Origin of the sequence: Candidatus Enterococcus willemsii (genome assembly GCF_009933335.1) — a bacterium.
Taxonomy (GTDB): domain Bacteria; phylum Bacillota; class Bacilli; order Lactobacillales; family Enterococcaceae; genus Enterococcus_F; species Enterococcus_F willemsii.
This window is the reverse complement of the sequence record NZ_MAEL01000046.1, coordinates 57,672-112,434: the sequence shown is the minus strand read 5'-3', so window position 1 is coordinate 112,434 and position 54,763 is coordinate 57,672. Positions and strand designations below refer to the sequence as shown.

Genomic DNA, 54,763 nt, shown 5'->3' with positions numbered 1-54,763 from the left:
GAGACTTAAACATGTTACAAACTGAACGGCCTGATAATAAAAGATTTTCATGCACGTGCCATCCTCCTTTGAGATAGATCAAACTTTAACTACATAATATCATTGAAACAATTTAATGTAAACGCTTTTATATAAAGGAGGAGAGGTTGTTCATTATTTTTCTTTGTTGTTAAACACGAACTATTTAACTTTATTTAATTTTAAATATAAGGTTTTTGTTGACGTGAAGAAAAATTAATTGCTAGAATAACACTGTAGAATACGTGAAATACGTAAATTAATGTGAGGTGTGCAATGAAAAGAAAATCGTTATTATACGAAGGGAAAGCAAAAAAATTATTCCAAACAAATCAAGAAAACGTGTTATTAGTCGAGTATTTAGACCAAGCAACAGCACTCAATGGCTTAAAAAAAGATGCTGTGGTAGGTAAAGGGCAAATGAATAATCAAATTACTGCCATTCTTTTTGAAAAAATTACAGAAAAAGGTATTGCAAACCATTTTATTAAAAAAATCTCAAAAACCGAACAATTAGTGCAAGCAGTTACCATGCTTCCTTTAGAAATTGTGGTTCGAAATATTGCGGCTGGAAGTTTTTCAAAACGTTTAGATGTGACAGAAGGAACGGCTTTGCCGTTTGCGATTATCGAATTTTACTACAAAGAAGACCGCTTAGATGATCCAATAATTAATGAAGACCATATCAAAGTATTGGAAATTGCGTCAGACGTAGAGATTCGAGAAATTAAAAATTTGGCATTACAGATTAATCAAGTCTTAAAAGAGTTATTTGCAATGATTGCGATTGATCTTGTTGATTTCAAGATTGAGGTAGGTCGTACAACGGAAGGAAAACTATTATTGGCTGATGAAATTTCGCCGGATACTTGCCGTTTGTGGGATAAGGAGACCAATGCGCATTTAGATAAAGATGTGTATCGTCGTGATTTAGGGGATTTAATTTCAGTTTATCGTGAAGTGCTACAAAGATTAGAAAATAAAGGAGAGTCATCATGTATTTAGGAAAAGTGTATGTCACATATAAAGAATCTGTATTAGATCCACAAGGAGAAGCGGTAAAAGGTGCTATTCATCGATTGGGTTACACTGAAATTGAAGAGGTCCGTATCGGCAAATACTTTGAAATAAAAATGGCAACAGTGGAGCGACCAGAAGAAGTGATTGAAGAGATTTGTGATAAATTATTGGCAAATGTCAACATGGAAACGTATCGTTATGAAATTTTATCATTGGAGGAAGCCTAAACATGAAATTTGCAGTAATTGTTTTTCCAGGATCGAATTGTGATATGGATCTGCTTTGGGCGATTCGCGATATTATGGGGGCTCAAGCTGAGTATGTTCGACATGATGCGGAATCTTTAGCAGGTTTTGATGGGTTGTTGTTACCAGGTGGTTTTTCGTATGGTGATTATTTACGTTGCGGGGCAATTGCTCGTTTCTCGTCGATTATGCAAGAAGTAATCCGTTTTGCAAAAGAAGGACGACCGGTTTTTGGGACGTGCAATGGTTTTCAAGTGTTAACAGAAGCTGGTTTATTGCCAGGATCTTTACGTCGTAATGAGTCGCTTCATTTTATTTGTAAAACAGTTTCTTTAAAAGTAAATAATCAAACTAAATTCACTTCGGAGTATCAACAAGATGAATGTATTCAGGTGCCTGTAGCACATGGCGAAGGAAATTATTATTGCGATGAAGAAACTTTGCAACAATTAGAACAAAATAATCAAATTGTTTTTAGATATGAAGAAAACCTGAATGGTAGTGTGGCAAATATTGCAGGAATTTGTAATGAACGTGGTAATGTGTTGGGGATGATGCCTCATCCAGAACGTGCCATGGAAAAATTATTAGGTTCCGATGATGGCAAGAAGTTTTTTGCATCCATCTTGAAAAACTTTGGAAAGGTGTCTGTATAAATGAAAAAATTTGAACCAACGCCCCAACAAGTCAAAGAACAACGGATTTACGCTGAATGGGGACTGACAGACGAAGAGTATCGAATGATTGAGGAAGATATTTTAGGAAGAATGCCCAATTATACTGAGACCGGTCTGTTTTCAGTGATGTGGAGTGAGCATTGTTCTTATAAAAATTCCAAACCTGTTTTGCGAAAATTCCCCACAAGTGGTCCGCAAGTGTTACAAGGACCTGGTGAAGGGGCGGGAATTGTCGATATTGGTGACGGACAAGCGGTGGTCTTTAAAGCCGAGAGTCATAATCACCCATCGGCAGTAGAACCTTACGAAGGTGCAGCAACTGGTGTTGGTGGCATTATTCGGGATATCTTTAGTATGGGGGCGCGACCGATTGCGATTTTAGATTCCTTGCGTTTTGGTGAATTAGACAATGAACGAACAAAATATTTAGTTGAAGAAGTGGTTGCAGGTATTAGTGGTTATGGAAACTGTATTGGTATCCCGACAGTTGGTGGTGAAATTCAATTTGATGCTTGTTATGAAGGGAATCCGTTAGTTAATGCAATGTGTGTCGGCTTAATCAATCACAAAGATATCCAAAAAGGACAAGCCAAAGGTGTGGGCAATACGATTATGTATGTGGGTGCAAAAACTGGGCGTGATGGCATCCATGGTGCAACATTTGCCTCAGAAGAATTTGTCGAAGGCGAAGAACAACAACGCTCGGCTGTTCAAGTGGGTGACCCTTTTATGGAAAAGTTATTATTAGAAGCTTGTTTGGAACTAATTTTAGAGCATAGTGACATTTTAGTGGGCATTCAAGATATGGGTGCAGCTGGTTTAGTCTCTTCAAGTGCGGAAATGGCTTCGAAAGCCGGATCTGGTTTAGAGTTGTTTTTAGACGATGTTCCGCAGCGGGAAACAGGAATGACACCTTATGAAATGATGTTGTCCGAATCACAAGAACGAATGTTAATTTGTGTTGAACAAGGGCATGAAGAAGAAGTTGTGGCGTTATTTGCAAAATATGACTTAGATGCTGTGTCAATTGGCAAAGTGACTGACGATGGTTTATATCGTTTGTATCATCATGGCAAAGAAGTCGCTCATTTACCAGTGGACGCTTTAGCAGAAGATGCCCCAACATACCATAAAGAACGCCAAGAACCAGCTCGTATCAAGCAATTCGCTGAAATGGCTGATTTTGTGCCGGTAATTAATGATCCATCAGAAACGTTGCTGGCATTATTGCAACAACCAACGATTGCATCAAAGAAATCAATTTATGAAACGTATGATTCACAAGTTCGTACCAATACCGTTGTACCACCAGGCAGTGATGCAGCAGTGCTAAGAGTTCGTGGTACTGAAAAAGCGCTAGCGATGACAACGGATTGTAACAGCCGTTACTTGTATCTGAACCCAGAAATCGGGGGCCAAATTGCTGTTGCAGAAGCAGCTCGTAATATTGTGGCTAGCGGTGGAAAACCTTTAGCGATTACGGATTGTTTGAATTATGGTTCTCCGGATAAACCAGAAGGCTTTTGGGAATTATGGACATCGGCTGACGGTATTTCAGAAGCATGCCGTGTATTGGACACACCGGTAATTTCGGGGAATGTTTCTTTGTATAATGAAACGAACGGAAAAGCCATTTATCCAACGCCGATGATTGGGATGGTTGGACTGATTGAAAATCTTGCACACATTACGACACAGGAATTCAAACAAATGGGAGATTTAATTTATGTGATTGGGGAAACTGAGGCTGATTTTAATGGCAGTGAAATCCAAAAGTTACAATTAGGAAAAATTGAAGGCAAGTTGATGACGTTTGATTTGGCAGTTGAAAAAGAAAATCAAGCGGCTGTATTGCAAGCTATTCAAGCTGGTTTGGTTGCCAGTGCGCATGATTGTGCAGAAGGAGGTCTTGCAATTGCTTTAGCAGAATCGACTTTTAAAAATGAATTAGGTGTTGAGGTTACCTTAGATATGGCTAAGGAGCAACTATTTGCTGAAACACAATCACGCTTTGTTCTAAGTGTCCGTCCTGAAAAACAAGAAGAGTTTGAACAATTAATGGGGGAAAAGGCGCAATTAATTGGCCATGTTACGCAAAGTCACCTACAGATTTCAGCACAAAATGGAACGATTCTAGTAGAAACAAAAACGGCGAAAACATTGTGGGAGGAAGCTATTCCATGTCTTATGAAGTGAAAAGCTTAAACGAAGAATGTGGTGTATTTGGTGTCTGGGGGCATCCCGATGCTGCGCGCGTCACATATTTTGGTCTTCATAGTTTACAACATCGCGGACAAGAAGGAGCCGGAATTGTTTCGAATGAGTCTGGCAAACTACATGGGCATCGTGAACTGGGGTTGCTTTCAGAAGTCTTTTCAGATGAAACAAAACTACAATCATTGGCAGGAAATGCTGCAATTGGTCATGTCCGTTATGCAACAGCCGGCAATGGTAGTGTAGATAACATTCAACCGTTTTTATTTAAATTTCATGATAGTCAAGTTGCTTTAGCTCACAATGGTAATTTAACAAATGCAAAAACCTTGCGTCGGAACTTGGAAAAAGAAGGAGCTATTTTTCATTCCAATTCTGATACGGAGATTTTAATGCATTTAATTCGTAAAAGTCAGCAATCGACGTTTTTAGATCAGCTGAAAGAAGCCTTGAACCAAGTCAAAGGAGGCTTTGCGTATGTACTAATTACGGAAAATGCGATTATTGCGGCTTTAGATCCGAATGGTTTTCGTCCACTATCGATTGGGCAAATGAAAAATGGTGCCTATGTGATTGCGTCAGAAACCTGTGCTTTAGACACAGTAGGAGCGATTTTTATCCGTGATGTGCAACCTGGAGAAGTAGTCACAATTAATGATAATGGTTTACAAGTTAATCGTTATACAACACAAACCCAACCAGCGATTTGTGCGATGGAATATATTTATTTTGCCCGTCCTGATTCGAATATTGCCGGAGTGAACGTGCATACAGCACGCAAAGAGATGGGGAAACGATTAGCCGAAGAAGCTCCTATTGACGCCGATATGGTTATTGGGGTACCGAATTCTTCGTTATCTGCTGCAAGTGGCTATGCAGAGTATTCAGGTATTCCTTATGAATTAGGATTGGTTAAAAATCAATACATTGCTCGAACATTCATCCAACCAACACAAGAATTACGTGAACAAGGCGTGCGAATGAAACTATCGGCTGTACGAGGTGTTGTCGCAGGCAAACGAGTTATTTTAGTAGATGATTCGATTGTTCGAGGAACCACTAGTCGCCGAATTGTCCAATTGCTTAAAGAGGCAGGAGCTAAAGAAGTTCATTTGCGCATTGCTTCTCCGCCTTTAAAATATCCTTGTTTTTATGGAATCGATATTCAAACAAGAAAAGAATTGATTGCGGCAAATCACACAGTTGAAGAGATTCGTACGTGTGTAGCGGCTGATTCGTTAGCATTTTTGAGTGAACAAGGATTGATTGATTCGATTGGTTTAACCTTTGATGCACCTTATACAGGGTTGTGTATGGCTTATTTTAATGGTGATTATCCGACACCTTTATATGATTACGAAGAACAATATCAAGCATCACTAAAAGAGCAAACATCATTTTTTTAATGGAGGGAAGTACGTGACAAACGCATATGCAAAAGCCGGTGTAGATGTAGCAGCTGGTTATGAAGTAGTGGAACGAATAAAAAAACATGTGCAAAAAACAGAGAGATTAGGTGTGATAGGAAGTCTAGGTGGCTTTGGTGGTTGCTTTGATTTAAGTGCGATACCTGTCAAAGAACCGGTGCTAGTTTCTGGAACAGATGGTGTCGGAACGAAATTAATGGTTGCTATTCAAGCGGATAAACATGAAACTATCGGAATCGATTGTGTAGCGATGTGTGTCAATGACATTGTGGCACAAGGTGCCGAACCGCTCTATTTCTTAGATTACTTGGCGACAGGCAAAAATGTTCCTGAACGTTTAGAAAAAGTTGTTGCTGGTGTAGCAGAAGGATGTGTTCAAGCTGGAGCGGCTTTAATTGGTGGAGAAACGGCTGAAATGCCGGGAATGTATCAAGACAATGAGTATGATTTAGCCGGTTTTGCAGTAGGAATTGCCGAAAAAAGCCAGTTAATTACAGGTGAAACCATTCAAGCTGGTGATGTGTTAATTGGGTTACCTTCCTCTGGTATTCACTCGAATGGCTATTCCTTAGTCCGTAAAATTTTCTTTGAAGATCATCAGCTAGACAATCAAACAATTATTCCGGCACTGGCACAACCATTAGCAGATGAATTATTAACACCCACGAAAATTTACGTGAATGCGGTGTTACCATTGATTAAATCAGAACTAGTGCACGGAATCGCGCATGTTACAGGCGGCGGTTTTGTTGAAAATCTTCCACGAATGCTACCAGCTAATTTAGCCGTTGACATTCATTTAGGAACTTGGCCAATATTACCGATTTTTGAGGTGTTAGCAGCTTATGGTAAGATTCCGATGCTAGAAATGTTTGAAATTTTTAACATGGGGATTGGCATGGTGTTGGCTGTTTCACCAGAAAAAGTTGCAGATGTTCAGCAATTGCTAAAAGAAAATCATGAAACGAGTTATGTTATTGGGCAAGTAGTTGAAAAAACGACAAACGTGATTCATTTTACCGAGGTTTCAGTATGAGGATTGCTATTTTAGCGTCAGGTAACGGCAGTAATTTTGAAGCAATTGTCCAAGCGGTTGAAAGAGGCGAAATTCAAGGAGAAGTGACCTTACTTTTTTCAGATAAAAAAGAAGCCAATGTGCTAAAAAGAGCAGCGAAGTATCAAGTACCAGCGTATAGTTTTGCCCCAAAGCAATTTGATTCTAAAGAAAAGTATGAAGCGGCTTTATGCGAATTGCTAGTAAAGCAACAGATTGATTTGATTGTTTTGGCAGGTTATATGCGCATTATTGGCAGCCAACTATTGCAAGCATTTCCGCAGCAGATTATTAACATCCATCCATCGCTTCTGCCGAGTTTTCCAGGATTACATGGGATAAAAGATGCGTTTGAATATGGTGTGAAAGTCACAGGAATCACCATCCACTTTATTGATGATGGAATCGATACAGGACCAATTATTGCTCAGAAAACAATCGACCTTGACCCAGATGAAACATTACAAACGTTAGAAGAAAAGATTCATCAACTGGAACACCAATGGTATCCTAAAGTAATCGCAAATATAGTAAGAAGAAGGAGTAATCAGATATGACAAAAAAAGCATTAATTAGCGTTTCGGATAAAACTGGTATTGAAAATTTTGCAAAGGCTTTGGTTGATCAAGGCGTGGAAATCATCTCAACGGGTGGGACTAAAAAAGTGTTAGATGATGCAGGGGTTCCAACAATTTCGATTGATGAAGTAACTGGTTTTCCAGAGATGATGGACGGTCGTGTGAAAACCCTGCACCCTAAAATTCATGGTGGACTACTAGGTCGACGAGATTTAGACACGCACTTGCAAGCGATGGCTGATCATGAGATTGCACCGATTGATTTTGTTGTCGTTAATTTATATCCGTTCAAAGAAACTATTTTAAAACCAGACGTCACTGAAGAAGATGCGATTGAAAATATTGATATTGGTGGTCCTAGTATGCTCCGCTCAGCTGCGAAAAATCATGCCGCAGTAACTGTTATTGTTGATCCAAATGATTACGATGTGGTTCTTACTGAATTAGATGCAAACAATCAAACTTCGCTAGCGACCAGAAAACGTCTAGCAGCTAAAGTTTTTCGTCATACAGCGGCTTATGATGCCTTGATTGCCAATTATTTGACAGATTTAGTGGGAGAGACCGAACCTGAAAAATTAACGTTAACTTATGAATTGAAACAATCTTTGCGTTATGGAGAAAATAGTCATCAAGACGCAGCATTTTACGCGGATGCTTTACCGAAGAAGTATTCAATTGCTTCAGCAAAACAATTGCATGGCAAAGAATTATCTTACAATAATATTCGTGACGCAGATGCAGCAATTCGTATTGCACGAGAATATCAAGAACCGACAGTTGTTGCTTTAAAACACATGAATCCTTGTGGCATTGGTACCGCATCAACGATTTTTGATGCGTATATGTCAGCATATGAAGCCGATTCTGTTTCGATTTTTGGTGGAATTGTGGTCTTGAATCGTCCTGTGGATGAGGCGACTGCAGAAAAAATGAGTCATATTTTCTTAGAAATTATTATTGCGCCAGCGTTTGAGGAAGTAGCTTTAGAAATTTTGACGAAAAAGAAAAATATTCGTCTATTGACTTTAGGTTTTTCTGATACAACTTCGATTCAATCAGAAACTGTTTCTGTTTTAGGTGGTCTATTGGTTCAAGAGCAAGATATGATTTTGGAAGAGCCAACTGAATGGCAAGTAGTAACGAAACGTCAACCAACTGAAACAGAATTAGCAGCACTAGAATTTGCTTGGAAAGCAGTGAAACATGTGAAGTCAAACGCCATTTTATTAGCGAATGATAAACAAACGGTTGGGATTGGTGCCGGTCAAATGAATCGTGTGGGTTCTGTTAAAATCGCGATTGAACAAGCGGAATCTGCTGGCAAAATGGCGGGAGCCGTCTTGGCAAGTGATGCCTTTTTCCCAATGAGTGACAGCGTGGAATATGCGGCAAAACATGGGATTAAAGCGATTATTCAACCTGGTGGCAGTATTAAAGATCAAGAATCCATTGAGATGGCAGACCAATATGGTGTCACAATGCTATTTACAAAGGTTCGTCATTTCAGACACTAATTCTTAGGAGAACGCAGATGAAATTACTGGTAATTGGTAGTGGTGGACGAGAACATGCAATTGCAAAAAAATTACTAATGGATAAAGCTGTTACAAAAGTTTATTGTGCCAAAGGAAACCCTGGAATGATAGCTGATGGTATTGAAATAGTAGCGATTGAAGAAGAGAATCATCAAGCATTAATTCAATTTGCTAAAGAAGAACAGGTTGATTGGACGTTTGTTGGGCCAGAAGTTCCTTTGTTGAATGGGATTGTAGATGATTTTCAAGCAGAAGGATTGAAAATCTTTGGTCCAAACCGAGCAGCTGCGATGATTGAAGGTTCGAAAGAATTTGCTAAAGAATTAATGGTTGCAAATTATATTCCGACTGCAGAGTATCGAAGTTTTGAAGATTTTGAGTTGGCCAAACAATATGTTTTAGCAAAAGGAGCACCGATTGTAATCAAAGCAGATGGATTAGCAGCGGGCAAAGGTGTGGTCGTGGCTGAAACCGAAGCGATTGCAATTGCAGCATTAAAAGACATGTTAGAAGAAAATCGTTTCGGTGAAAGCGGAGCAAAAGTAGTTATTGAGGAGTTTTTGGCAGGAGAAGAATTTTCTTTATTAGCATTTGTCAAAGATGAAAATGTCTATCCGATGGTGATTGCACAAGATCACAAGCGGGCATTTGATGGTGATAAGGGGCCGAATACGGGTGGAATGGGTGCTTATTCACCTGTGCCACAAATACCAGAGACAATGGTTAAACAGGCAGTAAGTCAAGTGTTACGTCCAGCAGCTCAAGGGATGGTCAGTCGAGGGACACCATTTACTGGGATTTTGTATGCTGGATTGATTGCAACTGCGGATGGACCAAAAGTCATTGAGTTTAACGCACGTTTTGGTGACCCGGAAACCCAAGTTGTTCTTCCTCGATTAGAAAGTAGTTTGGCTGAAATTATTACGGCTTTGCTTGTCAATGAAGAACCTGAGATTCGATGGAATGCAAGAGCAACCTTAGGTGTAGTTGTGGCAGCAGAAGGCTATCCGAATGAGTATAAAAAAGATGTCGTTTTGCCAATCATTGAAAATGATGAGGTAAATGTATATTACGCAGGTGTCAAACAAGAAGAAGTGCTCGTCAGTTCTGGCGGTCGTGTGTTTTTAGTTCAGAGCGAAGGTGAAACAATCAAAGAAGCACAAGAGAAGGTGTATCGCACTTTAGCGGAACATTCGTTGGAAGAATTATTTTATCGAACGGATATAGGTGATAAAGCTTTTAAGAAGTAGTATATAATATACTGCTTCTTTTTTAGTAATTTATCAAAAAGCGATCCTAGTCAGTCGATAGGATTCAATATTTGTATGAAATATACAAAATAAGCTTAAAAAACGTAGAAAAATGTTCTTTCTTCATTTATGCTTAATAAAAAGAGGATTTTTATGAAACATTAATCGTTAAAAAAATTAAAGTGGTGAATGACATGGAACACAATCGATTATTTTCTGTTCTTGAACACGAAGAGCAGCATACAATTTTGACTGCTTTTGCACAGTTAGAAGAAAGTGATGTGAAAGCAACAAATGAAAAAGGCCAAACCTTGCTTCATCTTGCAGTGCATAAGAACCAATTAGCTGTCGCTGCCTTATTATTAAGTCAAGGAAGCTTTCCGAACCAAAAAGATGCAACAATGCTTTCTCCGTTTATTGCTGCAGCTGCAAATGGTTTATCAGAAATGTTTCAATTGATATTACAATTTTCTCCTGATTTATTAGAAGTGAATCGATTTGGAGGAACAGCATTGTTACCGTCTAGCGAAAAAGGTTTTTTATTAATCGTCCAACAAGCGCTTGATGCAGGAGTGCCAGTTAATCATGCAAATCGTCTCGGGTGGACTGCGTTGCTAGAAGCTGTGATTTTAGGTGATGGTGGCTTTTTGTATCAAATGATTGTGGAAGAGTTGCTTGTACAGGGCGCAGATATTACGATACCGGATTTTGATGGTTATACGGCGCTGGATTATGTACAACAATCAGGAAATGAGAACATGATGACTTTGCTAAAACAAGGTCATATTATTTCGGATTTTTCTGAAATCAAGCAACTGATTCGTCGTGGTGACTATTACCAAGCATTAAAGCAATTGCTTGCGATGGGTGAATCTCTTGAAAGGTGTTACTACTTAGGATATACGTATGAATGTCTAAGTCAATATAAAACTGCAAAATACTATTACCAACAAGGGCTGAAAGATGATCCACAATTTGCGTATTATTTAGCAAATTTAGCCAAAAAAAGCAAAGATGTTGAACAAGCGTTGGTTTATTTTGACTTGGGCGCTAAGTCAAACAACCAAGTTTTCTTTCTCTATCATAAATCAAATTATTTACGTGAAATGAATCGACATCCAGAAGCGATTGCGATAATGAATGAATTACTTGTAAATGATCCAACTAGAGTAGATTATCTGTTTCATAAAGCGAATAGTTTACGAAGTTTAGGGAAGCACCAAGAAGCTTATGAAGCAATGATGCAAGCAAGACGACTTCAACCTGAAAATGACTTGTTTCGTGAACATGCAATGCAATCAAAAGAAATGCAGCAAATTACCAAATAATGATTCTTTCGGTGAAAAAAATAATATTGTCTAATTTATTTATTAAATACGTTAGCGTTTTCAAAAAGTTGTGTTAAAATGATACATGGAAGAAAAGAGGAGTGATACTTTTTATGAAAAACGTAAAATTTGGAACAACAGGTATTGATGTACCTAGCGTAATCTTAGGCTGTATGCGCATCAATAATGCAGAAAATCCAGTGAAAGTCATTGAAACGGCTGTCGAAAACGGCATTACTTTTTTTGATCATGCCGATATTTATGGCAAAGGAGAATGCGAAAGTATTTTTGCAGATGCTTTAACAAAAACGAATTTAAAACGTGAGGATTTATTTGTTCAATCAAAATGTGGTATTGTTCCGGGAGTTATGTTTGACTTTTCGAAAGAACATATTATTGCTTCAGTTGAAGGTAGTTTGAAACGTTTAAAGACGGACTATTTGGATGCTTTATTGCTTCACCGTCCAGATACACTAGTTGAACCGGAAGAAGTTGCAGAAGCTTTTGAACATTTAGCAAAATCTGGTAAAGTGAAGCATTTTGGTGTAAGTAACCAAAAACCGGGACAAATTGAATTGCTGAAAAAATACGTGGAACAACCATTAGTTGCCAATCAATTACAATTTGGAATCAAGCATACAGAAATGATTGATCAAGGGATTCATGTAAATATGAGTGATGCAGGATCAATTGACCATGATGGAGAGATTCTTGAATATTCACGTTTGAATGACATGACAATTCAAGCTTGGTCGCCGTATCAATATGGTTTCTTTGAAGGTGTCTTTATTAATAACGATAAATTCCCAGAACTAAATGCAGTTTTAAGCGAATTAGCGGAAAAATATAATACGACACCAACTGGTATTTCTTCTGCTTGGATTTTACGCCATCCAGCAAATATGCAAGTGATTGCTGGAACGATGAACTTGCAACGAATTGAAGAAATTGCCAAAGCATCGGAAGTAACTATGACACGTGAAGATTGGTACCGTGTATATATGGCGGCAGGAAATATTTTACCATAGAATACAACGGATTGTTCGTAATTTACGAACAATCCGTTCTTTATTTTAAGGAAAAAAGCAAATAGAGTTGCTTTTTATCGAGTATTCGGCTAAATTATTGAAGGCGTTAAAAATAAAATGCTAGTTAAAGAAGTAATGAGAGGGAGTTTTTCCATGTTTGATAATATGACGGTTTTTGATTACGAAGATATTCAGTTAGTTCCCAATAAATGTATTGTAAATAGTCGCTCTGAGTGTGATACGACAGTAACACTAGGAAAACATGAATTTAAAATGCCGGTTGTGCCAGCAAATATGCAAACAATTATTGATGAGTCAATTGCTGAATTCCTAGCAGAAAATGGGTATTTCTATATTATGCATCGTTTTGATGAAGACGCAAGAATCCCATTTATCCAAAAGATGCAAGCACGAAATTTAGTGGCTTCAATTAGTGTCGGTGTAAAAGAACATGAATATCCGTTTGTTGAGTCATTAGCAGAACAAGGTATCGTTCCTGATTACATTACAATTGATATTGCCCATGGACATTCAAATTCAGTTATTAAAATGATTCAACACATAAAAAAACATTTACCAGATACATTTGTGATTGCAGGAAACGTTGGTACACCCGAAGCAGTTCGCGAATTAGAAAATGCAGGTGCTGATGCAACAAAAGTAGGGATTGGACCTGGTAAAGTATGTATTACAAAAATTAAAACCGGATTTGGTACTGGTGGTTGGCAATTGGCAGCTCTAAGATGGTGTGCAAAAGCAGCAAGAAAGCCAATTATCGCTGATGGTGGGATTCGTACACATGGTGATATTGCGAAATCAGTTCGTTTTGGAGCAACGATGGTGATGATTGGTTCATTATTTGCAGGTCATGAAGAATCTCCAGGTGAAACAAAAGTAGAAGACGGCGTATTTTATAAAGAATACTTCGGTTCAGCGTCTGAGTTCCAAAAAGGCGAAAAGAAAAATGTTGAAGGTAAAAAAATCTGGGTGACACACAAAGGTTCGTTAAAAGATACCTTACGTGAAATGCAACAAGATTTACAATCTTCTATCTCGTATGCAGGTGGAAAAGACTTAGAAGCGATTCGTAAAGTCGATTATGTGATTGTTAAAAATTCTATTTTTAATGGCGATACAATTTAATAACAAAAAAGAGACGAATTCAAAATTGCTTTCGTCTCTTTTTTTTTATACAATAACATCGAGGTGAAGAAAATGACAATTAAAGTTTTTTCAGTATTTGGTACAAGACCCGAAGCCATTAAAATGGCACCGTTAGTCAAAGCATTAGAAAAGGATGAACGTTTTGATTCAAAAGTGGTTGTGACGGCGCAACATCGTGAAATGTTAGACCAAGTAATGGAAATTTTTGATATTCAAGCAGATTATGATTTGAATATCATGTCAAGTGGACAAACATTAACAGACATCACAACAAAAGTTTTACTAGAAATGCAACCTATTCTAATAGAAGAAAAACCAGATATGGTATTAGTTCATGGCGATACAACTACCACATTTGCCGCAGCGACAGCCGCATTTTACCAACAAATAAAAATTGGGCATGTCGAGGCTGGTTTAAGAACTTGGAACAAATATTCGCCGTTTCCCGAAGAAGCCAATCGTCAAATGACAGATGCGCTTGCTGATTTATATTTTGCTCCAACTACACAAAGTAAAGAAAATCTATTGAAAGAAAATCATCCTGAAAATCAGATTGTTGTGACTGGTAATACTGCGATAGATGCAATGGCGTATACCGTTAAAGAAGAGTATCAACATGTTGATTTAATGGCAGAAGGAAAGAAACAAATTGTGGTTACAATGCACCGTCGTGAAAATTTGGGTCAACCGATGACGAATGTCTTTTCCGCGTTAAGACGTGTAGCCGAAGAATTTTCTGATGTTCAAATGGTCTTTCCGATGCACAAAAACCCAAAAGTTCGTGAATTAGCGCAACAAACATTAGGTGATCTAGCGAATGTGCAACTGATTGAACCGTTAGATGTCGTGGATTTCCATAACTTTATTGCTCGTAGTTATCTAATTTTAACGGACTCTGGTGGGGTGCAAGAAGAAGCTCCTTCTCTAGGAGTACCTGTTTTAGTGTTACGTGATACCACAGAACGACCTGAAGGAGTAGACGCAGGTACTTTAAAATTGGTGGGAACCGAGGAAGAAACTGTTTATCACGAAGTTAAAGAATTATTAGAAAACGAAGCATTGCATAAACAAATGGCGCAGGCTAAAAATCCTTATGGAGACGGACATGCGAGTGAGTATATTTTGAATGCAATGGCTGATTATTTCGATAAATAACGTATAGTTTCAGTGGGTTTATTATATTAGTTGACAAAAATAGTTTAAAATACTATGATTAAATATAGTTATTGGGTTATTTAATAACTATAAAAAAACAAAATAATTGTTAGGTGAGGCTCCTATATGGACACAGGCTGCTGCCGCGAAAGAATCGAGAGACTCTTAGATGGTAGGACATGACTAATCGTTGAAGGTTAGTCACGAAGCAGCTGACAAGAATTTGTCTACGCCCTATAGTGCTAAAGCTCAACGATGAATAATACAGAATTTTTGCGTATGCTCATTGTTGAGTGTACGCATTTTTATTGTCCTCACTAGACAGGAAAGAAGGTTTGTGTAATGGAAAGTCCCAGTCCCGATCACCAGATAAGCAACAATCAACGATGTCTAGGAGAACAAAACTCCTAGATAACTACTAGGAGGTATAGAATAATGATGAGAAATGATATGAAACAACAAGAATTAAAAAAATTAGGCATGTTGTCTGAAAGAGAATTGTTTATGGAGCTTAGGACATCTTTAAATGGATTATCAGCGGAAGATGCTAAAGAACGTTTAGAAGAATATGGCTTGAATCAAGTAGATGCAGCTAAACCAATCTCTGCAATAGTTATGTTTTTACATGCATTAAAAGACCCATTTGTTTTAGTTCTATTATTTTTAATGGTTATATCAGCTGCGACGCGTGATTATGAAGCTGTGATTGTTATGGGAGTAATGGTCTTAGCTAGCACCATGATTTCCTTTATTCAAGAGTATCGTTCACAAAAGGCCAGTTTGGCATTGAAAGAAATGATTGAAAATACTTGCGCAGTGACTAGAAATGGCGAAACAGCTGAAATTCCAATGGATGAAGTTGTACCAGGAGATATTGTCAATTTAGCAACGGGAGACATGATTCCAGCAGATGCCGTATTAATTTGGACGAAAGACTTATTTGTCAATCAATCTTCCCTGACAGGAGAGTCAATGCCAGTTGAAAAAAGTACCAATACACATGCTGATGATAAAACGATTGCTACCATTGACAGAAGTAATCTAGTTTTTATGGGGACAGACGTATTAAGCGGGCAAGGAAAGGCAATTATCTTAAAGACTGGTCAAGCAACATTTTTTGGAGATATTGCAAAACAAGCAACGAAAAAGCGTGGAAAAACAACATTTGATACTGGTTTAACAAGAATTAGTAAATTATTATTACGTATGGTGGTCGTGCTATTTCCGGTAGTATTCTTGATTAACGGTTTGACCAAAGGAAACTGGGGAGATGCATTCTTCTTTGCCGTTGCCGTTGCTGTAGGGTTAACTCCTGAAATGTTACCAATGATTGTTACCAGTAATTTAGCTAAAGGTGCAATGACCCTTGCCAAGGAAAAAGTAATTATTAAAGAATTGCCTGCAATTCAAAATCTAGGCAGTATGGATATATTATGCACCGATAAAACTGGCACGATTACAGAAGATCGAGTTGTTCTCGTGCAACACTTAGATCCCTTAGGAAAAACAAATCAAAAAGTACTAGATATGGCTTTTTTAAATTCTGCTTACCAAACAGGCTGGCGAAATTTAATGGATGAAGCGGTCATCCAATTCTTTGAAGAAAATCAGCAAAAACTTCCTTTTGAAAAGGTTATTACTATTGATGAAATTCCTTTTGATTTTTCTCGTCGACGTGTGACTGTCGTAGTAGAAGCTGAAAATCATCAGCTAATGGTTACGAAAGGTGCTGTTGAAGAAATGGCAGCTATTTGTACATCGGTTGAAATCAATGGTGAAGTCCAACCCTTGACGAATCATTTAAAAAAACAATTAAGTCAAATCAATCAAGAGTTAAATAAGCAAGGGATGCGCGTGTTGACTGTTGCTATTAAAAAAGATGCGCATCGTGAGGCGATTTATTCAATCGCTGATGAATCTGAGATGACGATGATTGGTTTTATGGCATTTTTAGACCCTGCGAAATCATCTGCTAAAACAGCTATTCAATCCTTGCATGCACATGGTGTGAGTGTAAAAGTATTAACAGGAGACAATGAAATTGTAGCTGAGAAAGTTTGCCAAGATGTAGGAATTCAAGTGCATCATGCGCTTCTAGGAACAGATATTGATGTCATGACAGAAGAAGAACTTGCTATTGTCGCTGAGGAAACAAATTTATTTGCGAAATTAAATCCAATGCAAAAATCACGAATTATTGCTACATTGCAAAGTAAAAATCATACTGTGGGGTTCATGGGGGATGGAATTAATGACGCACCGGCTTTACGCATGGCTGATGTGGGGATTTCTGTAGATACAGCAGCTGACATTACCAAAGATGCTAGCTCAGTTATTTTACTGGAAAAAAGTTTAGATGTGTTAGCAAATGGTGTGATTGAAGGCCGCAAAGTGTTTAGCAATATGATGAAATACATTAAAATTACGATTAGCTCTAATTTTGGTAATGTATTTTCGATTTTAATAGCGAGTGCGTTCCTACCATTCTTACCGATGTTATCTATCCAGTTATTGGTTCAAAATTTAATTTATGATATGGCGCAATTGACTATTCCTTGGGATAATGTAGACGAAGAAGAGTTAGCGAAACCTGTTAAATGGAATGTTAGTAGTTTGTTGAAATTTACTGTATCGATTGGTCCGGTGAGTAGTATTTTTGATTGTTTGACTTTTTTAATGATGTGGTTTGTATTTGGCGCAACCACACCAAGTCAACAAAGTTTGTTCCAAACAGGTTGGTTTGCAGTTGGTCTAGTGACACAAGTATTAGTTGTTCATATGGTACGAACAAGAAAGACACCCTTCATACAAAGTTATGCTTCTAAATCAGTGCTACTTACAAGTGCATTGGCGATAATTATTGGTGGAATGATTATTTTAACGCCGCTAAGAGAATTTTTTGATTTTACGAGTTTACCAACCAACTATTGGGTATGGTTCATAGGTATTGTTGGTTTATATCTAATTTTGGTTGAAATTGCAAAATGTATGTACATTCGTATAACCAACGAATGGCTCTAATATAATATAGTAGAGAAGTCAGCAAATGTTAGTTTGCTGGCTTTTTGTGATCATTGGTAAACAAACTGTTACTTAAACAGATATACCCTGTACTAATTTTTCGCGGGAAATGGAAATCGCTTTCCTAGAAAGTGTCTAAAAACGAACAATGTGATAATGTTCACTAATATGTACTGTTGCATAAGGGATTGCGATAATAAGAAATAAAAAAATTGTAAACTTTATACTTGTTTTTCTCTCATAAAAGTGATAGTTTATTAACTGTAAATGATTCTAACAGTAATACAGAAATGATTGCCTGTTATAATCTATCATATTTTTAGATATGAAGCTAAATAGAGAGAGGAAAGTGTGACAAGATGGCAAAGAAAAAAACAATTGACTTTCAAGCACTGCTAGAAAATGTCGATGCTCAATTTCCAACTTATCAGGCGTTAGACCAAGATGGAAACATTGTAAACCAAGATTTAGTACCTGACTTAAGTGATGAGGAATTAGTAGAATTAATGACTCGTATGGTTTGGTCTCGTGTACTTGACCAACGTTCAACTGCTTTGAACCGCCAAGGTCGCTTAGGTTTCTTTGCTCCAACAGCTGGACAAGAAGCAAGTCAATTAGCAAGTCATTTTGCTTTTGAAAAAGAAGACGTATTATTACCAGGTTACCGTGATGTACCTCAATTGATTCAACATGGTTTACCTTTAACTCAAGCATTCTTATGGTCTCGTGGTCACGTTGGCGGAAACTTATACGCTGATGATTTACAAGCATTACCACCACAAATCATTATCGGTGCGCAATATGTTCAAGCAGCTGGTGTAGCTCTTGGATTGAAAAAACGTAACAAGAAAAACGTAGTTATCACTTATACAGGTGATGGCGGTTCTTCACAAGGTGACTTCTATGAAGCAATCAACTTTGCGGGTGCATACAAAGCAAATGCTGTATTCTACATCCAAAATAACGGGTTTGCGATTTCAACACCTCGTGACAAACAATCTGCTGCAACTACATTAGCTCAAAAAGCTGTTGCTGCTGGTATCCCAGGAATCCAAGTTGACGGTATGGATCCATTAGCTGTTTACACAGTTTCTAAAATGGCTCGTGACTGGTCTGTTGCTGGCAATGGTCCTGTTTTAATTGAAACATTAACTTACCGTTATGGTCCACACACATTGTCTGGTGATGATCCAACTCGTTACCGTTCAAAAGAAATGGACGATGAATGGACTGCAAAAGATCCATTGGTTCGTTTCCGTAAATATCTAGAAGCAAAAGGTCTATGGACTGAAGCAAAAGAAGAAGAAGTGATTGAAGCAGCAAAAGAAGAAATCAAAGCAGCAATTGCAGAAGCTGATAAAGCTCCAAAACAAAAAGTTTCTGATTTCTTGAAAAATATGTTTGAAGTTCAACCACAAAGCATTAAAGAACAAATTGAATTTTACGAAGCGAAGGAGTCGAAATAATCATGGCACAAAAAACAATGATTCAAGCAATTACTGATGCCCTAGCTTGTGAGTTAGCCAGCGATGAAAACGTAGTAATGTTTGGTGAAGACGTCGGTAAAAACGGAGGAGTATTCCGTGCGACTGAAGGCTTACAAGAAAAATTTGGTGAAGATCGCGTATTTGATACACCATTAGCAGAGTCAGGTATTGCTGGTTTAGCATTTGGTATGGCGCTAGAAGGTTTCCGTCCAGTGCCAGAACTACAATTCTTCGGTTTCGTTTTTGAAGCAATGGATGAAGTTGTAGCACAAATGGCCCGTACTCGTTACCGTATGGGTGGCACAAGAAACTTGCCTATCACAATCCGCTCACCATTTGGTGGTGGTGTGCATACACCAGAATTACACTCAGATAACTTAGAAGGATTGATTGCTCAATCTCCAGGTATCCGTGTTGTTATTCCATCAAACCCTTATGATGCAAAAGGATTATTAATTTCTTCTATTAGAAGTAATGACCCAGTTGTTTTCTTAGAGCACATGAAACTTTACCGTTCATTCCGTGAAGAAGTGCCAGAAGAATCTTACACTGTACCATTGGATAAAGCTGCAGTAACTCGTGAAGGTACTGACGTTTCTATCATCACTTATGGTGCAATGGTTCGTGAAGCAATTAAAGCAGCGGATAATTTAGCAAAAGAAAATATCAGTGTAGAAATTGTTGACTTACGTACAGTAGCTCCTCTAGATATCGAAACAATTATTGCATCTGTTGAAAAAACTGGACGCGTTGTAGTTGTTCAAGAAGCGCAAAAACAAGCAGGTGTTGGTGCACAAGTTGCATCTGAAATTGCTGAACGTGCGATCCTTTCTTTAGAAGCACCAATCGGACGCGTGTCTGCTCCAGATACAGTATTCCCATTTGGTCAAGCTGAGAATGTTTGGTTACCAAACGCATCAGATATCGAAGCAAAAGTTAAAGAAATCGTAAACTTCTAAGAATACAAGAGAGGAAGATATCAAAATGGCATTTCAATTTAAATTACCGGATATCGGTGAAGGAATTGCAGAAGGCGAAATCGTTAAATGGTTTGTAAAACCAGGCGACACAATTAATGAAGATGATACTTTATTAGAAGTACAAAATGATAAATCAGTGGAAGAAATTCCATCACCAGTTACAGGAACAGTTAAAAACATTCTTGTAGAAGAAGGGGTTGTAGCAAATGTTGGCGATGTGTTAGTTGAAATCGACGCACCTGGTCATGAAGACGACGCTCCAGCGGCTCCTGCACAAGAACAAACACCAGCAGCTCCAGCAGCTTTACCAGAAGCTGGCGGACAAGGTGTCTTCCAATTCAAATTACCAGATATCGGTGAAGGAATTGCAGAAGGTGAAATCGTTAAATGGTTTGTAAAAGCCGGCGATACAATCAAAGAAGATGATACTTTATTAGAAGTACAAAATGATAAATCAGTGGAAGAAATTCCATCACCAGTTACAGGAACAGTTGTACGTGTTGTTGTAGAAGAAGGCGTAGTAGCAAACGTTGGTGACGTGTTAGTTGAAATCGACGCACCTGGTCACAACGATGCACCTGCAAGTGCGCCAGCAGCACCTGCACCAGAAGCTGCAGCACCTGCCTCTGCACCAGCAGAAGCATCAGCTCCAACTGGTAAACCAAGCAAAAACGTGTTGGCTATGCCATCTGTACGTCAATTTGCTCGTGAAAATGATGTAGATATTACTTTAGTTACTCCTTCTGGAAAAGGTGGACGTGTAACAAAAGAAGATATCCAAAGCTTTATCTCTGGTGGCTCTCAAGAAGCTCCAGCAGCAACTGAAACAGCTGCTACTGAGTCAGCAACAGCGCAAGCAGCGAAACCAGCTGAAAAAGCAGAACCAGCTAAACCTTACCAATCTAACTTGGGTGAATTAGAAACTCGTGAAAAACTTACTCCAATGCGTAAAGCAATTTCTAAAGCAATGGTTAACAGCAAACACACAGCTCCTCACGTAACATTACATGATGAAGTTGAAGTTTCTAAACTATGGGATCAACGTAAGAAATTTAAAGACGTTGCTGCCGCTCAAAATACTAAATTAACTTTCTTACCATATGTTGTTAAAGCTTTAACTGCAACTATGAAGAAATACCCAGTATTGAACGCATCAATCGATGACGCTTCACAAGAAGTAGTTTACAAAAACTACTACAACATCGGTATTGCTACAGATACTGCGAACGGCTTATACGTACCAAACGTAAAAGATGCAGATCGCAAAGGTCTATTTGCAATTGCAGATGAAATTAACGGAAAAGCAGCTTTAGCTCACGAAGGTAAATTAGCAGCTGAAGATATGCGTAACGGAACAGTTACAATCAGTAACATTGGTTCAGTGGGTGGCGCTTGGTTCACACCGGTAATCAACTACCCTGAAGTTGCTATTTTAGGTGTAGGTACAATTGCTCAACAACCTGTTGTCAATGCAGAAGGCGAAATCGTAGTTGGACGTATGATGAAACTATCATTAAGCTTCGACCACCGCATCGTTGATGGCGCAACTGCTCAACAAGCAATGAATAACATCAAACGTTTGTTAGCAGATCCAGAGTTACTATTAATGGAAGGATGATAAACAAATGGTAGTTGGAGATTTTGCCGTAGAATTAGATACAGTAGTAATTGGAGCAGGACCTGGTGGCTATGTAGCTGCCATCCGTGCTGCTCAAATGGGCCAAAAAGTAGCGATTATTGAAAGAGAAAACGTTGGTGGCGTATGTCTAAACGTTGGTTGTATTCCTTCAAAAGCGTTAATTTCTGCTGGCCATCATTATCAAGAAGCACAACATTCAGAAATGTTTGGTGTGAGCGCTGAAGGCGTAACACTTGATTTTGCAAAAACACAAGAGTGGAAAACAAACGGTGTTGTTAACAAGTTAACTTCAGGCGTTAGCATGCTCTTGAAAAAAAATAAAGTAGAAGTTATTGAGGGAGAAGCGTTCTTCGTTGATGATCATACTTTACGTGTAATCCATCCTGATTCAGCTCAAACGTATGAATTCAAAAATGCGATTGTAGCAACAGGTTCTCGTCCAATTGAAATTCCAGGATTCAAATTTGCTGGACGTGTAATTGATTCAACTGGAGGTTTAGCTTTAACTGAAGTTCCTAAAAAATTAGTTATCATCGGTGGTGGAGTTATCGGTGCTGAACTAGGTGGCGCATATGCTAACTTAGGTGCAGAAGTAACGATTCTTGAAGGTTCACCACAAATTTTACCAACTTACGAAAAAGATATGGTTAAAATTGTTGAAGCTGAATTCAAGAAAAAAGGTATGACAGTTATTACTAATGCAATGGCTAAAGAAGCTGTTGACAATGGTGATAGCGTAACTGTTAAATATGCAGTTGATGGTAAAGAAGAAGAAATCACTGCTGATTATGTAATGGTTACTGTAGGTCGTCGTCCAAACACTGATGACATGGGCTTAGAACAAGCTGGTGTTGAAATCGGTGAACGTGGATTAATTCCAGTGGACGCTCAAGGTCGTACAAATGTACCAAACATTTATGCAATTGGTGACATCGTTCCTGGTGCTGCACTAGCGCATAAAGCAAGTTACGAAGCTAAAATTGCTGCAGAAGCAATTTCTGGTAAAAAAGTAGCTGTTGATTACAAAGCAATGCCAGCAGTTGCATTTACTGATCCTGAATTAGCATCAGTAGGTATGACAATTGCAGAAGCAAAAGAAGCTGGAATTGATGCAAAAGCATTCAAATTCCCATTTGCTGGTAATGGTCGTGCGTTGTCATTAGGTAAAACTGAAGGATTTATCCGTTTAGTTGCAACTACTGATGGACACGTTCTTATCGGAGCTCAAGTTGCTGGTATCAGCGCTTCAGATATGGTTTCTGAATTAGCATTAGCTATCGAATCAGGTATGAACGCAGAAGATATCGCATTAACTATCCATCCACATCCATCTTTAGGTGAGATTACAATGGATGCTTCTGAATTAGCATTAGGATTACCAATCCACGCTTAAGAATTTTAATTTAGCCATCGTTTTCGAACGATGGCTTTTTTGTGATTCACAAAATATCTAGTTTTAGCTAATTGTACATATTGGCATGACAGATTCGTAAGGCTTACGAAGACAAAAGTGGCAAAAATGTAAGTTTTTTTTCAGACTTTAGACGGAATGTTTTTAGAGCTTCTTTTTATAAACTAAGAGTATCAAAGGAAACAAATAGGAGGAAGTTATATGAAACTAATTGCAAAACTTGCTGGCGTGTTACTTATTTTAGGTGGAATGTTACTAGCATCGACAGTGTATACAAAAAATTCTACGAGTGAATTAGCAGGAGTGATGGATCAGTTAAATCCATTGGTTAAAGAAGGGCATGTTTATGTCAAAACAAAAGAGCCGGATAGTGTCAATGGTTATGGAACAGCTTACTATGAGCAAATGGCAGCAGATGAGAATGGTAAGACAAGAAACATTGCGTTCAATGGGATTTCCGAATTGAAAGAAGGCCGCTACTTAAAGTTGACGAATAAAGGAGCGCATGTAGAAACTTATGAGGAAATTGCAAAAGAAGAAGTACCAGCAGATGCATTAGCGCAAATAGATAAATAACAAAAAACTCTTCAGCAAAGATTGTTGGAGAGTTTTTCTTAAGGATTTTATTATTTCCTTACAATTCAATAGAACTATGATAAACTAAAATAGAGTTTATCAACTGGAGGTTATTATGAAAGAATATCAATATCCATTAAATTTAGATTGGACAACGGATGAAATGGTCATTGTCATGAATATGTGGGATGCATTAGAACAGTCTTATGAAAAAGGGATTTCAGCCGAATCGTTTATGAAGGCCCATCAAGCATTTAAAACTGTTGTTCGTAGTATTGGCGAAGAGCGGCGTTTAGGTAGAGAATTTGAAGAATTGACGGGCTATTCATTGTATCGAGCACTGCAAGAAGCAAAAGCAAATCCTACTAAGAAATTGAAAATGAAAGGATAGAAAACGATGCAAATTATGATTAGTGAAATCAAAAATTGGATGAAAGATGCTGGTGAAATAATCAAAGAAGCATTGAAAAAAGAAGGGTTAACAGTCGACACAAAGACGAGTCGGAAAGATTTGGTTACTAATTTAGATAAGCAGACACAGGACTATTTAATTAAACAGATTTTAGCGTTTGACCCAAATGCTAAAATTTTAGGTGAGGAGAATGGTAAAGATCAACTAACTGATTTGAGTGGTCGTGTATTTATTATTGATCCAATAGACGGTACAATGAATTTTGTTTTGGAACATGAAAATTTTTGTATCATGATTGCTGTCTATGAAGAAGGACAAGGAGTATTAGGTTTTGTCTATGATGTCATGAAGGAAGACTTCTTATGGGGTGGGAGAGACATTGGTGTCTTTTTAAATGAAGAACGCGTGCCTAAACCAAAAGATTGCGCACTGAACGAAGGCTTGTTAGGTATGAATGCCGTCATGTATGCGAATAATATCGGCAATGCTCGTATTATGGGCGAGCGTTCGATGGGGGTTCGTATGTCAGGATGTGCGGGTGTGGAATTAATGGGGATGGCATTAGGAAAACGTGTCGGTTATGTTTCTAATCTAGCGCCTTGGGATTATGCAGCAGGAGGTATTCTCATTCAAGCCTTAGGTATGAAGATGAGTAATCTATATGGTAAACCATTGCAAATGAATGGTAGAGAACAATTTATTGCGGGAACACCTCAAGTATACGAAGAATTATTAACCTTATCTATGGAATCCTTAAAATAAAATCAACCTTCAAATCAGCTCTTTTAGCTGTTTGAAGGTTTTATATTGAAAAAAACACAAATCTGAAAACTTTTCACTAGTTTTCAGAAAGAATATTTGTTATAATTACTCGTCAAGTGTAAAGCCAAATTAAAAGGAGCAGTTAAATTGAAACATAGAGATGATATCCGCAACGTAGCGATTATCGCCCACGTCGATCACGGAAAAACAACATTAGTTGATGAATTATTGAAACAATCAGATACATTGGATGCGCGTACACAATTACAAGAGCGTGCAATGGATTCTAACGCCATTGAAAAAGAACGTGGTATTACAATCCTAGCTAAAAATACAGCGGTAGATTATCAAGGAACACGCATTAATATTTTAGATACCCCTGGACATGCCGATTTCGGTGGGGAAGTTGAACGTATCATGAAAATGGTAGACGGCGTAGTTTTAGTCGTGGATTCATATGAAGGAACAATGCCTCAAACACGTTTTGTATTGAAAAAAGCATTAGAACAACGTGTAACACCAATCGTTGTTATTAATAAAATTGATAAACCATCGGCTCGTCCAGAGCACGTTGTAGATGAAGTATTAGAATTATTTATCGAATTGGGTGCAGATGATGACCAATTAGATTTCCCAGTAATTTATGCATCTGCATTGAACGGAACTTCTAGTTTGTCCGACAATCCAACTGACCAAGAAGAAACAATGGCTCCTATTTTTGATACAATTATTGAGCATATCCCAGCGCCCGTTGATAATCGTGATGAACCTTTACAATTCCAAGTATCATTGTTGGATTACAATGAATATGTTGGTCGTATCGGTATCGGACGTATTTTCCGTGGGAAAATTAAAGTCGGTGACAGTGTCTCATTAATCAAATTAGACGGAACAGTCAAAAATTTCCGTGTCACAAAATTATTTGGTTTCTTCGGATTGCAAAAAGTTGAAATTAATGAAGCAGTAGCAGGAGACCTAATTGCGTTATCTGGTATGGAAGATATTTTCGTTGGAGAAACAGTAACACCTTCTGATCATCAAGAAGCATTACCAATCTTGCATATTGATGAGCCGACATTACAAATGACCTTCTTAGTAAACAACTCACCATTTGCAGGCCGTGAAGGAAAATATATTACTGCACGTAAGATTGAAGAACGTTTGATGGCTGAATTGCAAACAGACGTTTCTCTACGTGTTGAGCCAATTGGACCTGATTCATGGACAGTTTCTGGGCGCGGAGAATTACACTTATCTATTTTGATTGAAAACATGCGTCGTGAAGGGTATGAATTACAAGTTTCACGTCCAGAAGTCATTGAGCGTGAAATTGATGGTGTGAAATGTGAACCGTTTGAACGTGTGCAAATCGACACACCAGAAGAATATATGGGATCAGTTATCGAATCTTTAGGAACTCGTAAAGCTGAAATGCAAGACATGATTAATACTGGAAATGGCCAAGTAAGAATTATCTTCTTAGCACCTGCTCGTGGATTAATCGGTTATACGAATGAATTTCTATCGATGACACGTGGATATGGTATTATGAACCACACATTTGATCAATACTTGCCAATGATACCAACACAAATTGGTGGACGTCATCACGGTGCATTAGTATCAATTGATACAGGTAAAGCAACTACGTATTCCATTATGAGTATTGAAGAACGTGGAACAGTCTTTGTTGAACCAACAACTGAAGTCTATGAAGGAATGATTGTTGGTGAGAATGCACGTGACAATGACTTAACTGTAAATATTACGAAAGCTAAACAAATGACAAACGTTCGTTCAGCAACAAAAGATCAAACATCAGTCATCAAAAAGCCTCGTATTCTTTCATTAGAAGAATCATTAGAATTCTTGAATGATGATGAATATTGTGAAGTAACACCAGAAAGCATTCGTTTACGCAAACAAATCTTAAATAAAAACGAACGTGAAAAAGCAGCTAAAAAACGTAAAAAAGCCGAGTAAGACGATTTTTAATGAGATGTATCTTCGAGATACATCTCATTTTTTGATATAACGGTCCATAACTATTTGTCAAGAGGAAATTAGTAAATTTATAAATCTGTGGGAAACTTTTACAAATATAGCAAAAAAGCTTGATAAACTAATATTTCATAAAAAAATACGTATTTAGATAAATAGGATAATGTTTCATATTTTGTGTTTGTTTCACAATTTAGAGAATTGAAGAAAATTCAAATGCGAATAAATAATGAAAAGGGTGAATAAAATACATGAAATTTCTTGTAAAATTAGAAGTTGCACAGAGTTTGTTCGTTTTTTTCTCATTTTTATTCAAACTTCGTGAATTGAAATAACCATTTCTAGTAAAAGTTGTGCTATAATAATGAAACGAAGAATAGGAGGGAGCGAAATGGAATCTATTTCTCCAGAATCAGCATTAGAAATTTTGCTTGAAGAAGCTGAGCGCATTCGCATGCTGATTCGCAATCAAAAAAATAGTTTGTGTATTTCTCAATGCAAAGCTTTTGAAGAAGTGGTTGATACGCAGATGTATGGTTTGTCTCGACAGGTCGCCTATGCGATTCGTTTAGGAATTGTTTCCAATAATCAAGGACAACAAGTATTGAGCGATTTGGAAAGGGATTTAAATCAACTGTACAATGAAGTTTATGAGGAAACAAAAGCAAATGAAATAGGCAAGGAGGTTTAGATCTTGCCTAATAAAATTAAAAAAAGGCATTTATTGGATTTAGGGATTATTATCCCATATCTTATTTTAAGCGTCATAGGTTTAATGATGGTGTACAGTACAACTTCATATGTGATGTTATCTAATGGTCAGAATTATGCAAGGCAAGCAATCTTACAGTTTGCATTTTGGATAGTTAGTCTTCTTATTATTGTGTTTATTTATAAGATGAAAACATCCTTTTTGAAAAACCAAGGATTAACCCAAACAGCAATGTTTATCATTAGCATTTTGTTATTGGTGGTATTTTTATTTCCGCCGGTCAATGGTGCGCGTGGTTGGATTAAGTTAGGCGCTTTGGGAACAATTCAGCCTGTAGAATTTTTGAAATTTATTGTTATTTGGTTTTTATCTGCTGCTCTAGCAAAACGACAACAATCGATTCAAAATGATTTTTGGCCAAGTACACGAGGTTTGTTACTGATTGTAGGGTTACAACTTGTGGTTATTGGACTATATCCCGATTTAGGAAATGCGGCAATTATTGTGCTACTTGTAATGACTGTTTTGTTAAGTAGTGGTGTAAACTACTTGCTTACACTATATACTGGAGTTGTTGCAATTGTAGGAAGTATTGTTACTGTCTTTTTAGTCAATACAGTCGGGAAACTATTTTTACCGAAATACGTGCTTGCTCGCTTTGCTATCTTCCAAAATCCGTTTTTGGATGAGTTCGGCGATGGACACCAATTAATTCATGGTTATTATGCTATGTTTAATGGAGGCTTATTCGGACGTGGATTAGGGAATAGTATCCAGAAAAAAGGATTTCTTAAATTTGCTGAAACAGATTTTGCTTTTACGATTGTTGTGGAAGAATTAGGTCTGTTAGCTGCAATTTTAATTTTAGGGTTACTCATTTATATGATTGCTCGTATCATACTCATAGGTATTCGCTCGAGCGATGCATTTAATTCCATGATGTGTATAGGAATTGGCGCATTGTTCTTAATTTCAATATTTATTAACTTAGGTGGAGTAACGGGGATTATTCCGTTAACGGGAATTACGTTCCCATTCATCAGTCAGGGTGGTTCCAGTTTACTGATGTTTTCCATTTGTATTGGATTCGTATTGAATATTAGTGCGGATGAAAAGAAAAAAACGTATCAATTAGATAATTGATTTAGAAATGAAGAGGAGTGGTTTGATGAAAAAAATTCTTGTTGCGAACCGTGGCGAGATCGCTATTCGTGTATTTAGAGCGTGTGTGGAATTAAAAATTAAAACAGTAGGTATCTATGCTGCAGAAGATGAGTATTCAGTGCATCGTTTTAAAGCAGACGAAGCCTATTTAATCGGCAAAGGAAAGCGTCCGATTGATGCCTACTTAGACATTGAAGATATTATTCGTATTGCAAAAGAATCCGGAGCGGAAGCCATCCATCCAGGTTATGGTTTTTTATCTGAGAATTTAGCATTTGCGAAACGTTGTCAGGAAGAAGGTATTATTTTCATTGGACCTACTCCATATCATTTAGATATTTTTGGGGATAAAATTAAAGCGAAAGAAGCCGCAATTGCAGCAGGAATTCAGTCTATCCCAGGATCAGATGGTCCAGTTGCGACTGTTGATGAAGTGTTGGCATTTGCTGATGAACATGGTTATCCTGTCATGATTAAAGCTGCTCTTGGCGGTGGTGGTCGCGGGATGCGTGTGGCGCATGATGAAAAAGAAGCACGTGATGGTTATGAACGGGCAAAAAGTGAAGCAAAGGCTGCCTTTGGTAGTGATGAAGTCTATGTTGAACGTTATATTGCTAATCCTAAGCACATTGAAGTACAAATTTTAGGAGATTCACATGGAAATGTCGTTCATTTATTCGAACGTGACTGTTCAGTTCAACGTCGTCATCAAAAAGTAGTTGAAGTTGCACCGTGCGTTTCTATGAATGATGAACAACGCGAAAAAATTTGTCAGGCAGCTGTTCAATTAATGAAACATGTGAATTACGTTAATGCTGGGACAGTTGAATTTTTAGTTGAAGGAGATAAATTCTACTTCATCGAAGTAAATCCTCGTGTTCAAGTTGAACATACGATTACAGAAATGATTACAGATATTGATATTGTTACGACACAAATTTTAATCGCTCAAGGGAAAGATTTACACAAAGAAATCGGCATACCTGAACAAAAAGACATCACTTTTAAAGGTGCTGCGATTCAATGTCGTATTACAACAGAGGACCCATTAAATGGTTTTATGCCAGATACTGGTAAAATTGATACGTATCGTTCCCCAGGTGGTTTTGGCGTCCGGTTGGATGTAGGGAATGCCTACGCAGGTGCTGTTGTGACTCCATATTTTGATTCGTTGTTAGTAAAAGTTTGTACGCATGGTTCTACATTCCAACAAGCGATTGAAAAAATGGAGCGTTGTCTGAAAGAATTCCGTGTACGTGGTGTTGAAACCAATATTCCATTTATGCGTAACGTCATTCGCCATCCACAATTCCGTTCGGGTGATGCGAAGACAATCTTTATTGATACCACACCAGAATTATTTAAGTTTCCACGTACTCGTGACCGCGGAAATAAAACAATGAAATATATTGGTGAAATTACAATCAATGGTTTCCCAGGAATTGAAAAACAACCAAAACGTTTCTTTGAAGACCCTCGTATGCCTAAAAAATTAGCGCATGTGGATAATCTCGTAACAGCTAAAAATATTTTAGATACAAAAGGTGCCGATGGTGTTGTTGAATGGATTAAAGAACAAAAGAATGTTCTTTTAACAGATACAACCTTCCGTGATGCGCATCAAAGTTTATTGGCAACTCGTGTGCGTACAAAGGATATTGCACGCATTGCTAGTAAAACAGAAGAAGCAATTCCACAATTATTCTCAAGTGAAATGTGGGGTGGAGCAACATTTGATGTTGCGTATCGCTTCTTAACCGAAGATCCTTGGGAAAGATTACGTATTCTGCGTAAAAAAATGCCAAATACGTTACTACAAATGTTGTTCCGTGGTTCAAATGCTGTTGGGTATTCAAATTATCCGGATAACGTGTTAGTTGAATTTATCAATGAAGCAGCGCACCAAGGAATTGATGTGTTCCGTATCTTTGATAGTTTAAACTGGATACCGCAAATGGAAAAAAGTATTCAAGCTGTACGTGATGCAGGTAAAATTGCCGAAACAGCAATTTGTTATACAGGGGATATTAATGATTCTTCTAGAGCAAAATACTCGATTCAATATTACAAAGATATGGCGAAAGAATTAGAAGCTTTAGGGGCACATACAATTGCCATTAAAGATATGGCAGGTCTATTGAAACCTCAAGCATCGTATCGTTTGATTAGTGAATTAAAAGAGACTGTTGATGTGCCAATTCATTTGCATACGCATGATACAAGTGGTAATGGTATCATTACTTACTCTGCAGCGGTAACAGCTGGTGTAGATATCGTTGACGTAGCGATGAGTGCTATGAGTAGTAATACTAGTCAACCAAGTTTGAGTAGCTTGTACTATGCGTTAGTCAACGGAAAACGTGTACCAGATATTAATATTGAAAATGTACAAGAGTTAAATCATTATTGGGAAGATGTCCGTATGTATTATCAACCGTTTGAAAATGGTTTAAATGTTCCTCAAACAGAAGTATACATGCATGAAATGCCCGGTGGACAATATTCTAACTTGCAACAACAAGCAAAAGCAGTTGGCTTAGGCGATCGTTGGGATGAAATCAAAAAAGTTTACCATACTGTTAATATGATGTTTGGTGACATTGTGAAAGTAACTCCATCGTCTAAAGTAGTGGGTGATATGGCGTTATTCATGGTTCAAAATGATCTGACAGAAGAAGATATTTATGAGCGTGGAGAATCAATTAGTTTCCCTGAGTCTGTGATTACCTTCTTCCAAGGTGAATTAGGTCAACCAACAGGTGGGTTCCCAGAAAAATTACAAAAAATTATTTTGAAGGGCAGACCTGCATTTACTGACCGTCCAGGTGCATTAGCGAAACCAGTTGATTTTGAACAAGTGAAAGCAGAATTAGCAGAATTAATCGGTTATGAGCCACAACATCATGAAGTATTGAGTTACTTGATGTACCCTGAAATTTTCTTAGCATATCGTAAAGCGTATGATCAATTTGCAGATATTAAAGTGCTAGATACCCCAACATTCTTCAGTGGTATGCGTCCAGGTGAAAAAATCAATGTTGAAATTGAAAAAGGGAAAAACTTGATTATTCGCTTAGATGACATTGGCGAAGCTGATGTTGAAGGTAACCGCACGTTATTCTTCAACTTGAATGGCCAACGACGTGAAATTTCGGTGAAAGATACTTCAATTAAGAGCACGGTAACTGCGAAACGTAAAGCAGAACCCACCAATAAAGAACAAATCGGTGCTACTATGTCAGGCTCTGTTTTACAAATTACTGTGAAAAAAGGCGATCGTGTGAGTCGTGGTGATACGTTAATGGTTACTGAAGCGATGAAGATGGAAACGAGTATCGAAGCACGTTTCGATGGTGTAGTCGATCACGTGTATGTTACTGAAGGTGAGGCAATTGCTTCAGGTGATTTATTAATTGAAATTAAAGAAAATTAATGAGAGGTTGAAATGAAAATGAAACATAGGGGAATCTTATTTAGTGTGATTTTTATAGGATGTATTATTCTCTTATATGGACACCCAATTTGGTTTCCTCAAGTTTCAACCCCGGCAACCGATGAAGTCAGAAGAGAACCTTCTCCTACCTCGTGGAACTATAATCCAATTCAAGCGGATGGTTTTGCGCATTGGATTGGAGAAGAGTTATCTGATTTTAACAAGGTTTATGGAAATCCAGAAGAGGCGTATCCTTCTGGATTTTCTTTTAGTATTCAACACTATGAGTTAGAGAATCACACGCATTTGGAAGTAACAACAGAGCATAATCGTGTGACGAGCATTAAATTCTTAGGTACTCAAGATAAAGAGATTACGCCATTTCAATATGGTATGACAATGAATGATTTAACCAAATTGACGATGGTGTATCCTAATTTTACAATTAATTATGAAAATCATACGGTTGGTTTCGAATTAATGGAAGATGATATGAATTATCGTCCACTAATTGCTTTTGATAATGGGACGTTTGCTATTTTATTTTTCAGCCAAAAGAAAACAGAGAGTGCCTTATATAGTGTCATGTACTTAGATAAAGCAACTTTGTTGAAATTAGCACCTTATCAGGTAACAGAAGGGTCCGTTCCACGTTTTTCTATGGAAGAAGATGCTGATTGGGATGTCATTAATCAGAGTAAACAACGGCAATCTAGACATATTTTTCAATATCTGCGTCAAACAGATAAGCGCCCAGAATTTGTAACTGATGTTGGCACACAAATGACAGCGGAGCAACTTTTAGGTGATTTTATTGCTCATTCGGAAGATTTTTTAACGACGGAAAAAGAACAAAAGTTACGTCTCATTCAAAAAGGTGGCGAAAGTGGTCAGTTTTCGGTTGGAAAATCAGAGTTGGCAGATTTGTTGGCGAAATATAAAATACAAGAAGCTAATGTGTACTTAGAGCTACCGATTTACGATCCCACGTTTACTATTTTAACTTGGTATAGCACTCCTTATTTGCATACTCGATTTATGCATCAGGAATTAGAGTCGTTAGGAATTGCCTTTTCAAAAGAAAATATGGTAGTCTTATTACAGAATGGACAAAATAAAGTAGAGGATAGTGACGACAATTGATTTATGATGATCAATTTTTTGAAATAGAAGACCAGATACAAGAAGTGCTAGTTTGTTTGCAACAAAGTAACACTTATCAAAATTATTTGGAAAATAAAAAGAAGTTATATGCAGATGAAGAGGTACAAATAGTCCGTGCTGATTTTTTGCAGAAAAAAGAAGCGTTTGAACGTATCGAAGCGTATGGTAGTTATGCACCAGACCATCGTGAAAAAAGGCGAGCGCTTCGCAAAGCTAAACGGGTACTAGATGTACATCCGCTTGTTGCGGAATTTCGTTTTTCAGAGACTGAATTACAAGGGATTTTAGATGAGATGACTATCAAGATTGCTCATTGCATTTCTGATGATATTAAAGTAGATACTGGTAATCCATTCTTCGAAACGAAATCAAGTTGTGGAGGAAAATGTCATGTTGGCTAGCACAGAAGAATTTACTATGCAAAAACGTCGTGGATTGGTGGTATGGGTCTATAGTTTACGTCAATTGAAAAATTTAAGACGTTTCGGATTTGTCCATTATGTTTCAAGACGGATGAAATACGTCTTGATGTATGTGAATGAAGAAAATGTGGAAGAGAGTATTGAAAAAATTACACGCCTGCATTTTGTTCGTGCGGTAGATCCGTCACATCGTCCAGATATTGAGATGAATTTTGCTGAAAAAATAGGAACTAAGGCTGCGTTTCAAGTGACAGAAGAATCTCTGCATTTGGAAGAACAGTAAAAAAGGAAGGTCGGACTTTTATTACATAGACCGACCTTCTTTTTACGTGAAAACTCTGGAGGAGAAAGGGAAGAAAAAATATGCGTGTAGTATCAGGTGAGTATCGTGGCCGACGTCTTAAAAGTTTAGATGGCAACAATACACGTCCGACAAGTGATAAAGTAAAAGAGTCTATTTTTAATATGGTTGGACCTTACTTTGATGGAGGAAAGGCATTAGATTTATTTGCTGGTAGTGGTGGTTTAGCAATTGAAGCCGTTTCTAGAGGGATGGACTATGCAGTATGCGTGGACAAAAGTTATCCTGCAATGAAAGTGATTCAAGAAAATATTAAGTTAACCAAAGAACCAGAGAAGTTTCAAACACTCAAGATGGATGCCAATCAAGCATTGCAAAAGCTAGCACAAGAAGAGCAAGTCTTTGATTTGGTATTGTTGGATCCTCCATATGCGAAGCAACAAATTATCGCGCAAATTGAAAAAATGATTGAATACCAATTGCTAAGTGAGCGTTGTGTCATTATATGTGAGACTGATAAAGCCGTTCAGTTGCCTGAAAAGATTCAAATGTTTGAACAAGTGCGTCATCAAGTATATGGAATGAGTGCTGTGAGTATTTATAGAAACGAGGCGTAGAAATGGAGAGAATTGGATTATTTCCCGGAAGTTTTGATCCGTTAACCATGGGACATTTAGATACAATTGAACGAGGATCGAAACTCTTCGATAAATTATATATTGGTGTTTTTGTCAATACGAATAAGCACTCGTTTTTCCCAGTTGAAGAAAAAGTTAAACTGGTAGAAGAGGCAGTTGCTCATTTAGAAAATGTGGAAGTTGTTTCTCAAGAAACGGAATTAACTGTGACGACTGCTGAGCGTTTAGGAGCGAATTTTTTACTACGTGGTGTTCGTAATTTAAAAGATTATGAATATGAACGAGAAATTATGGAGATGAATCGTCATTTAGCTCCTTGGTTGGAGACGGTTTTCCTCGTATCAAAATCAGAATACAGTCATATTAGTTCAAGCTTGCTAAAAGAAGTGCTTATGTTTAATGGAGATGTGCAAAAATATTTACCTAAAAATGTGTACGCCGCAATTAGAAAGCGTGGCTACTAATGAAAAAAACATCCATTAAGTATTTTTTATTATTTATCGTAGCAACAGTTATTGCGGCTTGTGTTTTTGTACCGATTCCCTATTATATAGAAAAGCCGGGATCAACCATTGATCTGAAACAACTAGTAACGGTGAATGGCAATGAAGACAAGCAACCGGGGTCCTTTTCCTTAACTTCGGTCGGGGTGCAGCAAGCCACAGTGTTAACCGCATTGAAAAGTAAGTTTAGTTCCTTTGAACAATTAGTGTCAGAAGAAGAGATGTTTGGTGGTTCAAGCGGGGAAGAATATGACCAAATTCAACGGTATTATATGGAGTCTTCGCAAAATAATGCGATTGAACAAGCGCTAAAGCAAGCTGGTCGTCCGTATGATTTTGAATATAAAGGTGTTTACGTGATGAGCGTTGAGCCTAAATCAAATTTTTACCATGACATTTCAGTCGGCGACACAGTCACACAAGTTGATGGCAAACACTTTGAAAATAATCAAGAATTTATTGATTATGTCCAGAATAAAAAAGTGGATGATGAAGTGACGATTACCTTTATTCATCAAAATAAACAAAAGCAAGCAACTGGGAAATTAATTGAATTGTCAACGAAAAAACCTGGCATTGGTATTACTTTGGTTGATCATACAGAGATTGAATCGGACGACAAAATTGATTTTCATGTGGAAAATATTGGTGGTCCTTCTGCTGGATTGATGTTCACACTTGAAATTTACGAACAGTTGACCAAGCAAGATTTACGTAAAGGTAAGAAAATTGCTGGAACAGGCACGATTAATAACGAAGGAGAAGTAGGTCGCATTGGCGGGATTGATAAAAAAGTTGCCAGTGCAGATCAAGAAGGAATGGAAATCTTCTTTGCACCGGATGATGAATTAACGGCTGAAGAAAAGGCAGCTTATCCAGAATTGCAATCAAATTATGAAGAAGCAAAAGCTGCGGCTGAAAAAATTCATTCTAAAATGAAAATCGTGCCAGTTAAAACATTGCAAGATGCATTAGATTATTTAGAAAATATGTAAAAAAGCGACGGTCTTAGTAGACTGTCGCTTTTTGTTGACTAATAAAGTTCTAAATATTGTTCTCTTTCCCAAGTAGAAACGGACTGTTTATAACTGTCCCATTCCAAGCGTTTTGATTCAACAAAGTTGTTATAGATATGAGAGCCTAGCGCTTCAATCACTACTCTATCATTTTTTAATTCTTTTAAGGCGTTATGCAGAGTAGATGGTAAATCTGAAATTTGTGCTTCTGCACGTTCTTCTTCATTCATTGTGTAAATATTACTATTAACAGCTGGGGTTGGAACTAATTTGTTTGAGATGCCATCTAGTCCCGCTTGTAATAAAACTGCCATTGCTAAATAAGGATTTGCGGATGGATCCACTGAGCGTAATTCCAATCGTGTTGATAATCCGCGAGACTCAGGTACACGAATTAATGGGGAACGATTTCTGCCGGACCAAGCAACGTATACAGGTGCTTCATAACCTGGAATGAGACGTTTATATGAATTAACAGTTGGGTTGCAAATAGCAGTGAATGCTCGGGCATGATTTAAGAGACCAGCTAGAAATTGATAAGCCGTTTCGCTTAATTGCATCTCGCCATCTGCATCAAAGAACACATTCTCATTATCTTTAAACAAAGACATGTTGCAGTGCATACCTGAACCATTGATTCCATAAAGTGGTTTAGGCATAAAAGTAGCGTGTAAACCGTGTTTTCTAGCGATTGTTTTAACAACTAATTTAAATGTTTGGATGTTATCACAAGCTTCTAAAACATCGGCATATTTAAAGTCAATTTCGTGTTGTCCAGGAGCAACTTCGTGATGGGAAGCTTCGACTTCGAAGCCTAGGCTTTCCAGTTCTAAGACAATATCGCGTCGGCAATTTTCACCTAAATCAGTAGGGGCGAAATCAAAATAACCGCCTTGGTCATTCAAATCAGTCGTGATATTTCCTTGTTCGGTTAATTTAAATAAGAAGAATTCCGGCTCAGGACCTAAGTTAAACGAAGTAAAGCCGAATTCTTTCATTGCTTCGAGTGCGCGTTTTAAATTTCCGCGAGGATCACCGGCAAAAGGTGTGCCATCAGGGTTGTGAATGTCACAAATTAAGCGAGCGACTTTTCCGTACTCACTTTCCCACGGGAAAATCAACCAAGTATCTAAATCAGGAAAAAGGTACATGTCGCTTTCTTCAATACGAACAAAGCCTTCAATTGAGGAACCGTCAAACATCATTTTGTTATCAAGTACTTTATCTAGTTGACTAATAGGAACTTCTACATTCTTGATTGTTCCTAGGATATCAGTAAACATGAGACGTAAAAAGCGTATATTTTCCTGTTTGACAATTTCTTTAATGTTAGCTACAGTCTGTTTTTCTTTTTTCATAAGATCCCGCCTTTTTATAGTTGCTCTTAAATTAGAACGTCCGTGAATTTTTTATTTCTACTGGGAATATATCAATTATTTTTTTGTTTGTCAATCGTTTATGTTATAAAATGTAACACGTAAAAAGTTTTTTTATCTTTTTTAGCTAAAAATACAGAATTTGTGTTAGGTTTTGTTACATAAAAAACATTCAATCAAAAAATGATTGAATGTTTTTTGAAATTACCCTCTCAAATCATCTAAAAATTCCGTTTTTGTGAGTGTTTGTTCATCAACGTTTTTAATGATTTTTGCTGGTGAACCAGCAACGACTGTGTGGGCAGGAACATCTTTGGTTACGATTGAACCGGCGGCGATTACAGCACCTTCTCCAACGTGTACACCTTCTAAGACGACTGCATTTGCACCAACTAAGACATTGTCTTCAATAATAACGGGGCTTGCTGAAGGTGGCTCTAAAACACCAGCTAACACTGCACCAGCTCCGATATGTGCACGCTTGCCAACAACAGCTCGTGCACCTAGCACTGCACCCATGTCAATCATGGACTCTTCGCCAACGACAGCGCCAATATTAATAATTGCTCCCATCATAACAACAGCATTTTTTTGAATGACTGCTTGATCCCGAATAAATGCACCAGGTTCAATTCGAGCATCAACGGATGTTAAATCAAGCATAGGAACTGCAGAATTACGACGATCGTTTTCTAAATAATAATCAGTAATGTAAGTCTGATTATCCTTTAAGAAAGTTTGAATCGCCTCTGCTTCGCCAATAGCAATATTTCCGAATATTTTTACTTTATCGCTTGATATTTTTGTTAAATCGCCATTAAAATAAGCTTTCACAGGTGTTTGTTTTGTTGCTTTTTTGATAAACTCTGCTAATTTATAAGCATCTGTAAATTGTATGTTTGACATAAAATGTTCCTTTCTATTGATAGAATGATGGGAAAATGAGTAATTGGTAAAAATCATATTAAAATTATATACTATATGATAAGTAGATATCAAACATTTTACTGAAAGAAGTGAAAAAAAGATGAAAATTCCTTTTGAAATACAAAAATTAAGACACAATGTGACAAAATATCGTCGAGAATTACATCAAATCCCTGAATTAGGATTGAATGAAATAAAGACAGCACGATATTTGCGAGAAAAATTAACTAGTTTTGGGATAAAAGAAATCGATACGATGATTGAAACTGGAACGATTGCTGTTTTTCACGGGAGAAAGCCTGGAAAAACGCTTGCTTTTAGAACTGATATTGATGGATTACCAGTGACAGAAGAAACTGGTGTTGATTATGCTTCCCAAACGTTTGGGAAGATGCATGCTTGTGGACACGATGGACACATGGCAACCATGTTAGGTTTTGCGCAATATTTGAGCGAGCATCCAGAAATTATTAAAGGCACGATTGTCTTGATTTTTCAACCTGCAGAAGAAGGACCCGGTGGAGCTCAATTGATGATTGAAGCAGGATTAATTGAAAAGTATCAAATTGAACAAATTATCGGCTTACATGTTTTCCCTGACCTTCTTGAAGGCACAATTGGCTGTCGACCTGGTCCAATGATGGCGAGAAATGGGGAAGTAAATATCCAGATTAAAGGTAAAAGTTCACATGGGGCACAACCTCATAAAGGAGCAGATGCGATTTTAGCAGCAGCAGCAGTGATTCAAGGTTTGCATACTATTTTATCACGCAATATTAGTCCGATGGAAAATGCGGTTTTGACGTTTGGGAAAATTCAGGGCGGTGAAGCAATGAATATTATTCCTGGTGCAGTCTTTTTAGAAGGTACGATGCGTGCCTTTAATGATGATGTGTACCAGACAATGACTGATAAAATTGTGATGATTACTCAAAGTATTGCAGCCGGATACGGGTGTGAAGCGATAGTTGAGTTTAACCATATGTACCGTGTGGTTAAAAATGATACGCAAATGGTCAATGCACTGCAAGAAATTGTAGGAGAGAGTTATATAGAAGTGCCACCTTATATGTTGGCAGAAGATTTTTCTATGTATCAGCAAGTAGTGCCTGGTCTATTCTTTTTTGTAGGTATTCGTAATGATGAAAAAGGCTATACGTATCCATTGCACAGCAATAAAATGCAATTTGACGAAGAAAATTTATTGGCAGGTATTACTTGTTATGTCGCTTTGATTGATGCGCTTAATTGATTTTTTTCCTAGTCATTGAAAAAATACGGATAGGTTCCAACTAGAAATTATGTTATAATTTTTAACAAAGGGAGAGTGAAGAGTTGTGGAAATCAAGAGACAGAAGCCAGTTGTTGAAGCGTATCATTTTGATATGCGCACACCAGAAGATAATGTAGAACCAAAATTAAATGTGGGCTTTGCACCATTAAAAGCACCAGATGAAAACTATCCAAAAGAAAATAGCATTTTAGGTGCAAGATTACAGTTTCAAGTGGTCCTTGCTGAATTCATTATCCGTGGAACAATTGGACAAATTAACCATATTATTGGACGCCAAATCAGTAAATCGGATGATTTATCAAGAGAAGAAGCCAATGAGTTGGTTGAACCTTTGTTTGACATGTTGCAACGCCTGACCTATGAAGTAACTGAAATTGCGACAGATAAACCCGGTATTAAACTAAATTTTAATCAAGAAGAGGAATAAAAGACATGTTTACAACGAATTTTCAAGTAATGATTTATGTGGATGATGTACCTAAATCGGTTGCTTTTTGGGAAGCTTTAGATTTTGTGGTTATCGACAAACAAGAATTAGACGGTACTCTTGTAGTGGAGATTGCGCCAAGCAGTGATGCACAAGGACATTTTGTCTTATATGATCGTGAATTTATTCAACGTCATTCTCCAGAAGTTGCAACAAATTCTGCTTCGATTATGTTCAATGCAGAAAATATCATTGATTTATACAAAAAAATTACCGCTTTAGATGTTGAAGTCGGTGAATTAATCCAAATGGAAGAGCAAATGGTATTTAATTTTGCTGATCCAGATGGTAATTATTATGCGGTGTCTGGGAAGTAGACAAGTCAAAATACAGTATTATTAGTTACCCAAACGATGGGAAGGAGAGCCTTTTTAAATGTGGATCTTCATCTATCGTTTGGGTGTTTTTTATATATGGAAATGTTTAGTAGTGATTTTATTTAATAATTGTCGGAAATTTCGATTAATAGTATCATCAATTGTTGCTTTATTTTTCACTAAATAAATTGTACGAGATAATGGAATATCATTTAATTCTTTTGAGCAAAGCGCATGCGTCAAAATCTCTTCTTGAATTAAAAATTCAGAGATAAAAGCAATTGTTTGTCCGTATTCTAGCACTTTTTTCATAGTAGTTACCGAATCTAATTCGATGCCATTTAATTCTTTAATTGAATAATCTAACCATTGCTCCAGAATAGATTTACTAGAGCTTTGTTTTTTGTGAAAAAGAATTGCTTGGTTGAGAATATCCGCTTTGGTAATTGTTTTTTTCTGGTTAAATGGATGGGTGTTACCAAAGACTAATTTCAGTTGATCGGTTCCTAGTTTTTCATAAATAAGATCGGGATGTTTCTGTGGAGAGCCGATTAAAATACCAAAATCTAATTGGAAACTAGCAAGTAATTCTTCAATTTTCGGTGAAGTATCGGAAACAACGGACAATCTTATTTGTGGATACTGAGTTGAAAAGGCGTGGATAATTTCTGGCAAAAAAATTTGATTCGCCAAATCGCTAACACCCAAACGAAACATCCCGCGATTTCCTTGCTGGCTTGATTTAGCGAAATAAGTTAGTTCTTCATGTAAATGAACGATTCGCTGTGCATAACGCTGCACGACCTTCCCTTGTTTAGTTAAAATAAAATGTCCTGATTTTCGATAAAATAATTGCAATCCTAGTTCTTTTTCTAAGGACTGGATATGAAAAGAAACAGTAGATGGCGTAATGTCGAGTTCTTTAGCGACGATTGCGCCTTTTTGATATTCACATAATTTTGAAAAAACCAGTAGTTTAAAATAGTTCATAGAAAAATTCCTTTCAAAAATTCGAATAATTGATTCCATCTTCTAGTTTACCTTAGTAATTTTGATTTAATGTTAACAATACGTTAACGTTAAATCAAAATAGAACAAGTATCATAGGTGTTGAGGGAGGGATGAGTGTTAAATGACGATTGAGTTACGGGGAATTAATAAAAAATATGAAAATAAAGTAGTTTTAGATAATATTACGTTAACATTACGAGAAAAATTTAGCACAATTCTTGGAGAATCAGGTTGTGGTAAAACTACCTTGCTGAAAATTTTAGCTGGTTTAGTAACACCTGATAATGGAGAAATTATGCTAAATAAAAATAAGCTTTTTTCAAAATCGGAAAAAGTCAATTTACGCCCGAATCAACGAAATTTAGCAATGGTTTTTCAAGATTTTGCTTTGTGGCCCCATATGACGGTGTTTGATAATGTAGCGTATAGCTTGAAAGGTAATAAGGAAGAAAAAGCGGCGAAAGTAATGGATGCACTTCGGATGGTTCAATTGGAAGAATTTGCTCAAAGAAGACCAAGTGAACTATCAGGTGGTCAACAGCAGCGTGTGTCACTGGCTCGTGCCTTAGCGCCACGACCGAAAGTTATTTTATTTGATGAAGCTCTATCTGCTTTAGATGCGGTATTACGAGAAAAAATGCAGACAGATATTGTGCAATTAATTAGTCAAACAGATAGTCAGGCCGTTTTTGTTACACATGACCAACACGAAGCAATGTCCATGTCGGATCAAATTATTGTTATGGAAAAAGGCAGAGTAAGTCAAATCGGCACACCAAAAGAAATTTATGAAGAACCAGCTAATCACTATGTAGCAAACTTTATTGGAAAAATTAATCTCTTGGAGAAAGATGTTTTGATTCGCCCAGAATTTGTTCATGCTAGTAAGGGGGATTCGAAGCATTTACATCGGATATTTCGTGTCTTACGAAGTCAATTTACTGGTAATTGCTACATCATTCATGGTGAGGTTGATGGAAATCCTTGGCTTTTCTACTCTGAAACACCTTTTGTTCCTGGTGAACAATGTGACGTTTATTTTGAAGAACAACAGTTAATTAAAATTGGAGGCTATTAAAAATGAAAATGAAAAAATTAGGAATGTTAGCATTTGGGTTATTGGCGTTATCTGCATGTAGTACAGGAAAGACGACCGAGACATCTGAAACGAGTGACAAAAATAAAACCGAAACGAAAGAAACCTCAAAGGAAGCAACTTCACTGGAAGGAAAAGAGATTACCGTTTATTCCGCTGGTCCCGATGGTTTATCAGAAAAATTAAAAGTGGCGTTTGAAGAAAAGACAGGGATTAAAGTCAATTTATTTCAAGGAACAACTGGCAAAATTTTGGCTAAACTAGAAGCTGAAAAAGGGAAACCCTTGGCTGATGTATTAGTTTTAGCGTCATTAAGTTCAATGGATAGTTTGAAGCAAGCAGATCAATTACAAGCATACGCTGAAGCAATCGGTAAAGAAAACCTGAACGAAAACTGGTTGGATGCTGATGATTTCTATTTCGGTTACAGTGCATCGGCATTAGGAATTACGTATAACAGTAAAAATGTAGAAGAAGCACCAAAAGATTGGGCAGATTTAGCTGATGCAAAATGGCAAGATGCCTTTAATATTCCAGATCCAACATTATCAGGTTCAGCCTTAGATTTTCTATATGGTTATACAACAACAGAGCAAGGGTGGGAGACCGTCACCTCTTTGTTTGATAATGGTATGCAGATTATGGGTGCGAATAAAAGTGCGTTAGATGCTGTGATTACCGGTGAGAAAAATGCAACGGTATCGGGTGTAGATTACATGGCTTACAAAGCAAAAGCTGATGGAGAACCAATCGAAATTGTTTATCCAGAAAGTGGGACAGTGGTAAGTCCGCGTGCAGTTGGCATTACCAAAACAGCGAAAGAAGTGGCAGCATCACAAGCTTTTGTAGACTTTTTATTATCAGATGATGGTCAATCTTTGGTTGCTAATGCGTATTTATTACCTGGGAATAGTCATATTCCTGTGAAAGACCGACCAGCATTAGCAGATCTTAAACAAATTGATGTGGAGTGGCAAGACTCTGAAGAAAAACAAATGGATGTGCTGCAAAAATTCGCTAGCATTTCTCAAAAATAATAGTAGGTTATTTTATGATTACAAATAAAAAATATTTCGTAAGCATGATGCTAATCGTTGGATTTCTTACAGTATTACCAGTCATCTCGCTATTTCAGTATGCTTTTTTTTCTGAAAATCATTTTTCACTAAAGGAAATGACCACTATTTTAATGATGAATCAAACGTATCAATTACTGATTCAGTCGTTAAAATTAGGGGGCTGGGTTGTTTTAGGGACATTGTTAATTGCTTTTCCATTGGCATTGATTACAACTAAAACAACATTAAAAAAATACCAATGGCTGGATATTCTGTTTACTCTGCCTTTTATGACACCGCCTTATATCGGTGCGATGGGTTGGATTTTATTTATGCAAAAAAATGGGTTTTTAACACAGTTATTTCCAAGCCTTGCAGGGTTATCGACTCCATTTTTCTCCTTGTTTGGAATGGTTATGATTATGAGTCTGCATCTGTTTCCAACGTTTTATCTCATGTTAAAAAATAGTATGCTGACATTGGAAGGGTCTTTTCAGGATGCAGCGAAAATTTACGGAAAAAATAGTTTTGTAAACTGGTTGAAAATTTCGTTACCATTATTAATCCCCAGTTTTTTATTAGGTGGTTTATTTATCTTTGTCAAAACGCTAGCAGAGTTTGGTACCCCAGTAACCTTTGGCACACGAATTGGTTACCGCGTATTTACGACGGAAATTCATGTCAATCTTTCTTCGTGGCCCGTAAATATTCCGAAAGCCACGCAATTATCTTTTGTTCTATTTATTTTGTGTTTTATTTTATGGTTGATTCAAGTGAAAATCATTCAAAAATTTATCTATGGGACTGTTTCAGCATCAACTAGAGCACCTAGGATTGTCACAAATAAATGGATTCAAGGGTTGTCAGTTCTTTTTGTTATCGTGATTTTGTTATTTGCAATCGGTATTCCTTATTTCTCCATTTTAATGACTTCGTTGATGAAAATTAGAGGTGATGGTCTGGCTTTTAGCAATTTAAGTTTAGATGCATATATCCAACTTTTACAGAATCAAAATGGTGGCTTGTCAGCGTTTCTGAATAGCTTGTTGTTTGCTATTCTAACAGGAATGATTACAGCTACAATAGGATTCTTTGCGGGTATCTATATTTACAAAGGCACACGTTATTCTCAGAAACTTATCGATTTTTTTGGTTTAATACCGAATATTGTACCAGGAATTGTTATGGTTGTTGGTTTGATGTTATTTTGGAATGCTTCATGGTTGCCTGTCAGCTTTTATAACACACGAGCGATGGCTATTTTAACTTACTGTACTTTGTTTCTTCCGTACTCAATCCAGTATGTTAAAAACAGTATGTTGCAATTGAATGAATCGATTTTTGAAGCGACAGATGTTTTTAGTGAATCTTCACTTCAAGCTTTTATTAGGATCTATTTTCCGCTTCTAAAACGTGGTGTTCTAACAGGGATGATGATGACATTTATTATTTCAATGAGAGAATTAGTTGGTTCATTGTTAATTTTACCACCTTCAGTTGAAACAAGTGCGACGTTCATTTATCGCCAATTTGAGCAAGGAAATGCGAGTGCTGGCATGGCGATGGCGGTTCTCACAATTATTATGACTTGCTTCCTTATGATTTGGATTGAGAAAAATAAAAAATAGGAGGTGAAGAAAATTCATATTGAAATTTTAGGTGGTTGTGGAGAATACGGGCGCAATTGTTTTTATGTTGAAGAAAACCAGCAAGCGATTTTGCTGGATTGTGGGATCATGAATGATCAAAGCCAGCAGCTCCCTGATTTACAACTACGGCATGTCGAAAAATTACAAGCGGTGTTTATTTCGCATCTGCATAAAGATCATGTCGGAGCTTTGGAATATTTAGCTAAATTAGGGTATAAAGGTCCAGTCATTCTCTCTGATTTGACGTACCAATGGCTCCCCGAAAACGACTTATTTACCTTTTGTCCGTTTGTGACATCCGAGCAAAAATGGCAAACAGTCGCGGATAATTTACAATTTTTGTGGGGCTATTCTGGTCATGTCATTGGTAGTGTGTGGTATAGTCTGATTTTTAATCAACAAACAATTTTTTTCTCAGGCGATATTTCTTTAAGTTCAACATTGTATCCCGTGCATATGCCACCGTCATTGGCTTATGAATTAGCTTTTATTGATAGTGGGAATGCGGGGATGCAAATCAACAATTTAGTGAGTAAAGAGCAGATGCGCCGAATTATTACAGCAAATCCCAATAATATGTATCGTATCACAAGCAAATTTACTGCAAAATGCTTAGAAATCCTACTTTATTTATTTGAAACTACTACCGCAAAACTTTTTATTGATGAGGATATTGAGCGTTGGCTAACATTTCATCAGAAACACTCAAAAAACTTGTTGTATCGGACACAGCAAACAATGAATGCTCTTTTTGAAAGTAAGCGGCTATGTAAAAGGAATCAGCTAGAAGCAGGCATCTATTTTTTAACCAGCAAAAGCGAAATTCTTTCTACCGATATCGTAGGAACTTTGGATAATATACCATTTAAAAACCATTTAGATACAAATGAGATTTATTATTTACAAAATTATGTAGGGGCAAAAGAAACGATTTATTTTCATAGTGAACAATGCACACCGCAGACGACATGGTTAGAAATACTAGCGAATTCACATTAATTTTTTTGGAAAGGAAGTTTTTTTATGAAAAAAGTAACAGCTCTCCTAGGTACATTGTTTCTAGCAAGTTTGCCAATCATTGGGGGAACGACTACTGTGTATGGTGCAACAATTAATCCCGCTGTCGAAATTAAATACAACTTAGATCCTGCCCAATTCTCAAAGGAACAGATTAAAACAACCTTTTCTGCACAAGAGGACGAGCGTTTAAAAGTTTATTTCTTTGATACAGAGGAACGGACATTCTTTGCTAATAACGCTATTCAGCGTTTACGTGTATATGAAGGGAAAGATAAATTTGATATCACGTATAAAATACGTTTCCAAGACTTATCCTTAGAAGAGGCGACTGCTGAATTGGCTAATCATGGATTTACTGGTTCAGAAAGTAATTATAAATTTGAAATTGACAGTAAAAATGGACAAGACCCATTGTCTGTGAGTCGTAAGGAAAAAATAAAAAATACCAAACAAATCTCATATGATTTTGTGGATGCTAAAGCTGCATTACAGGCGGTTCAAGATAACGCGCCTAAAAAAATAAAAGAGTGGGTTCCAAATGGCTGGTTTAATTTGACACTTCAAAACAGCAAAATGACCGAACCAGCAAATGTTCAAACCTATGTTGGAAGTTATCAGGGGATTCCTGCTGAAATTGAATATTGGGAATATCAGGGGCAGACAATGATTGAGCTTTCAACGAAAACAACACAGGACATTGCGCCACAAATCAAAACAACTTGGCAAACAGAACTTGAATTAGCAGATTTCTTAAGTACGGATCAACGGGGAAAAACGAATTTTGTATTATTTTCAGAATAACTAAAAACATATTCAAATAATAGCTAGATTGTGGTCGAAAGGGAGAAGCTAGTTATTATTTGAATAGTTTTTTTTGTATAAAATTTAGTTTTTCTTATTTTCCTCAAATTCACTTCGCAACAAGCCGTAAATCAATAAATCATGGTAACGTCCAAAACGGAAAATCTCTTGTCGTAAGCGTCCTTCAAGGGTGAAACCAAATTTTTCGTATAAGTGAATGGCCCCTTCGTTAAACGCAAAGACTTCTAATTTAATCTTATTAATTGGTAAATAATCAAATATGAAGCGGGTTAATAGTTCTAAGGTTTCATAGCCGATTCCTTGATTATGCCAGTTAGAATCGATGATTAACCCAATTTCACAATGGGAATGATTGTGATTTAGCTGATACATACAACAACTGCCAATTAACAAATCATCTTTTGTATAAATACCAAGTAACACATCATCATTATTGGAACCCCAACGTTTTTCGAGTGTGGCTTTATCTAATGAAAGAGGCAATTCATCATCAGCGAATAGTCGGTTTGTTGCGAGATTTTCAATTTCTAACAGTCGGTCAATATCCTCTTCCGGAATTAGCTTTAGCGAAACGATGTTACCGCTTAAAAAATTAGTTGGTTGAAACATGTGAATCCTCCTTATGATGAATTAATGTTATGATGAGTATAACAAAACAACGAAAGGAAGAGTAGACATGAAACCATATATTTACGTATTAAGTGATATTCATGGGCGCTATGATTTGTTTCAAAAGCTACTAACAAATTTTGATCCTCAGCAACATCAGCTGGTTTTAATTGGGGATTTAAATGACCGTGGCAAGCAAAGCAAAGAATGTTTCTTGTTAGGAAAAGAATTGGTTGAGAAGTATGATGCTATCTATTTACGTGGTAATCATGAAGAATACTTTCTACAATTTCTGGCTTCCCCTGAAGACTGGTTACCAAGCTATGTACGTAATGGAGGAAAAGAAACAATTGATAGTTTGTTGCATAGAAATGCGCTGGATGAGTATTCTCCGACAGAAATTGCGATGATGATTCGTTCACGTTACAAAGAATTAATTGAATTTTTGATGGCACGTCCTCTGTATTTTGAATGGGAAAAATATATTTTTGTTCATGCTGGTGTTGATTTGACCCAAAAAGATTGGCATGATACTGATCCACGCGATTTTATTTGGATTCGTGATGCGTTCCACCAAGGGAAGAATACAACAGGAAAAACGATTGTCTTTGGACATACAATTACTCCGATGCTTCATGGGGATATGCAGACGACTGATTTGTGGTTATCAGATAATAAAATTGGTATTGATGGTGGAGCTGTTTTTGGTGGCTCTGTTCATGGGGTCATTTTTGATAAAAATGGCATTGTTCAAGATATTGAATACCAAAATTTGGATGGTCCGTGGCAACCAGAGTTTTAACTTTTCTAATTTATGGTAAAATAGAAAAGATGTGACAAGAAAGGTGAGAGCAACATACATGAACGAAAAAATTCTTCAAATGTTACAAGCGGAACTGACAAGTTATCGTGGTAATCAACTAAAAAAAGTATTAGAACTACTGAATGAAGGAAATACGGTTCCTTTTATTGCACGTTATCGAAAAGAAATGACGGGCAATTTAGATGAGGTACAAATTCGGGAAATTGAAGAACGTTATACTTACTTAGAAAATTTAGAAAAACGTAAAGAAGAAGTTGTGCGTTTGATTGATGAACAAGAAAAATTAACGCCTGAATTGCAAAAAAATATTCTTGCGGCGACTAAAATGCAACAAGTAGAAGATTTATATCGTCCGTACAAACAAAAACGTCGGACGAAAGCAACAATTGCCAAAGAAAATGGCTTAGAACCTTTTGCGAATTGGTTATTGTCGTTTCCTAAGGAAGACGTGTATCAAGAAGCGTCAAATTATGTCAATGAAGCAATTGAAACGCCCGAGCAAGCCTTACAAGGTGTCCATGAGATTTTAGCGGAACAATTTGGTGATTCGGCTGTTTTTCGCACGTGGATTCGTAGCTATATTTACAATAAAGGAAGCTATACAAGCAAGGTGAAAGACGGTGACAAAGACGAAAAAAGTGTGTATGAGATGTATTATAATTTCTCAGAACCAATTAATAAAATTGTCTCACATCGTGTATTAGCAACCAACCGCGGTGAAAAAGAAGGGATTTTAAAAGTTGCGTTACTTTCAGATGATGAAAAGGTGTTCAATTACCTAAACCGACAACTTATCAAAGATAGCTCTTCGACAGCTACGCCATTTATTATTGAAGCTTATCAAGATGCGTACAAACGCTTCATTGGACCGGCATTGGAACGCGAAATCCGCAATGAATTAACCGAACAAGCAGATGAACAAGCCATTGCCATTTTTGGTGAAAATCTACGGAATCTATTATTGCAACCGCCATTGAAAGGGAAAGTCGTTCTTGGATTTGACCCAGCATATCGCACGGGTTGTAAATTAGCGGTTGTTGATGCAACAGGGAAATTATTGGCAATCGAAGTCATTTATCCGCATAAACCGGCAAATGCAGAGAAACGTCAAGCTGCTGCTTCTGCTTTTGTGAAGCTCGTTGAAAAATATCAAGTCGATATGGTCGCTATCGGGAATGGTACGGCTAGTCGTGAGTCAGAACAATTTGTGGCGGAACAATTAAAAGCTATTACTCGTGATGTTTTTTATGTCATTGTTAATGAGGCAGGTGCTTCGGTTTATTCCGCAAGTGATACTGCCCGCCAAGAGTTTCCTGATTTACCAGTAGAAGAACGTAGTGCCATTAGTATTGCTCGACGTTTGCAAGATCCATTAGCGGAATTGGTTAAAATTGAACCAAAAGCAGTCGGTGTTGGCCAGTATCAACACGATGTCTCACAAAAACGTTTAGCAGAACAACTAGACTTTGTTGTTGAAACGGTGGTTAACCAAGTCGGTGTTGATGTGAATACAGCAAGCCCACAATTATTGCAACATGTTTCCGGTTTGAATAAAACAACGGCACAAAATATTGTGAATTACCGCGAAGAAAATGGTGCATTTACGCAACGAAATCAATTGAAGAAAGTACCGCGCTTAGGACCAAAAGCCTACGAACAAGCGATTGGATTTTTGCGTATTCCTGGTGGTAAAAATATTTTAGATACGACGGGTATCCATCCTGAAAGTTACGATGTAGCAAAAGAAATTTTACAAGTTGCTAAGGTGCCTTTAACTCAACTTGGCGAAGAACCCGCTAAAGAAGCTTTAAACCAATTAGACATCTCTCAATTAGCAACCCAGTTAGCAGTAGGGAAAGAAACACTGATTGATATTGTCAAAGCCTTAGTTCAACCAGGAAGGGACATGCGTGATGAAATGCCCGCTCCACTATTACGTAAAGATGTGTTATCGATGGAAGATTTAAAACCTGGTATGGAACTGAAAGGAACAGTCCGAAACGTAATTGACTTTGGCGCTTTTGTCGATATTGGTGTAAAACAAGATGGATTAGTTCATATTTCTAAATTAACGAAAAAGTTTGTCAAGCATCCAAAAGATGTCGTGGCAGTTGGTGACGTTGTGACTGTCTGGATTGATCAAGCCGATATTAATAAAGGTCGGATTAGTTTAACCATGCTTGACCCTGGCGAATCAAAATGACTCAAGAAGAATTACAAGCATTAGTGGAACAAGTGTCTTTGGATTCATTTGGGAAAGCATTTCGTCACCGTGCAGTCTTTAATGCACGATTAAAAACAACTGGTGGTCGTTATCATTTGAACGACCATCATTTAGATTTTAATCCAGCCATGTTACAACATGGACAGGAAGTATTTGTTGGCATTATTAAACACGAACTGTGTCATTATCATCTGCACCTTGAAGGGAAAGGGTATCAACACAAAGATGCTGATTTTAAAGCATTGCTTGCCAAAACAGGAGGCAGTCGCTTTGCTCCTTCTGTGACTAAAAAAGTAACGGTTCAACGCTATCAATGTCAAAATTGCAATACGGTGGTTGAAAGACGAAGAAAAATAAATACCAATCGTTATGGCTGTGGCAATTGTCGTGGGAAATTACTTTGGATAGATACCCGAACACTTGTTAGGTAAATAATGAGAGAATAATAAATCTTAGACAAACTAAAGTGAAACCCGTTGCTTTTTTTGATGTTTTATAAGATAATATGTCCCAGTTCGATAGTAATAGGTAGAAAAGTGGGAGTAAACATAGTTGATTCAGATGAACTAGTAAAAGAAACCACTAGATGTATGACTAAATTATTTCTACTTAAATTTTAATCAAGACGACGCACTGGGTGTCTTTTGAGAAAAGAGGATATTAAGTATGACAAATTCAACAGATAAAATTTATCATTTTGTAGGAATTAAAGGATCAGGAATGAGTTCGTTGGCTTTAGTGTTACACGAACAAGGATTAACGGTGCAAGGTTCAGACGTGGAAGAATATTTCTTCACGCAACGTGACTTAGAAAAAGCAGGGATTCCGTTGTACCCATTTGACGCAGAAAATATTCATGAAGGTTTAACTGTGATTGCAGGGAATGCCTTTACTGATGCGCATGAAGAGTTAGTTCGTGCACGTGACCTTGGTTTAGAAGTGATTCGTTACCATGATTTTATTAGCCAATTTATTCAAAACTTTACAAGTATTGCCGTAACAGGCTCACATGGAAAAACGAGCACGACAGGTTTATTATCACATGTCTTAACAGGGATTTGTCCAACAAGCTATTTAATTGGCGATGGTACAGGACATGGGGATCCCGATGCCGAAGTATTTGCCTTTGAAGCTTGCGAATACCGTCGTCATTTCTTAGCGTATTCACCAGACTATGCAATTATGACGAATATTGATTTCGACCATCCAGACTACTATAAGAGTATTGACGATGTCTTCTCTGCATTCCAAGTAATGGCAAATCAAGTGAAAAAAGGCATTTTAGCTTTTGGAGACGATGAATATTTACGTAAATTAGAAGCAGATGTCCCAATTTATTACTATGGTGTCAATGAAGATGACGATATTCAAGCACGTAATATTGTTCGTACGACACAAGGTTCAGCATTTGATGTGTATTTTCATGATAAATTTATTGGCCATTTCGTCTTACCAGCATTTGGTCAACACAATATTAATAATGCACTGGGGGTCATTGCGACAGCTCATTTAGAAGGCTTTGATATGCAAAAAGTTGCGGAAGAAATGTTGACTTTCCAAGGCGTGAAACGTCGTTTTAGTGAAAAAATTGTTGCGGATATGACAATTGTGGATGATTACGCACATCATCCAGCTGAAATTAAAGCAACTATTGATGGTGCACGTCAAAAATATCCTGACAAAGAAATCATTGCGGTGTTCCAACCACATACGTTTACACGTACAATTGCATTAATGGACGAATTTGCAGAAGCGCTAGATTTATCTGATCAAGTGTATCTATGTGATATTTTTGGTTCAGCCAGAGAATCTCAAGGCGATGTAAAAATTGAAGATTTAGGTGCAAAAATCAAAAAAGGTGGTCAAGTAGTGAAGGAAGAAAATGTATCACCGTTACTTGATCATGAAAATGCAGTGATTATTTTTATGGGTGCTGGAGATGTGCAAAAATTCGAACACGCCTATGAATCATTGCTAAGCAAAACAACACGCAACGTACTATAAAATCAAAACTGATTTATTAACGCTGGTTAGTAAATCAGTTTTTCTTTACTTGTTATATAAAAAAGAAAAGTAAAAAAGCCTAAGTGGAATTTCCATGCTTGCACTTTTCTATGCTTTTGATAAAATAAAAGAAAACATAATTTACATGGAGGACTGCTATTTTGATAGGTAAGCCGAGAAAACTAGGAAAAACGATTAATGAAATTGAGGAAGGAGACGCCCTTTCCGTTACAGAATCGATTGAAGATAATCAATTGTTATTGTATTTAGGATTGACCAATGATGCGAATCCATTGTACATTCAACATGATTATGCACAACAAACTGTGTATGAACGTCCGATTGTTCCTTCAGTAATGCTGATGGGAATTGTGACAAGTGCGATTTCAAAACACTTGCCTGGTCCAGGATCTCATGTAGTGAATTTTTCTGTGAATTTTGTAGAACCTGTTTATCATTATGAAACATTAACGTTTGATTTTGAAGTAATCAAAGTTGATAAAATGAAAGACGTCATTACGATTTCTGTTGAAGCAACGAATGCTGAAGAAGATCGTGTGTTAGATGCTGTGGTCATGGTTCAACCACCAACGAGAGTCGAAGAAAGCGAGGAAACAAATGAATAATCATCAAGTAATTGAAGCAAAAGGCTTGAATCAATTTTATGCCAAAGTGTATGGTATTTTTGGTTTAGGATTGGGTATTAGTGCCTTAGCAGCCTTTTTAGGCGCAAATGTCTTTTTAGAACAAACGTTGACTTTTATTCAACGATTCCCACTAGGATTAACTGGTATCTGGATACTAGAAATTGGGTTGGTTATTTTATTGAGTGCGAAAGCGAAAAGTAATCCAGCGTTAACAATTGCAGGATTTATTGTCTACTCCTTATTAAATGGTTTGGTTCTGTCAATTACCATTTTAGCTTACGGTGTAGATAATGCAGCCAAAGCCTTTGTCGTAGCGGCCACAACTTTTCTGGTTATGTCGTTTATCGGTATTTTTACCAAACGTGATTTAAGCGGAATTGGTCGTGCGGGAATTAGCATGTTATGGGGCGTAATTATTGCGACTATCGTGAATATTTTCTTGCAAAGTTCAGCTGTTAGCTACTTTTTAGATTATGTCATTGTTTTGATTTTTGTCGGTTTAACAGCTTACGACAATCAACGAATTCGCCAAGTCTACTTTGCGACCCAAGGGCAAGATAATTTAGGCTTTGCTGCTTTTATGGCATTGCAATTGTACTTGGATTTCATCAACCTATTCTTATCACTATTACGAATTTTTTCAAGAAATTAAGCAAAGAACGAATGCTGGCAAACCAGTGTTCGTTTTTTTTGCCTAATTAATCGCATTCCGTCGAATTGTTTGTTAAAATGAAGAAGAATGCTTGAAGTGAGGAGCTTATAAAATGACAAAAAATAAATTATTATTAGTCGATGGTAACAGTGTAGCGTTCCGTGCGTTTTTTGCGTTACACAATTCATTAGAACGCTTTAAAAATAACAATGGTCTACACACGAATGCGATTTATGCTTTTAACAACATGTTTGAAAATGTCATGGCGAAAGAAGAACCAACACATGTCTTAGTCGCTTTTGATGCTGGTAAAACGACCTTCCGAAACGCTTGGTATGATGAATACAAAGGGGGGCGAGCAAAAACTCCTGGTGAATTTAAAGAACAAATGCCCTATATTCGCGAATTG

At 37.2% G+C, this 54,763-nt stretch carries 49 protein-coding genes, 1 pseudogene and 1 riboswitch (1 of these 51 running past the window's edge); of the genes and pseudogenes, 46 read left to right on the top strand and 4 right to left on the bottom strand.

Features of this window, described 5'->3' with window-relative positions; translation table 11 throughout:
• The first annotated feature begins 294 nt into the window (after positions 1–294).
• From purC to BAU17_RS09940, 31 genes and pseudogenes are all read left to right on the top strand, one after another.
• A complete protein-coding gene (purC, locus tag BAU17_RS10090; protein ID WP_161902692.1) occupies positions 295–1,023 on the top strand; it encodes a phosphoribosylaminoimidazolesuccinocarboxamide synthase in 729 nt (242 codons plus the stop codon).
• Positions 1,014–1,265, top strand: a complete 252-nt coding sequence (gene purS, locus BAU17_RS10085) for a phosphoribosylformylglycinamidine synthase subunit PurS (RefSeq protein ID WP_161902691.1) — start codon at positions 1,014–1,016, stop codon at positions 1,263–1,265. The genes purC and purS overlap by 10 nt, the downstream gene beginning before the upstream one ends.
• Before the next feature lie 2 nt (positions 1,266–1,267).
• Positions 1,268–1,939, top strand: coding sequence for a phosphoribosylformylglycinamidine synthase subunit PurQ (gene purQ / locus BAU17_RS10080; RefSeq protein ID WP_161902690.1), 672 nt, complete (start codon positions 1,268–1,270; stop codon positions 1,937–1,939).
• On the top strand, positions 1,940–4,156 hold the full coding sequence (purL, locus tag BAU17_RS10075) for a phosphoribosylformylglycinamidine synthase subunit PurL (protein WP_161902689.1): 2,217 nt from the start codon (positions 1,940–1,942) through the stop codon (positions 4,154–4,156).
• A complete protein-coding gene (gene purF / locus BAU17_RS10070; RefSeq protein ID WP_161902688.1) occupies positions 4,141–5,580 on the top strand; it encodes an amidophosphoribosyltransferase in 1,440 nt (479 codons plus the stop codon). Before purL ends, purF begins: the two co-directional genes overlap by 16 nt.
• Before the next feature lie 13 nt (positions 5,581–5,593).
• On the top strand, positions 5,594–6,637 hold the full coding sequence (purM, locus tag BAU17_RS10065; protein ID WP_161902687.1) for a phosphoribosylformylglycinamidine cyclo-ligase: 1,044 nt from the start codon (positions 5,594–5,596) through the stop codon (positions 6,635–6,637).
• Positions 6,634–7,212 carry a phosphoribosylglycinamide formyltransferase gene (gene purN / locus BAU17_RS10060; RefSeq protein ID WP_161902686.1) on the top strand — a complete coding sequence of 193 codons (579 nt, stop codon included), beginning with the start codon at positions 6,634–6,636 and terminating at the stop codon, positions 7,210–7,212. The genes purM and purN overlap by 4 nt, the downstream gene beginning before the upstream one ends.
• On the top strand, positions 7,209–8,750 hold the full coding sequence (gene purH, locus BAU17_RS10055; RefSeq protein WP_161902685.1) for a bifunctional phosphoribosylaminoimidazolecarboxamide formyltransferase/IMP cyclohydrolase: 1,542 nt from the start codon (positions 7,209–7,211) through the stop codon (positions 8,748–8,750). The genes purN and purH overlap by 4 nt, the downstream gene beginning before the upstream one ends.
• A 17-nt stretch (positions 8,751–8,767) precedes the next feature.
• Positions 8,768–10,021 carry a phosphoribosylamine--glycine ligase gene (gene purD, locus BAU17_RS10050; protein WP_161902684.1) on the top strand — a complete coding sequence of 418 codons (1,254 nt, stop codon included), beginning with the start codon at positions 8,768–8,770 and terminating at the stop codon, positions 10,019–10,021.
• A gap of 194 nt (positions 10,022–10,215) precedes the next feature.
• Positions 10,216–11,349: an ankyrin repeat domain-containing protein gene (locus BAU17_RS10045; RefSeq protein WP_161902683.1), complete on the top strand. Its 1,134-nt coding sequence runs from the start codon at positions 10,216–10,218 to the stop codon at positions 11,347–11,349.
• A 113-nt stretch (positions 11,350–11,462) separates the two neighbouring features.
• A complete protein-coding gene (locus tag BAU17_RS10040; RefSeq protein ID WP_161902682.1) occupies positions 11,463–12,377 on the top strand; it encodes an aldo/keto reductase in 915 nt (304 codons plus the stop codon).
• A 165-nt stretch (positions 12,378–12,542) separates the two neighbouring features.
• Positions 12,543–13,520 carry a GMP reductase gene (guaC, locus tag BAU17_RS10035; RefSeq protein WP_161902700.1) on the top strand — a complete coding sequence of 326 codons (978 nt, stop codon included), beginning with the start codon at positions 12,543–12,545 and terminating at the stop codon, positions 13,518–13,520.
• A gap of 72 nt (positions 13,521–13,592) precedes the next feature.
• Entirely contained in the window at positions 13,593–14,696 is a 1,104-nt protein-coding gene (gene wecB / locus BAU17_RS10030) for a non-hydrolyzing UDP-N-acetylglucosamine 2-epimerase (RefSeq protein WP_161902681.1), read from the top strand.
• Between the two features lie 98 nt (positions 14,697–14,794).
• Positions 14,795–14,964: riboswitch (M-box (ykoK) riboswitch) on the top strand.
• Positions 14,965–15,131: 167 nt separating this feature from the next.
• Positions 15,132–17,717 carry a magnesium-translocating P-type ATPase gene (gene mgtA / locus BAU17_RS10025; RefSeq protein WP_161902680.1) on the top strand — a complete coding sequence of 862 codons (2,586 nt, stop codon included), beginning with the start codon at positions 15,132–15,134 and terminating at the stop codon, positions 17,715–17,717.
• Positions 17,718–18,076: 359 nt separating this feature from the next.
• Positions 18,077–19,183 carry a pyruvate dehydrogenase (acetyl-transferring) E1 component subunit alpha gene (gene pdhA, locus BAU17_RS10020; RefSeq protein WP_161902679.1) on the top strand — a complete coding sequence of 369 codons (1,107 nt, stop codon included), beginning with the start codon at positions 18,077–18,079 and terminating at the stop codon, positions 19,181–19,183.
• A 2-nt stretch (positions 19,184–19,185) separates the two neighbouring features.
• A complete protein-coding gene (locus BAU17_RS10015; protein WP_161902678.1) occupies positions 19,186–20,163 on the top strand; it encodes an alpha-ketoacid dehydrogenase subunit beta in 978 nt (325 codons plus the stop codon).
• A gap of 25 nt (positions 20,164–20,188) precedes the next feature.
• Positions 20,189–21,802 carry a dihydrolipoyllysine-residue acetyltransferase gene (locus BAU17_RS10010; RefSeq protein ID WP_161902677.1) on the top strand — a complete coding sequence of 538 codons (1,614 nt, stop codon included), beginning with the start codon at positions 20,189–20,191 and terminating at the stop codon, positions 21,800–21,802.
• A 7-nt stretch (positions 21,803–21,809) separates the two neighbouring features.
• Positions 21,810–23,216 (top strand): dihydrolipoyl dehydrogenase, encoded by a 1,407-nt coding sequence (lpdA, locus tag BAU17_RS10005; RefSeq protein ID WP_161902676.1) that lies wholly within the window; start codon positions 21,810–21,812, stop codon positions 23,214–23,216.
• A gap of 219 nt (positions 23,217–23,435) precedes the next feature.
• A complete protein-coding gene (locus tag BAU17_RS10000) occupies positions 23,436–23,810 on the top strand; it encodes a YxeA family protein (RefSeq protein ID WP_161902675.1) in 375 nt (124 codons plus the stop codon).
• 115 nt (positions 23,811–23,925) lie between these two features.
• Positions 23,926–24,201, top strand: a complete 276-nt coding sequence (locus tag BAU17_RS09995; RefSeq protein ID WP_161902674.1) for a UPF0223 family protein — start codon at positions 23,926–23,928, stop codon at positions 24,199–24,201.
• A 6-nt stretch (positions 24,202–24,207) separates the two neighbouring features.
• Positions 24,208–24,984 (top strand): inositol monophosphatase family protein, encoded by a 777-nt coding sequence (locus BAU17_RS09990; protein ID WP_161902673.1) that lies wholly within the window; start codon positions 24,208–24,210, stop codon positions 24,982–24,984.
• Between the two features lie 147 nt (positions 24,985–25,131).
• Positions 25,132–26,967, top strand: a complete 1,836-nt coding sequence (gene typA, locus BAU17_RS09985) for a translational GTPase TypA (protein ID WP_161902672.1) — start codon at positions 25,132–25,134, stop codon at positions 26,965–26,967.
• Positions 26,968–27,376: 409 nt separating this feature from the next.
• A complete protein-coding gene (locus BAU17_RS09980) occupies positions 27,377–27,676 on the top strand; it encodes an Fpa/YlaN family protein (RefSeq protein WP_161902671.1) in 300 nt (99 codons plus the stop codon).
• Positions 27,677–27,679: 3 nt separating this feature from the next.
• Positions 27,680–28,840: an FtsW/RodA/SpoVE family cell cycle protein gene (locus tag BAU17_RS09975; protein ID WP_161902670.1), complete on the top strand. Its 1,161-nt coding sequence runs from the start codon at positions 27,680–27,682 to the stop codon at positions 28,838–28,840.
• Between the two features lie 25 nt (positions 28,841–28,865).
• Entirely contained in the window at positions 28,866–32,294 is a 3,429-nt protein-coding gene (locus BAU17_RS09970) for a pyruvate carboxylase (RefSeq protein ID WP_161902669.1), read from the top strand.
• Positions 32,295–32,306: 12 nt separating this feature from the next.
• Positions 32,307–33,437 (top strand): CAP-associated domain-containing protein, encoded by a 1,131-nt coding sequence (locus BAU17_RS09965; RefSeq protein WP_231474664.1) that lies wholly within the window; start codon positions 32,307–32,309, stop codon positions 33,435–33,437.
• Positions 33,434–33,859 (top strand): YlbF/YmcA family competence regulator, encoded by a 426-nt coding sequence (locus BAU17_RS09960; RefSeq protein ID WP_161902668.1) that lies wholly within the window; start codon positions 33,434–33,436, stop codon positions 33,857–33,859. The genes BAU17_RS09965 and BAU17_RS09960 overlap by 4 nt, the downstream gene beginning before the upstream one ends.
• Entirely contained in the window at positions 33,849–34,163 is a 315-nt protein-coding gene (locus BAU17_RS09955) for a YlbG family protein (RefSeq protein ID WP_161902667.1), read from the top strand. The genes BAU17_RS09960 and BAU17_RS09955 overlap by 11 nt, the downstream gene beginning before the upstream one ends.
• 77 nt (positions 34,164–34,240) lie before the next feature.
• Positions 34,241–34,798, top strand: a pseudogene (rsmD, locus tag BAU17_RS09950) (16S rRNA (guanine(966)-N(2))-methyltransferase RsmD); the annotation flags it as partial.
• 2 nt (positions 34,799–34,800) lie between these two features.
• Complete coding sequence (gene coaD / locus BAU17_RS09945; protein ID WP_161902665.1) at positions 34,801–35,283, top strand: pantetheine-phosphate adenylyltransferase; 483 nt, start codon at positions 34,801–34,803, stop codon at positions 35,281–35,283.
• Positions 35,283–36,317 carry a SepM family pheromone-processing serine protease gene (locus tag BAU17_RS09940; RefSeq protein ID WP_161902664.1) on the top strand — a complete coding sequence of 345 codons (1,035 nt, stop codon included), beginning with the start codon at positions 35,283–35,285 and terminating at the stop codon, positions 36,315–36,317. Before coaD ends, BAU17_RS09940 begins: the two co-directional genes overlap by 1 nt.
• Before the next feature lie 38 nt (positions 36,318–36,355).
• Here the strand turns inward: BAU17_RS09940 and glnA are convergent, their stop codons facing one another.
• Positions 36,356–37,696, bottom strand: a complete 1,341-nt coding sequence (glnA, locus tag BAU17_RS09935) for a type I glutamate--ammonia ligase (RefSeq protein ID WP_161902663.1) — start codon at positions 37,694–37,696, stop codon at positions 36,356–36,358.
• Positions 37,697–37,918: 222 nt separating this feature from the next.
• The gene (gene dapD, locus BAU17_RS09930) at positions 37,919–38,620 is read right to left on the bottom strand and encodes a 2,3,4,5-tetrahydropyridine-2,6-dicarboxylate N-acetyltransferase (protein WP_161902662.1); all 702 of its coding nucleotides are present in this window, start codon (positions 38,618–38,620) and stop codon (positions 37,919–37,921) included.
• A gap of 121 nt (positions 38,621–38,741) precedes the next feature.
• Between dapD and BAU17_RS09925 the strand changes: the two genes are divergently transcribed.
• The 3 genes from BAU17_RS09925 (at position 38,742) to BAU17_RS09915 (ending at position 40,739) form a co-directional block, all read left to right on the top strand.
• Positions 38,742–39,893: a M20 metallopeptidase family protein gene (locus BAU17_RS09925; protein ID WP_161902661.1), complete on the top strand. Its 1,152-nt coding sequence runs from the start codon at positions 38,742–38,744 to the stop codon at positions 39,891–39,893.
• Positions 39,894–39,978: 85 nt separating this feature from the next.
• Positions 39,979–40,362: a DUF1149 family protein gene (locus BAU17_RS09920; RefSeq protein WP_161902660.1), complete on the top strand. Its 384-nt coding sequence runs from the start codon at positions 39,979–39,981 to the stop codon at positions 40,360–40,362.
• 5 nt (positions 40,363–40,367) lie between these two features.
• The gene (locus BAU17_RS09915) at positions 40,368–40,739 is read left to right on the top strand and encodes a VOC family protein (RefSeq protein WP_161902659.1); all 372 of its coding nucleotides are present in this window, start codon (positions 40,368–40,370) and stop codon (positions 40,737–40,739) included.
• Positions 40,740–40,829: 90 nt separating this feature from the next.
• On the opposite strand, the gene BAU17_RS09910 is transcribed toward BAU17_RS09915, so the two are convergent.
• Complete coding sequence (locus tag BAU17_RS09910; protein ID WP_161902658.1) at positions 40,830–41,729, bottom strand: LysR family transcriptional regulator; 900 nt, start codon at positions 41,727–41,729, stop codon at positions 40,830–40,832.
• 142 nt (positions 41,730–41,871) lie between these two features.
• Here BAU17_RS09910 and BAU17_RS09905 point away from each other — a divergent pair, with 142 nt between their 5' ends.
• Genes BAU17_RS09905 through BAU17_RS09885 form a run of 5 tightly spaced genes read left to right on the top strand, consistent with a single transcriptional unit; the run spans position 41,872 to position 47,374 of the window.
• A complete protein-coding gene (locus tag BAU17_RS09905; protein ID WP_161902657.1) occupies positions 41,872–42,828 on the top strand; it encodes an ABC transporter ATP-binding protein in 957 nt (318 codons plus the stop codon).
• A 2-nt stretch (positions 42,829–42,830) separates the two neighbouring features.
• On the top strand, positions 42,831–43,883 hold the full coding sequence (locus BAU17_RS09900; protein ID WP_161902656.1) for an ABC transporter substrate-binding protein: 1,053 nt from the start codon (positions 42,831–42,833) through the stop codon (positions 43,881–43,883).
• A gap of 14 nt (positions 43,884–43,897) precedes the next feature.
• Complete coding sequence (locus tag BAU17_RS09895) at positions 43,898–45,532, top strand: ABC transporter permease (RefSeq protein WP_161902655.1); 1,635 nt, start codon at positions 43,898–43,900, stop codon at positions 45,530–45,532.
• A gap of 3 nt (positions 45,533–45,535) precedes the next feature.
• Positions 45,536–46,552 (top strand): MBL fold metallo-hydrolase, encoded by a 1,017-nt coding sequence (locus BAU17_RS09890; RefSeq protein WP_231474661.1) that lies wholly within the window; start codon positions 45,536–45,538, stop codon positions 46,550–46,552.
• Between the two features lie 24 nt (positions 46,553–46,576).
• Complete coding sequence (locus tag BAU17_RS09885; protein WP_161902654.1) at positions 46,577–47,374, top strand: hypothetical protein; 798 nt, start codon at positions 46,577–46,579, stop codon at positions 47,372–47,374.
• Between the two features lie 84 nt (positions 47,375–47,458).
• Here the strand turns inward: BAU17_RS09885 and BAU17_RS09880 are convergent, their stop codons facing one another.
• The gene (locus tag BAU17_RS09880; RefSeq protein WP_161902653.1) at positions 47,459–48,004 is read right to left on the bottom strand and encodes a GNAT family N-acetyltransferase; all 546 of its coding nucleotides are present in this window, start codon (positions 48,002–48,004) and stop codon (positions 47,459–47,461) included.
• 67 nt (positions 48,005–48,071) lie between these two features.
• Here BAU17_RS09880 and BAU17_RS09875 point away from each other — a divergent pair, with 67 nt between their 5' ends.
• From BAU17_RS09875 to polA, 7 genes are all read left to right on the top strand, one after another.
• On the top strand, positions 48,072–48,806 hold the full coding sequence (locus BAU17_RS09875) for a metallophosphoesterase family protein (RefSeq protein WP_161902652.1): 735 nt from the start codon (positions 48,072–48,074) through the stop codon (positions 48,804–48,806).
• Positions 48,807–48,885: 79 nt separating this feature from the next.
• A complete protein-coding gene (locus tag BAU17_RS09870) occupies positions 48,886–51,030 on the top strand; it encodes a Tex family protein (RefSeq protein ID WP_420022107.1) in 2,145 nt (714 codons plus the stop codon).
• Positions 51,027–51,482 (top strand): SprT family protein, encoded by a 456-nt coding sequence (locus BAU17_RS09865; RefSeq protein WP_161902650.1) that lies wholly within the window; start codon positions 51,027–51,029, stop codon positions 51,480–51,482. The genes BAU17_RS09870 and BAU17_RS09865 overlap by 4 nt, the downstream gene beginning before the upstream one ends.
• A 235-nt stretch (positions 51,483–51,717) precedes the next feature.
• The gene (murC, locus tag BAU17_RS09860) at positions 51,718–53,055 is read left to right on the top strand and encodes a UDP-N-acetylmuramate--L-alanine ligase (protein ID WP_161902649.1); all 1,338 of its coding nucleotides are present in this window, start codon (positions 51,718–51,720) and stop codon (positions 53,053–53,055) included.
• Between the two features lie 158 nt (positions 53,056–53,213).
• Complete coding sequence (locus BAU17_RS09855; RefSeq protein WP_161902697.1) at positions 53,214–53,681, top strand: MaoC family dehydratase; 468 nt, start codon at positions 53,214–53,216, stop codon at positions 53,679–53,681.
• On the top strand, positions 53,674–54,354 hold the full coding sequence (locus tag BAU17_RS09850) for a Bax inhibitor-1/YccA family protein (RefSeq protein ID WP_161902648.1): 681 nt from the start codon (positions 53,674–53,676) through the stop codon (positions 54,352–54,354). The genes BAU17_RS09855 and BAU17_RS09850 overlap by 8 nt, the downstream gene beginning before the upstream one ends.
• Positions 54,355–54,466: 112 nt before the next feature.
• A protein-coding gene (gene polA, locus BAU17_RS09845; RefSeq protein ID WP_161902647.1) for a DNA polymerase I crosses the window boundary here: on the top strand, positions 54,467–54,763 show its 5' end (the start). It continues 2,349 nt past the right edge of the window; 297 of the gene's 2,646 nt are visible here — the first part of the coding sequence; it begins with the start codon at positions 54,467–54,469; its stop codon lies off the right edge, out of view.

Excerpts from the sequence above, each read along its gene's own strand:
- BAU17_RS09865 (WP_161902650.1), top strand. The coding sequence starts at position 51,027 with ATGACTCAAGAAGAATTACAAGCATTAGTGGAACAAGTGTCTTTGGAT.
- BAU17_RS09940 (WP_161902664.1), top strand. The coding sequence starts at position 35,283 with ATGAAAAAAACATCCATTAAGTATTTTTTATTATTTATCGTAGCAACA.
- purL (WP_161902689.1), top strand. The coding sequence starts at position 1,940 with ATGAAAAAATTTGAACCAACGCCCCAACAAGTCAAAGAACAACGGATT.
- BAU17_RS09995 (WP_161902674.1), top strand. The coding sequence starts at position 23,926 with ATGAAAGAATATCAATATCCATTAAATTTAGATTGGACAACGGATGAA.
- glnA (WP_161902663.1), bottom strand. The coding sequence starts at position 37,696 with ATGAAAAAAGAAAAACAGACTGTAGCTAACATTAAAGAAATTGTCAAA.
- purH (WP_161902685.1), top strand. The coding sequence starts at position 7,209 with ATGACAAAAAAAGCATTAATTAGCGTTTCGGATAAAACTGGTATTGAA.
- BAU17_RS10010 (WP_161902677.1), top strand. The coding sequence starts at position 20,189 with ATGGCATTTCAATTTAAATTACCGGATATCGGTGAAGGAATTGCAGAA.
- BAU17_RS09910 (WP_161902658.1), bottom strand. The coding sequence starts at position 41,729 with ATGAACTATTTTAAACTACTGGTTTTTTCAAAATTATGTGAATATCAA.
- BAU17_RS09870 (WP_420022107.1), top strand. The coding sequence starts at position 48,886 with ATGTTACAAGCGGAACTGACAAGTTATCGTGGTAATCAACTAAAAAAA.
- mgtA (WP_161902680.1), top strand. The coding sequence starts at position 15,132 with ATGATGAGAAATGATATGAAACAACAAGAATTAAAAAAATTAGGCATG.
- BAU17_RS10040 (WP_161902682.1), top strand. The coding sequence starts at position 11,463 with ATGAAAAACGTAAAATTTGGAACAACAGGTATTGATGTACCTAGCGTA.
- BAU17_RS10000 (WP_161902675.1), top strand. The coding sequence starts at position 23,436 with ATGAAACTAATTGCAAAACTTGCTGGCGTGTTACTTATTTTAGGTGGA.
- pdhA (WP_161902679.1), top strand. The coding sequence starts at position 18,077 with ATGGCAAAGAAAAAAACAATTGACTTTCAAGCACTGCTAGAAAATGTC.
- BAU17_RS09895 (WP_161902655.1), top strand. The coding sequence starts at position 43,898 with ATGATTACAAATAAAAAATATTTCGTAAGCATGATGCTAATCGTTGGA.
- purD (WP_161902684.1), top strand. The coding sequence starts at position 8,768 with ATGAAATTACTGGTAATTGGTAGTGGTGGACGAGAACATGCAATTGCA.
- lpdA (WP_161902676.1), top strand. The coding sequence starts at position 21,810 with ATGGTAGTTGGAGATTTTGCCGTAGAATTAGATACAGTAGTAATTGGA.
- BAU17_RS09885 (WP_161902654.1), top strand. The coding sequence starts at position 46,577 with ATGAAAAAAGTAACAGCTCTCCTAGGTACATTGTTTCTAGCAAGTTTG.
- BAU17_RS10015 (WP_161902678.1), top strand. The coding sequence starts at position 19,186 with ATGGCACAAAAAACAATGATTCAAGCAATTACTGATGCCCTAGCTTGT.
- purQ (WP_161902690.1), top strand. The coding sequence starts at position 1,268 with ATGAAATTTGCAGTAATTGTTTTTCCAGGATCGAATTGTGATATGGAT.
- BAU17_RS09875 (WP_161902652.1), top strand. The coding sequence starts at position 48,072 with ATGAAACCATATATTTACGTATTAAGTGATATTCATGGGCGCTATGAT.
- purC (WP_161902692.1), top strand. The coding sequence starts at position 295 with ATGAAAAGAAAATCGTTATTATACGAAGGGAAAGCAAAAAAATTATTC.
- coaD (WP_161902665.1), top strand. The coding sequence starts at position 34,801 with ATGGAGAGAATTGGATTATTTCCCGGAAGTTTTGATCCGTTAACCATG.
- BAU17_RS09925 (WP_161902661.1), top strand. The coding sequence starts at position 38,742 with ATGAAAATTCCTTTTGAAATACAAAAATTAAGACACAATGTGACAAAA.
- guaC (WP_161902700.1), top strand. The coding sequence starts at position 12,543 with ATGACGGTTTTTGATTACGAAGATATTCAGTTAGTTCCCAATAAATGT.
- BAU17_RS10045 (WP_161902683.1), top strand. The coding sequence starts at position 10,216 with ATGGAACACAATCGATTATTTTCTGTTCTTGAACACGAAGAGCAGCAT.
- BAU17_RS09905 (WP_161902657.1), top strand. The coding sequence starts at position 41,872 with ATGACGATTGAGTTACGGGGAATTAATAAAAAATATGAAAATAAAGTA.
- purF (WP_161902688.1), top strand. The coding sequence starts at position 4,141 with ATGTCTTATGAAGTGAAAAGCTTAAACGAAGAATGTGGTGTATTTGGT.
- murC (WP_161902649.1), top strand. The coding sequence starts at position 51,718 with ATGACAAATTCAACAGATAAAATTTATCATTTTGTAGGAATTAAAGGA.
- BAU17_RS09850 (WP_161902648.1), top strand. The coding sequence starts at position 53,674 with ATGAATAATCATCAAGTAATTGAAGCAAAAGGCTTGAATCAATTTTAT.
- purS (WP_161902691.1), top strand. The coding sequence starts at position 1,014 with ATGTATTTAGGAAAAGTGTATGTCACATATAAAGAATCTGTATTAGAT.
- purN (WP_161902686.1), top strand. The coding sequence starts at position 6,634 with ATGAGGATTGCTATTTTAGCGTCAGGTAACGGCAGTAATTTTGAAGCA.
- BAU17_RS09900 (WP_161902656.1), top strand. The coding sequence starts at position 42,831 with ATGAAAATGAAAAAATTAGGAATGTTAGCATTTGGGTTATTGGCGTTA.
- BAU17_RS09980 (WP_161902671.1), top strand. The coding sequence starts at position 27,377 with ATGGAATCTATTTCTCCAGAATCAGCATTAGAAATTTTGCTTGAAGAA.
- BAU17_RS09955 (WP_161902667.1), top strand. The coding sequence starts at position 33,849 with ATGTTGGCTAGCACAGAAGAATTTACTATGCAAAAACGTCGTGGATTG.
- dapD (WP_161902662.1), bottom strand. The coding sequence starts at position 38,620 with ATGTCAAACATACAATTTACAGATGCTTATAAATTAGCAGAGTTTATC.
- BAU17_RS09880 (WP_161902653.1), bottom strand. The coding sequence starts at position 48,004 with ATGTTTCAACCAACTAATTTTTTAAGCGGTAACATCGTTTCGCTAAAG.
- wecB (WP_161902681.1), top strand. The coding sequence starts at position 13,593 with ATGACAATTAAAGTTTTTTCAGTATTTGGTACAAGACCCGAAGCCATT.
- BAU17_RS09965 (WP_231474664.1), top strand. The coding sequence starts at position 32,307 with ATGAAAATGAAACATAGGGGAATCTTATTTAGTGTGATTTTTATAGGA.
- BAU17_RS09915 (WP_161902659.1), top strand. The coding sequence starts at position 40,368 with ATGTTTACAACGAATTTTCAAGTAATGATTTATGTGGATGATGTACCT.
- BAU17_RS09970 (WP_161902669.1), top strand. The coding sequence starts at position 28,866 with ATGAAAAAAATTCTTGTTGCGAACCGTGGCGAGATCGCTATTCGTGTA.
- BAU17_RS09990 (WP_161902673.1), top strand. The coding sequence starts at position 24,208 with ATGCAAATTATGATTAGTGAAATCAAAAATTGGATGAAAGATGCTGGT.